This window comes from Albidovulum sediminis, assembly GCF_025380365.1.
GTDB lineage: Bacteria > Pseudomonadota > Alphaproteobacteria > Rhodobacterales > Rhodobacteraceae > Albidovulum > Albidovulum sediminis.
In genome coordinates, this window is sequence record NZ_JAOCQF010000006.1 from 1 (window position 1) to 55222 (window position 55222).

A 55222-nucleotide genomic window follows, 5' to 3' on the forward strand; every position below is an offset into this window, starting at 1 on the left:
TTAAGTGCCGCAGCGCCAATGGTACTGCGTCTCAAGACGTGGGAGAGTAGGTCACCGCCAAACCTAGAAAAGAACTGATTATCTCTTTCAACGATCCGTAGCGCCCCCGACGAGGAGGCGCTACGAGAGATTGGCGCGGGGTGGAGCAGCCCGGTAGCTCGTCAGGCTCATAACCTGAAGGCCGCAGGTTCAAATCCTGCCCCCGCAACCAAGAACTCCGTACTGCCAGCAGACTTGGCCGGATCCGCGCAGAATGCGAGGATACCGGCCAGTCCGCCATGGATCGTTACCGTACAGAGGCCCCGGGTCTCGGTCGGCCCCACGGCGATCCGTGTCACCAGCCCCCGTAGCGCCTCCATCGCCTCGGCCCGCGTCGCTTCGTCCGCCAGAAGCTCCGACAGCGCGCCTACGCGGCGACGGTAGAGGTCGGGCAGGTTGGGGTGGATGGTCACCTTCGGGAATCCGGAGGTGGCGGCCCGGAGTTCGGCTTCAAGCCTGGACTTGCGCGCTTCCAGTTCCATCAGCGTGCCACGCACCGCACCGGGTGCCCCGTCGCCCGAGAGGATGAACTCCATGCAGCGCGCAATGCCGCGCTCGACCTCGACTATCTGGCGGCGCTGTGCGTCTCCGGCGGTGCGGCGCTCGGTCGCCAGCCGCGCCAGTTCCCGCTCGAACTCCTCGGTGAAGGCAGCAAGTGCTGCTTCGTTGCCGACGAGGAGGCGAGCAAGACCGTCGAGCACGCGGCCCTCCAGCTCCGCCACCGCTATTCCATGCGTGGCTTTGCAGGTGCCGCGGTCACGCCGTGCTGCACAGTAGTAGCGGTCGCGATTGGTCGTCATCGCCCCGCCGCAGCAGGCGCAGGTGACGAGCCCGGTGAACACGCGCTTCTTCACCTGCCGCTTGTTGCCTGCCCAGCCCGCGTAGCGTGCCTTCTGGCCCTGAGCCTTGGCAAAGACGTCGTCGTCGATCAGCCGCAAGGCAGGAACCTCGGTCACCACCCACTCTTCCCGCGGATTCAGCCGCGAAACGCGCTTGCCCGTATCCGGATCCTTGGCGAAGCGCTGGCGGTTCCAGACGAGCCGCCCGACATACATCTCGTTGTTGAGGATGCCGTTTCGTCTCTGCCGGCTGCCGTGGATCGTCGAGGGGGTCCATGTGCCGCCGCGTGGCCCGGGAATCCCTTCGGCGTTGAGGCGAGCGGCGATCTGGCGCGGCGAGAGGCCGCATGTGTATTCCCTGAAGATACGCTGCACCACTGCGGCTTCCGCGGATTCGATCTCACGCTCCCCCTTCACCGGCGTGCCATCTGCCAAGAGCCGCCGCACCACGCGATAACCATAGCTGTTGCCGCCCCCTGACATCCCGGCTTCGACCCTGCCGCGCAGACCGCGCCGCGTCTTCTGTGCGAGATCCTTGAGGTAGAGAGCGTTCATCGTGCCCTTGAGCCCGATGTGCAGTTCGCTGATTTCCCCCTCGCTGAGCGTTACCAGACGCACGCCGCCGTGCGTCAGCCGCTTGAATATGCCCGCAATATCCTCCTGATCGCGGCTGAGCCGGTCCAGCGCCTCAGCCAGCACCAGGTCCACCTCGCCCGCCCGCGCCGCCGCCATGAGAGCCTGCAGCCCCGGCCGCGCCCGCATCGACCCACCGCTCACCGCGTAATCGGCATAGGTCTCCACCAGAACCCAGCCTTCCCGCGCAATCCGTTCCCGGCACACCCGCACCTGATCCTCGATCGAGGCGGCTGACTGAAGGTCAGAAGAGTAGCGGGCGTAGATGCCAACGCGCATGTCAGCGCTCCTTGCAGTAACCTGCCGGCGCACCGCCGGTGGGCGTGGTCTTCATCAACGTCTTCGGAGAAATCACCGGCGCAGCAGGCCTGACCGTCGCGCGCACCGAGCCTTGCATTCCGTTCCTCCGCTTCAGCTCGTCGATACCCTCCTGAAGTACGCGCGCTGCCTCCATCGATTTTGCCTGAATGTAGTGCCGCGTCGCCGTACGTTCCGACGTCTGGCCCAACAGGGAGCGAATCGCGCGCGCCTCATCAGCCGATCGCAACGCCAAAGTCGTCGCCGCGCAATCCCGAAACAGATGCGGGCAGATCGCGCGGCCTATCAGCCGGGACGTCAGGAGCGTGATCCGCGCGCCAAGGTGGGCTTCATGATAAGGCGTGCCATGGATGGTGAGCCAGAGGCGCCCCGCATCGGCGGCTCCGGCAACCCTGAGCCGCGGCAGCACAACCTCGACATAATGAGTCAGAAGGCTCGCAGCGGGCTCGTGCACCGCAGATTCCCAGGATTGCCCGCACTTCAGGTCGGACCCGTCGAGCACCACGCGCCAGCCGCTCCGGGTCCTGAGCAGGCTGCGACCCAGTTCCAGGTTCGCGTAGGCGCGCCGCCGCATTGGCATCAGGGCGAGGAGCACGATCATCATCGCGTCCTTGCAGGCCCGCGCGCACTTGACGGATGTGGCGGCTTCGGAAGCGTGTCTCTGGTAATGCGCTTTGCCGGCCTCGAAGAGCACGCGTGTTTCCACGACGCGCCCGTGCTTGCGCGCCGATGTAGTCCCGCGAGCCAGCGAATGCAGATATCGCTGCACCTGGCGATGGCGCTCCAGATCGGCGCGCGGCAGAAGCGAGCGAACCACCCGCATCACCCGGTCGAGATGCATGCCGCAGCTGATCTTCGACAGGTGGCTCATGCTTTCGAGCCAGTCGACAAGCGCCTCCGGCGTCAGCCGTGCTGCCGGGGTGATCGAGAGCAGCGCGGGGTGCTCCCGCGCCAACCAGGCCAGCCAGCAGCCGTAGGAGTAGGTCGTGCCGTCGACCGTCGCTGGCCGCAGATGGCTGAGAGGCCCTGCTTCGTCGAGCGGATGCCCCTTGCGAAAGAGGCCCGGCCAGAAATCCCGGTCCTCCGCGGGCCAGTCGGAGAATTTGAGCGAAACCGGTGTCATGGCTTCTTCTCCAGCGTCCCGGGCCCGGAGTTTGCCCTGATCTTCGCGCCGTGCTTTGCCGAAGCCTTCGGCCAGAGCTTTGTCTGCTTCCGCGCCTTGGGTGCGGGCGGCGCCTTGCGGTCATTCACGGTCTCCGCCAGCAGGCGCGTCGCGCCATCCGCCTCGAAGCCCACATAGGTCTGCCACACGGTGGAGGTATCCGTGTGGCCCAGGATGCGGCGTACCAGTTCGTAATGACCCGGGTTATTCTGCAGAAGCAGCTTTGCCGCGAGGTGGCGGAACAGGTGGGGATTGACGTCTATGCCCATGACCTTGCGGATCGTCTGGGTGATCCGCTTGCCAAGGTCACCCGGCGCCATGGGTGCCGAGCCGTCGCGCTGGGGAAACAGCCAGCGCGTGCTGGCGGGGCACAGCACACCTGCCCGATGTGCGAGATGCGCATCGATGCGCTCGACCAGATGGGCCGGCACGGGGAAGGTAATCTCCTGATGGTTCTTCACCCGCGAGCCCGGAATCTGGACGACGACATTGCCCGGTCCCAGACGCAGCAACTCACCCTCGCAGTCGAGTTGCGTGAGATTCCGGATGCGCAGCGGGATATAGCACGCGAGTCCGACCGCCAGCGCGATCTCTGACTGAAGCGCGCGGTCGCGGGGCTTCCGGCAGGTCTGCGCCGCATCCCAGAGCTCGTCGGCCAGGGACAGGAAGTGCGACACGATCTCTGGGTCATCGAAGACCATCAGGCGTTTGCGGTTCTTGGCCGTGAGGCCGGGCGGGCGGGGCGGGATCAGCCTGTCGCAGAGATCCTTCACGGCACCGAACTCCGTCTCGCTCAGCCCCAGGTCCTTGCGCGCGGTGGCGCGCAGCGCCGCGGCGATGTTCGAGATGCCTGAGGTCACGGAGTTCCCGGTGCGTGCAAGGAACCAACGCAGACCGCGCTCAAGGGTGGCGGGCGCCATCAGCTCCTTGAGCCCGGTCAGGCTCGCGGGCGGAGTGCCAGCGCGCACCACCGCGCTGGCAAAGCGCAAGATCTGGTCACGGCGTCCCTGCACCGTGGCCGGGCGCAGGGCGCGCTTCTTGGGGCCGCGGGCGAGCGGATCGGGATGAGCCAGCCGGTGCGTCAGCGCCTCCAGTTCCGTGCCAAAGCTCGGCGGAAAGGTTGACAGGGGCAGGCTGATCAGGTCGTCCGATACCGGCGCCTCAAGGCTTTGCCCCGGCCAGCCCGCCACCTTGTCGATGGCGCGGTTCCACGCTGCCCGGGTCTTGCGCAGCGTGAGGGCGGGATCCTTGCGGATCGTGTTCACCCGCAGCGCCTCGATATAGGCGTCGAGATCGGCGGTGACCACCGACTCTGGCGCGATGTCATTGGCGTCGAGGAACTGGACGAACCGGTCGAGCATGATGCGCAACGACGCGTCCTTGCTGGCCACGACCGCCGACCAGAGCGTATCCCATGCGGGCGACAGCGACAGGCGCTTCTGGCGGCTCCTCGCGACAATGCCGCATTCTGCGAGCGCAGCCTTGGCATTGCTGGTGATGTTCGACCATGTCTTGTCTGCGATGCCCATCGCCGCAGGCATGACGGCGGCGATACGCGGCTGCAGCCATAGCGGGTCTGCGGGCGCCGTTTCCGGGGCGGCGTTCAGGGCATCAGTCAAGCGATGCAGAGCCGAGACGAGATCCCGGGCACGGACTTCCGCCAGGCTCGCATCGGTGGAGATGCGGGTGATTCAATCGGCGATGGACGGAGTACCCGGGCGTACGAAGGGAGTGCGCGTGTTGTGGTGTGGGAAACGGGCTTCGGGAGGCAGCATTGACATCGGGAGAGGTCCTTCCTTGTGCTTGTGTGGTTCTGGAAAAAGGCCGTTCCGGAGCTCCGGTTCGGGAAATAGCACGCCCCACATTTGATTTCTTTTTGGGGCCACCCTCTTCCCGACAGACCTCTAACCAATTGACAGGAAACAGTTAGATCGAGTTAAGCGCGTGCAGTTCCAACCTGGGCGCGATCCGGAGTGTGGGACCAGGCGGTCCTTGCTCGGCGGGACGTCAAGATGGCCCCGAGCACCCAAGTCCGGGCCGGCCGTCGGGGGCGCTCCGGTGAGCACCGTGCTGCCGCCCTTCCCGTGACGGACTCGTCCCAGCGTGCTTCCTTCCATTCCCGCGAAAGGATCGCACCATCAAACCGTGGGATCGAACGCCTAGAAGTAGCTGCGCACAAGCGCGCTTGTCAGTAGCGTCCATCCATCGGCCACGACGAAGAAGGCGAGCTTGAATGGCAATGCCACAATTGCCGGCGGCACCATCATCATGCCCATCGACATGAGCACGGCAGAGACCACCATGTCGATGATCAGGAATGGCAGGAAGATGAGGAACCCGATCTGGAACGCCCGCGCCAGTTCGGACAGCATGAACGATGGCACGATGAGCGAAAGCGGCGCGTCCTGAACTGCGGGCGGGACCGACGCCGGCTCGCGCAGCGTGGCCAGATGGGCTAGCGTCCCGGGATCCAGCCGGTGTTCCATGAACAGGCGGAATGGCCGGATGCCCGCGTCGAAGGCGGTTGCCGCGTCGATGCTGCCTTCGATCAGCGGGTGCAGGGCCACGGTCCAGGCTTCGTCGAACACCGGTTCCATCACGAACCAGGACAGGAAGAGCGACAGCGAGACAATGAGCATGTTGGGCGGAGACTGCTGAAGCCCGATCGCCTGGCGCAGGATCGACAGGACGGTCACGATGAATGGAAAGCAGGTGACCGTCACCGCGATTCCGGGTGCAAGGCCAAGGATCGTGACCGCAGCGATCAGCAGGAGCGACTGCCCGGAAAGGCTCTCCCCGCCGATTGTCAGCGAGACGTCCTGGCCATGCGCGGACACGGGAAGCAGGATCAGCAGGATTGGAAGAGCCGCGAGCCGGCGGAGCATCTCAGACCTCCGATGTCCGGTCGGTAATCTCTGTCAGGCGAACGGCAAGCCTGCCGCTGCCGTCACCCTCGATCTCCACCAGGTCGCCACGGGCCACGAGCCTGTCACCGACAAAGAGTTCCACGGGGTCTTCGATCCGGCTATCCAGCGGCAGAACCGCATCGCGCCGCAGCTTGAGCAGGTCGCGCAACTTGGTCCGTACGCGCCCGACCGAGACCCTGATTTCGATCGGAACGCCCGTGAATGCTCCGCCGATCGTTTCGCCGTCATCCATGGGGGGTCTCCTCTGTCATCTCGGGGTGGAAGAACGAACGGACGGCCCCGGCGATCCGCGCGATGACGTTGTCCAGATCTATCCGCGTCTCGCGCGGCCCTGCGATCAGGTGAACCTGGCCGCGCGACAGCGAGGGTTCGGCTTCGAACGCGATGGGAAAGCCCACCTGAGCCAGGACAATCTCCTCGATCGCGGGCCGGTTGTCGGGGTGGGCGCGCAGCCGGATCGGAGCATCGGCAAGGGTCCGGGCCTCCGGCTGGAGCGACTCGATCACGATATGTCCCAGCGCCTCCTGCGCCATCCGGGGCAGGACCTTGGACACCATCTCGGTCAGAAGTGGCTGGAGCGACCGCAGGACATGCGTGCGCGCGTCTTCGTATGTCAGGGCCATTTCGCGCAAATTCTGGCCCAGATCGGACCGCAGGCGCGCTATTTCCTCTTCCTGCGCGTTGATCGCGTCTTCCCAGCCGGCGGCATATCCGTTCTCGTATGCCTGAAGTCGCGTTTCCTCCAGTTCGGTTGCCGACATCTCGCGCCGGGTATCCGCATCCTGCAGGTCATCGAACGAATCCAGTTGCAGCGGACGTGTCAACGCGCATCCTCCGTCTCGCCTTCTTCCATCCAGCTGCGGAGGATTTCCGCCGTTTCGTCACGCTTTTCGGCCATCAGCGTGCGCAAGCGCGTGACAGGATCGGTGGAGGCGCTGTCGCTTCCGTCCCGGCCGGGCACAGGGGCACGGAGGCGCTCGGAGGGCAATGCCGCCCGCCCGCCCGCGGGTTCGCCATCGTCGATCTCACCCGTGAGGGCATTGGGATCCAACTGTGCCGGGGCACGCGCCGGCAACCGCGCCGCCGGCAGGGCCTCCAGCCGGCGGGTACTTGCCAGGACCGGCCGCACGACGAACAGGCCAAGGATCAGGGCAACCAGCGCCGCCGCTGCAGACTGCAGCAATCGGGTGGTATCGACGGGGGTCGTGTTGATCCATGCCGATCCCGGCACGTCGCCTCCTTCGGGCAGGGGCTCGAACGAGAGCGAACGGATCGAAATGACGTCGCCTCTCGCCTCGTCGTATCCCACTGCGGCCGACACGAGTTCCCTCAGCGCGGCCAGTTCCTCCTCGGTCCTTGGTGTCGGCTCCTGGCCATCGGCAGCCTGGATGGTGTTCAGAAGAACGGCAACCGTCAGCCTGCGGATCGCCCCAGGCGCCTTCAGCACCTCGCGCGTGGTTTCCGAGACCTCGAAGTTCACGCGCTCCCGCGACTCGCTGGCCTGGCTCGATGATCCGGCCCCGCCGCCGGATTGGCCGGCGGGCAGGTTCGACGCAACGGTCACCGCCCCGCCACCGCTGTCGGTTCCCGAATTCGAACGCTCCTCGCTGTCGGTCGATATCGCGATCCTGCTTTCGGGGTCGATCTGCCGCTCGCTGATGGTTTCACTCTCCGTGACCACATCGACCGACACTTCCACGACGACGTTGCCCGCGCCGACGCGCGCCTCCAGAAGCCGCTGAACCGCGTGGCGAAGCTCCTCCGCCCGCGTTCCACCCTTCGATTCGAGCCCATTGCCATCGGAGACGAGTTTTCCCTGGCCATCGAGGATGGAAACATCCGCAGGCTGCATGCCAGCCACGGCAGACGCCACGAGAAAGCGCAGCGCATGCGCGCGCTCAGCCGACAGGGCACCCGAAGCCGTCGCGACCATGACCGAGGCGGTCGGAGATGCCGCGCGGCGAAAGCCCGCGGGTTCGACATTCGCGATGTGGACCCGGGCGAAACGCACATCGGGAAGCGCCGCGATCGTGCGCGCGATCTCCCCTTCCTTGGCACGAAGATACGCCGCGTCGAACATCTGCGATGTGGTGCCGAACCCGGACAATCCGTCCAGCAGTTCATAGCCCGCCCCACTGTTTGCAGGCAGACCTTCCGCCGCAAGGACCATGCGCAGCTCATCGCGTCTTGGCGCATCCACGTAGATCGAGTCGCCGCGGATCTCGTGGGCGACCCCATGTCTTTCCAGCGCCGCCAGAACCTCGCCGGCGCGGGCCTGGTCGAGACCGGCATAGAGAAGCGCCATGGACGGACTTGAGGCCGTTCCAACCAGAAACATCACCGACAGGAACATCGCTGCCGCGGCGGCGAGGGCGATGACGCGCTGTCGTGGACGCAGGGCTTGCCAGAGCGTGAGAAGCTGCTGCACCTGATATCTCCGTCATTCGGGGCGTTCTGCCGCGCTGTCCGATGAATCCCCGATCGCGCTTAAGAATTGGTTAGCCGTCATCGGGCTATCAGACAGTATCGCGAAGGGAGAAGCGGCCATGGCCGAAGCGGATGCGGCAGCTGACCAGCAAAAACCGGCCAGACGGGCGAGGGGCATACTTGTCGGCCTGGTGCTTGCGCTGCTTTCGGGCGGGGGGGCGTTCTACGCGGTCTACTCCGGCATTCTCTTCGGCGCAGATCATGGCGAGCATGCCGCGGAGGAAGAGGCCGCGGAGGCAAGCCCGATCCCTGACATCGCCTTCGTGCCGATCGAGCGGATCGTGCTTCCCGTCGGGGCGTCCGGAAGCGGGCGGTTTCTGCATTTCGCGTCGGAGATCGAGGTTCTGACCGAACATGAGGCCGAGGTGCTGCGCCTGCGCCCGCGCGTGATCGACGTGCTCCACACCTATCTGCGGGCGCTCGATTCCGCGGACCTCTCGGACAGCACGGCGCTTGTGCGTCTCAGGGCGCAGATGCTGCGGCGGGTGCAGATCGTCCTCGGGGAAGGGCGCGCGCGGGATCTCCTGATCACGGAATTCGTCATCAACTGAGGCGGCCATGGGCTTTATCGCGGATCTTCTGCTGTTTTCGGGGGCCCTGGGGGCGAGCTTCTATTGCTTCGTGCTCTCGCACCGCCTCAGGCGGTTCAGCGGGCTCGAAACCGGGATGGGGGCGGCGATCGCCGTGCTTTCGGCACAGGTGGACGATCTGACGCGGATGCTCGAACAGGCGCGCGACGCGGCGCAGGGTTCGGCCGACCACCTGGAGGAACGAACCCGAAGGGCCGAGACTGCGGCGCGGCAACTGGAACTGATGCTTGCCGCCATGCATGACCTGCCGCGCAACCCGCCGGCTCCGGCTCCGGGCGCCGCCGACGCGGGCCGGATGCGCTTCGTTCGCCGCCGTGCGGGCGCCTCCGCCGGGGGGCAGCCATGACCGCGGCCAGCCGTCCGACACGTCGGCGCGGAACCATTCGCACGCCTTGGCTGATTGCGATGCTGCTGCTTGCTTCGGCGGCCCTTCGCATCGGCGCGGCGGTGCCCGCCGCCATGGCCGAGGCGGGCGAGGAACCCCCTGCCGATACGGCGCTTTCCTGCACGACGCAGGACGGCGTCATGGAACTGTTCGAGGCGGTTCGGCTCAGGGAAGCCGCCGCGGAGTCGCTTGAACGGGAACTGGCCGAAAAGGAGCGCTCGATCGAGCTGGCGATGGTTGCCATGACCCGGCAGCGCGAAGCGCTGATCGCCGCCGAGGAAAGCCTGGCAGCAACGCTTGCCATCGCCGACAGCGCGGCTGACGAAGACGTCGCGCGCCTCGTGACCGTGTACGAGAACATGAAGCCCAAGGAGGCCGCGCCCCTGTTCGAGGAGATGGACGCGGAATTCGCAGCCGGTTTCATCGCCAGGATGAAACCGGGCGCCGCTGCGGCGGTCCTCGCCGGAATGGACCCGCAGAAGGCCTATCTCATCAGCGTCGTCATGGCAGGCCGCAACGCCGGCGCTCCAACCGAGTGAAAGGAAATTTAACCGGCAGCGGCTTAGCTGTTCGGGGAACCGATACAGGTCAGGAACCGGTCATGATCGGAATAGTCGGCATCGCGATCATCTTCATTATGGTCTTCGGGGGCTACACGCTGCACGGCGGCAGCATGGGCATCATCCTGGAGGCGCTGCCATGGGAGATGATCATGATCGGCGGTGCGGCGGTTGGCGCCTTTGTCGTCGCCAATGACATGGCTGCCATCAAGCAGACGCTGAAGGATGTGGGCAAGGTGTTCAAGGGGGCGAAGTGGAGGCCGTCCGATTACCGGGATCTCCTGTGCCTGCTGTTCGAACTGATCCGGCTGGCGCGGTCCAATCCCGTCGCGATCGAGGAGCACATAGAGAACCCGCATGAGTCCTCCATCTTCGGGAAGTTCCCGAAGATCCAGCACGATCACGAGATCACCGAACTGATATGCGACACGATGCGGGCCGCCTCGATGAACTACGATGACCCCCATCAGGTCGAGGAGGTGCTTGAAAAGCAGCTTGAGGCCAACCTGCACCATGCGCTGCATTCGAGCCACGCGCTGCAGTCGATGGCCGACGGCATGCCTGCCCTGGGCATCGTCGCGGCGGTTCTGGGCGTCATCAAGACGATGGGAAGCATCGACCAGCCGCCCGAGATCCTCGGCGCAATGATCGGTTCCGCGCTCGTCGGAACCTTCATGGGCGTGTTCATGGCCTACGGTCTCATCGGCCCGTTCGCCACCAAGGTGAAGTCCGTGGTGGAGGAGGACGCCCACTTCAGCAAGCTGATCCGCGAGGTCCTGGTGGCAAACCTGCACCGGCATCCGCCGAACATCTGCATCGAGGTCGGGCGCCAGAACACGCCGCACCAGTTCCGCCCAAGCTTCTCCGACCTTGAGCAATCGCTCAGGGACATCAAGACCGAGGCGGCATGAAAGGTGCGTGGGCGTGCCTCGTCGTGGCCCTCGCCTGCGTGCCTGCACAGGCAGAGACGGTGTCGGTGCGGTCGGGTGAACACGATGGATTCACACGGATCGTGGTCGACCTGCCCGAGGGAACCGGCTGGGCGCTCGGGCGCAGCGATGCGGGATATGAACTGCGTCTGGATCGGCGGGACGTGGAATTCGACCTTCGGCGCGCCTTCGCGCCAATTCCGCGCGACAGGATCGCCGACATGGTTCCCGCCCCGGGGGGTGGCCGGCTCACCTTCGTCGTGACCTGCGAATGCCACGCGGCAGCCTTTGCAACCGCTTCAGGTGGGGTCGCGGTCGATGTGCGCACGGGGCCGCCCGGTCCCGGAGCCGCCTACGAGAGGCCTCTCGCGCCCTTCCCCGATCCGGTGCAGGAAGGCGCGCGCCCCTCGCTCCTCCCGACGCTCGAAGCCGGTGATGCCGCGCCGCCAACGCCTGCCTCCCTTCCGGCCACAGACGGGAAGGGTCAACCGGATGGGTCGCCTGCAGCCCCCGCGCGGGTCGCTTCGGATGGCTACTCCGGCCCCGCGGTCAACCCTGTGCAGATCCTGCCTCTGGGGCGCTCCTCACCGCTTTCGGACGCAAGCCTGGGCGGGGCACGCCATGCCTTCGCGCCGGCCCGGTCCGACCGGCTGGAGGATCTCAAGACGGAGGCGCAGTTTCTTCTGCTCGAGCAGCTGTCGCGCGCCGCCTCGCAGGGGCTGGTCAATGTCGACCTGAGCCTGCCGGCCGCGACCGGAACCGGGCAGGGTGCGGACAAGTCGATCGCGGATCCCTCTCCGCTTCCCGACAAGCCCGCTACGGCGGAGCCGCTTCGCGTCAGAACCAGTGTCGAGGCAGTTCCGGATGGTGCGGGCGACAGCCCGGCGCAGACCGCGGAAGGGGAAACATGCCCCCCCGAAAGCAGTTTTGCGCTCGCATCCTGGGCGAACGACGAAGCGCCGGTGTCGCAGATAGCGGGCGCCAGAAGGGCGCTGCTCGGCGAGTTCGACGAACCCGATCCGGAGGCAATCCGCACCCTCGCGCGGCTCTATATCGCTCTGTCCATGGGACCCGAGGCGATGGCGACTCTGCGCGCCTTCGATCAGGAGGACGAGATTCTTTTCGCAATGGCCCGCATCCTCGAGGGACAGGCCGTCGATCATCCGGAAATCTTCGCACGCTTTGCCGATTGCAGGGGGCCGGTGGCGCTCTGGTCGGCTCTCGCCGCGCCTGATGCGGGGGCTGTTCCAGTCTTCGACACGGAAGCCATCCTGAGGACTTTCCAGTCCTATCCGGATGCCGTGCGGCGCGCCCTTGCGCCGGATCTTGCGACCTTCTTCCTGCAACGCGGCGAAAATGAAGCTGTGCGCATCCTGAGCAATGCCATGACGCGGACCATCCCTGAAAACCTGGCCGTCGCAGACCTGATCGAAGCCCGTCTGGCCCAGGTCGACGGCCGGCCGGAACCCGATCCGGCTGTCGATGCGCTGGCACTGTCGAATGATCCACTTGCGCCGGAAGCGACGCTTTCGGCCATCGAAAGACGCCTTGCGGCGGGGCAGGTCGTGCCCGAACGGCTCGCCAGTCATGCCGAGGCCCTGGCCGCTGCCAATGCCGGCACCCCTGCCAGTGCCGAACTTGCGGCAGCGGCCGCGCTCTCGTGGGCTTCTCTGAGCGCCTTCGCCCAGGCGCAGGAAACGCTCGACCGCGCGCTTCGGGATCTTGGTCCGGAGCATCGCGTCCGGGTCCTGACGCGCTATGCAGGCATGTTGACCGAAAAGGCGGACGATGCGTCGTTCCTTGCGCAGGTCTTCTCACGGCGCGACTGGATGGTGGCTGCCACGATCGGCGCGCGCGGCAGCCTGCAGGTCGCACGGCGTCTGTCCGATCTGGGTTTCGACACGGAAGCGGTATCGCTTGCAGGCGATTCGGTGGCGTCGGAAGAAACCGCTCAACTTTTCGTTGCGCGCGGATACCTCGCCCTCGGGCTGCCCGCTACCGGCGCGTCCAGCCTGTCCGCCCTGAGGGCAGAAGCCCTGGTCGTCCAGGCGCGCGCCGCGGAGCGCGCAGGCAGGACCGAAGAGGCGGTCGATGGCCTGGCAGCTGCAGGCATGCAGGAAGAAGCCTCAATGACAGCCTGGCGGGCGGGGATGTGGACCCGGGCAGAGGCCCTTGGTTCCGGTGTCAGGCGGCGGGCGCTCGAACTCGCGAGGCCGCCGGAAACCCGGGCTGACGAGGCGACGCCACTGGCGGCGGCGCAGGCCCTGATCGAACGCTCGCGCGACCTGCGCGGCGTCTTCGAAGAGGTTCTGGCGAAGCAGGGCAGTTGATGCCGGTTACCAATTCTCAAGCATAGAGCCCTAGCCTTCAAGACGGCGGCAAGAAATGCGGTGCGTTGCGATGCGGAAAGCGAAAGGCAGTTCAGGGCATGATCGAATCATTCCGGACGCCCGGGGATTGCTTGTGGTCCTGGGGGTTCTGTTCTGGGCAACGGTTGCCCACTCTGCCGCCGATCCCGGATCGCAGTGTGATCGCGCGGCCGAACTGGCGGCGCGTCAGACCGGCGTCCCGCTCGCGGTCCTGATGGCGATCACGCGGGCCGAGACCGGCCGGGGCAAAGGCGGCGTTCTCGTGCCCTGGCCGTGGACGGTGAACATGGAAGGCGCCGGCCGCTGGTTCGAGACCGAGCAGGAGGCGCGCACCTATGTCGAGGACAGCCGTGCCCGCGGGGCGCGAAGCTTCGACATCGGATGCTTCCAGATCAACCACCTCTGGCACGGGAAGGCCTTCGCATCGGTGGAGGACATGTTCGACCCCGAGAAGAACGCGCGCTACGCCGCCGAGTTCCTCAAGTCGCTTTATGCCGAAACGGGATCCTGGCCTGCCGCGGCGGGTGCCTATCACTCGCGCACGCCCGACCGGTCGGCGCGCTACGCCGAACGCTTCGTGCGCATCCACGATTCCCTTCCCGCCGCCGGCGGGCCCGCAGCCCCCTGGAGCGATCCGGGCGAAGGTGGCGGTGAAGGCATCGCGGGCGATCCGGCATCGCTCAATCGCTTTCCGCTCCTCCTCGCCGGCCAGTCGCGCGGGCGCGGGTCCCTTGTCCCCCTCGACGGGGCCGGGGAAGCAATGCCGCTCTTCCTGGCGCAATCCGGGGCCGTGTACTGATGACGCGGCCATTCCTGGACCGGAGCGCGCGCAATACCGTCCTGCTCGCGGCGGCGTTCATGGCCGTCGTGGTCATGATGATCCTGCCGGTGCCGTCCTGGGTTGTGGATGTGGGGCTGGCAACCTCGTTCGCGCTTGCCATCCTCATCTTCACGGTCACGCTCTTTATCCAGACGCCGCTCGACTTCTCCTCGTTTCCCATGGTGCTGCTCGGCTCGCTCATGTTGCGCCTCGCGCTCAACGTGTCGTCCACGAAACTCATCATCGGCCAGGGGCATACCGGGACCGCCGCGGCGGGGGAGGTGATCGAGGGCTTTGCCATGTTCGTGATGTCGGGTTCGGTGCTCATCGGCCTGGTTGTCTTCGGCGTCCTTATGATCGTGAACTTCATCGTCATCACGAAGGGCGCCGGGCGCATGGCCGAGGTGGGTGCCCGCTTTGCCTTGGATGGCATGCCCGGAAAGCAGATGGCCATCGACGCCGACATGAACGCGGGCGCCATCACCCACGACGAGGCACGGCAGCGGCGCAAGCGGGAACAGGCGGAGACGACCTTCTTCGGGTCGCTGGACGGGGCCTCCAAGTTCGTCAAGGGGGATGCCGTTGCCGGCCTGCTGATCACGCTGCTCAATCTGGTCATCGGCATGGCGATCGGCATCGGGTTTCACGGCATGCCCGTCTCCCAGGCGCTTGAAACCTATGCCATCCTTACCGTCGGAGATGGGCTTGTCAGCCAGATACCGGCGGTCATCATCTCGATCGCCGCCGCGTTGCTTCTGGCGCGCGGCGGGTCGGAGGGGGCTGCGGACCGGGCGCTTCTGGACCAGATGAGCAAGCACCCGGCAGCGATCGCGACCGTGGCAGGCCTGATGGCGCTCTTCGCCCTCGTGCCTGGCCTGCCGTTCGTTCCCTTTCTCGCCGGCGCCGTCGTCCTTGGCTTTTCGGCCTACGCCCTCCGGGGCGCTGCGGCCCGGCGAGAGGCCCGAGATGCGGCGCAACTGCCCGATGCCAAGCCAGACCAACCCTCCCGGGCTCTGGGCGACATGCTGGATGTGGACGAGATACATATCGAGTTCGCCCCCGATGTCGTCGGCATGGTGCTGGAGCCCGCGACCGGGCTGGAGGCGCGCATCGGCAACATGCGAAATCACATCGTGCGCGGCTTCGGGCTGATCCTGCCCGAGATTCGCCTGACGGACGATCCGACACTGCCATCTGGCGGCTATCGCATACGCATTCAGGGAGTCGAAGTCGCGCAGGACCGACTCTTTCCAATGAAGGTTCTGGCCCTGACCGGCGATGGTGGCCAGCAGGCCCCCGATGGCGTGGATGTCCGGGAGCCGGTCTATGGCGCGCCTGCCCGCTGGATCTCGCCGGATCGACGGGAGGAGGCAGCACTTGCCGGTCTGACCATCGTGGGTCCGACCGAGGTCCTGGCCACCCATCTGTTGGAAGTGGTCAAGCGCAACTTTGCACGCATCCTGACGCTGAAGACGCTCCGGCGCCTTCTGGACGAGACGGTGCGGCTGTCGAGTCCGCAGCGCGCCGAGGCGAACCGTCGTCTGCTTGAGGAGCTGATCCCCGATCGGGTGCCGATCGACCTTCTGCTTGCGGTATTGCGCCTGCTGCTGGAGGAGCGTGTCTCGATCCGGAACCTTCCGATGATCCTCGAGGCGATCGCAGAGGCGCGGGGATCGGGGAGCCCTGAAGCGGTTTGCGAGTATGTCCGCCGCAGGCTCGGCTTTCAACTCGTCGCCGAGTTGCGTCGTCCGGATGGCACCGCGCCCCTGATCCAGCTGTCTCCGGACTGGGAGCGCAACTTCGCCGCGCACGAGATCGGTGAGGCGACCGGGCCGGCCGATGTTGCCCTTCCGCCGGACATGTTCGCGCGCCTCGCCGGCAATGTCGCGGATACGCTGTCGCGCGCGTCCGAGACCGGGGTTTTCCCCGCCCTGGTGACAACCGGGCGTCGGCGCAGGTTCCTGCGCACGATCCTGGCCGCCAAGGGGCTGGCGACGCCGGTCCTGTCCTACGAGGAGATCGGCAGCGAAGTGCGCCCGGCGATCGTTGGCGTGGTGCCGGCATGACCCCTTTTCTGACAGAAGCCGAGCGGCTGGCCGGGTTCGGAGTCTTTGCTGGTCTTCTTGTCCTGATCCGCGTGAGTTCGGCGATGATCGTCATGCCGGGGTTCGGGCAGGGTTTTGTGCCTATGCGGGTGCGCCTTGCAGCGTCTGTCGCCTTCACCCTGGTCGTGCTGCCGGCGATTGCACCGGACCTGCCGAAGGCGGATGGCGTCGGGGCGGCGGGGGTTCTTGTCGTCATTGAAATCGCTTGCGGCGCGGCCCTCGGCCTGTTTCTGCGCCTGATGGCCATGGCTCTCGAAATCGCCGGAATGATGATCGCCCAGGCCACGTCGCTGGCGCAGATGTTCGGCGGCATGGAGACAGAGCCGATGCCCGCGATCTCGCAACTGCTGCTTATGGCGGGCCTCGCGCTGGCCGCCTTCTCGGGGCTGCACTTGCGCGTGGCCGAAGCGCTGATCCTGTCCTACTCCGCCTTTCCCGCCGGAGAGTTGCCCGGCTCTGCCGCGTTGACGGACTGGGGCCTTTGGGGCGTTATCAGGGCCTTCACGCTGGCCTTTGGACTCGCGGCGCCGGTTCTTGTTCTGGCGACGCTCTACAACTTTGCCCTCGGGGTGATTAACCGGGCGATGCCGCAACTGATGGTAATGATGGTCGGCACGCCCGCGCTGGCGATCGGGGTGTTTGTGCTGCTCGCCGTCGGCACGCCCGTGTTGCTGGTGGTCTGGCACAGGGAGTTCGCCGCTGTCCTTTCGGACCCGTTCGTGGTGGGGCGATGAACGACCAGGACGAGGACGACAAGCAGCATGATCCGACCCCGCAGCGCCTGCGCGAGGCGCGCGAACACGGCGATGTCCCAAGCTCTGCCGATCTGGTCAGCGCCGCGGCGCTGGGAGGTTTCCTGTTGTCCGGCGCGATCTTTGGCCCGGCCGTGATGGAGCATTTCGGCAGCCGGGCCGCGGCGATCCTCGCGCTGAGACCGATCCAGCCCGCAGGCGCCGCATCCTCCGCCGCTGCTGCGTTCGTTCCGGCATTCGCCCTCGGATCAGCCGCGGCACTCGGTGCTTATGTCATCCAGAATGCACTCACCCTTGCCCCCGACCGCATCACGCCGAAGTGGTCGCGCCTGGACCCTCTCGCCAATGCGAGGCAGCGCTTCGGCATCTCGGGCTTGGTCGACTTCGCCAAGGCCGCGACCAAGATGCTGCTGTTTTCGGCGGCGCTCGGCTTTCTCCTCTGGCGGCGCCTGCCGGAGATCCTGGGGTTGGCCGGAACGGCCCCCGGGGTGGCCGGGGCGGCCCTGTTTCGTCAGATCCGGGACTTCCTGCTTCTCAGCATGGCCATACTTCTCATCACCGGAACCCTCGAACTCTTCTGGCGCCGTCACGAGCATATCCGTCGGAACCGGATGACGCGCCAGGAACTGACCGACGAACTCCGGCAGTCGGAGGGCGACCCGCACCTCAAGCAGGCGCGACGTTCGATGGCGCAAGAGATTGCCAGCAACCGGATGATGGCGGACGTGCCGAAAGCCGACGTCGTGATCGTGAACCCGACGCACTATGCCGTGGCGCTGCGCTGGCAGCGAAACAGCCGACGCGCGCCGGTCTGCGTGGCCAAGGGGGTGGATCACGTCGCCGCCCGCATCCGCGAGGCGGCGGTACTTGCGGGGGTGCCGGTGCGGTCCGATCCGCCGACGGCACGGGCGCTTTACGCGCAGGTCCGGATCGGAGAGGAAGTTTCCCGCGAACACTATGCGGCTGTCGCGGCGGCGATCCGCTTTGCCGATACGATGCGCCGGCGGGCGAGGGCGGGCCGATGACCGACCCGCGCGCCTGCGAGAACCTGATCGAGGTCGCCGAGGCCCTGCGCCTGCGGGCCTTCGATGCGCTCGCCCGATGCGAGGAGGAACGCAGACGCCTGGCGGACCGGCGCGACCGGCTTTCGGGTTATCATGCGCTGGCCACCGCGTCCCTTGCCTCGGGCGCGGGATCGGTGGCCGAAGTGATCGCTTCGGAGGACGGCGTACGCCGTGCGATCGCGGGACTGGACGCGCGGCTGCGGGAGATTGCGCCCCGGATCGAGGCGCACCGCGCCGAGGCGACACGCGCCCTGGCGCGCGTCGAGGCCCTGAGGCAGTTGCTGGAACGGGCGCGGTCGAAAACCCGGCGCGCCGACGATCCGGGTGAGTTCATGCCGCCTGGCGTATGATGTCGAGGATCAGGACATCCCGCGACGTCGACCCGATGATGTCCTGCGCCGCAGCCCTGAGACCGCGCCGCAGGCTCTCGATCGTGCCGCTCTCGGTGAAGGAGCCGTCGAAGCCGCCGGTGTTGGCATGGTCGAACAGCACCCGCAGGAAGGCGTCGCGCAACTTCGGTTCGCGGGTATAGACAACCTCGGCCTGGCCTGCCTCGACCTCTACGCTCAGCGACAGGATCACCAGCGACCGGATGTCGCCCCCGTTCATGACCGGCACGACGAACTGGTTGTTGAGCTTGACGTACTCCACCTGCGCCGCGGCTTCCGGGGTTTCGGCGATCCTGGCCTGCTCGCCTGTGGCGGGGGCGCAAGTCTCCGCCGCTGCCCCCTCCGTCGCCTCTGGCGCAGGCTCGGGCTCGGGTCGGAGGAGGTATCCTCCGGCCGCGCCGCCACCCAGGCCGATCAGCACCAGTAGGATGGGCAGAAGTTTTTTCACGGCACCCCTCAGAACGGCAGGACGATGTCGGCGATCTGCTGGCCGATGCGAGGCTGCTGGACGTCGGTAATCTGTCCACGGCCGCCGTAGGAGATGCGCGCGCCCGCGATCTTGTCGTAGGTGATGGAGTTCTGGCGCGAGATGTCTTCGGGCCGGACGAAGCCGCTGACCACAAGATCGCGCAGTTCGAAGTTCACCCGCACCTCCTGCGAGCCCTGGATGCGCAGGACACCGTTCGGCATCGTCTCGACCACCGTCGCGGCGATGCGCAGGGTCAGCTTTTCCTTGCGAGCCACAGAACCGTCGCCCTGGTAGTTGGATTGCGAATTCGTCGCCACTGCGCTGGCAAGGCTTGCCCCTTCGGGCAGGGCCTTGTCGACCGCTTCCGGCAGGCCGAACAGCGACGGAATCCCCATCGAATCCGAGCCGGTCCGGGAACGGGCGGTGCTGTTGCTGATCTCGGCCTTGTCGTCGATCTCGATCACGACGGTCAGGATGTCGCCGCGCTGCATGGCCCGGCGGTCCCCAAGCAGCGATCCGCGGTCGCGCGACCAGAGCGAGCCTTCCGCGCTCTCGCCCATGGGCAGCGCCGCCCCGGCCATGGCGCGAAACTCCTCGCCGGTTTCGGCGGGATTGAAGGCCGGGGCCCGGCCCACGTTTTCAAGCCTCGTGCACGCCATTGTTGCAAGCAGTATCGGTATAAGGGCCTTGCCGCGCATCCTGCGCTCCTCAATTCGGGTTGGAAATCTCGACGGCGCCATCTGGCCGGACAAGCCCGACGACGACCGATCGCGAGCCGGTGTTGAGCACACGGACCCGCGCGCCGGAAGCGGCACGGTCGAGCGCGCGCCCCTCCGTCTCGATGGTGATGCCTCGTGCCGAAAAGACCAGCCTGACAAGCTGGTTTCGTTCGATGGACGCGGGTTCGGCCAGGCTGGCGAGCAGCACCGGCTGGCCCTTGAAGATCGTCACCCGCGCCTCCATGCCGAGGGCCGCCTCAAGCGTGGCGGCGCCGGGGACGGTGGCGGTACCCTCTGCTATGTCGTCGACCGAGATGACCTGACGTGCCGGTATCGCGCGCGCGGCAACCGCGGTTTCCGCGCTGACGGGCGCGCCGGCGGCGGCGAGGATGAGGGCGGCAAGGGCAGCAGGGGCGCGCATCATCGCACCTGGGTGGTGGCGCCGAGCATCTGGTCGGCCGCAGAAATGACCTTGGCATTCAGCTCGTACCCGCGCTGGGCCTTGATCAGTTCGGTGATCTCGCGGACCGGGTCGACCGAACTGTCTTCCAGGTAATGTTGACGCAGGCTTCCCAGGCCACTTTCGCCGGGCACTGCGATCAAGGCAGGGCCTGACGCTGAGGTTTCCAGAAACAGGTTGGACCCCGCCGCCTCCAGCCCCTTTTCATTGCTGAAACCGGCCAGGGTGATCTGCCCCAGAAGCTCCGGCTCGACCCGGTCGTTGAAGAAGGCGTAGACCTCCCCCGCGGGGCTGATGGAAATGTCGCGGGCGTCGGCGGGAACGGTGATGTCGGGCACGACCGGGTAGCCATCCGAGGTCACGACCAGGCCATCGGCCGACAGCTTCAACGACCCGTCCCGCGTGTAGGCGGAAAGCCCGGAGGGGAGCGTGACCTCGAAATAACCCAGTCCGTCGATGGCGATGTCGAGGTCGCCGCCGGTGTTGGAGAGGGAGCCTTGCGAAACGTCGACCGATATAGCGGCGGGTCGGACGCCGAGGCCGACCTGGACGCCGGTCGGGACCAGAGTCCCGTCGCTTGCGTTGATCGTCCCGGGCCGGACTATCTGCTGATAGTGCAGGTCCGCGAATTCGGCGCGGCGGGCGTTGAAGGCCGTCGTCGACATGTTCGCGAGGTTGTTGGAGATCACCTCGACCCGAAGTTGCTGGGCACTCATCCCGGTTGCGGCGATATCAAGGGCGCGCATGCGGTTGCTCCTACCTTCCAAGGGTTTCGATTACGGCGCGGATCCGGCTGTCCTCACGATCGAGAAACCCCTGTCCTGCCTCGTAGGCGCGCTGCACCTCGATCATTCGGGTGATCTCGCGCACCGGTTCGACGTTCGATGCCTCGACAAAGCCCTGGAACACCTGTGCCCCCTCGGCGGGTTCGGCTTGCCCGTCGAAGGCAAAGCGGGTTCCGCCTTCGTGGCGGAGCGAGGCCGGGTCTGCCGGAAGATAGACGCCGATCTGGGCAAACGGCGTACCGCCGACGGAGACGGTCCCGTCGCGGGCGATCACGGGTTTGCCCGAACCCGGAGGCACCGCGATCACGGCACCGCCGGCATCGAGAAGACGTGCGCCGTCCGCCGCAACGATCTCGCCCTCGGGCGACAGGGTGAAACTGCCCGCGCGCGTCAGCCGGTCACCGTCCGTGGTGGAGAGGAGGAGGAACCCTTCGCCCTCCAGCGCGATGTCCAAGGCGCCACCCGTCGGCTGCAAGGCGCCGTTCCGGAGGTCCATCATCCGCGCCACGCCATCGGCCATGGCAAGGCTCGGCTCGTCCTTGCCGAGGCGGACGACATGTTCGGCAAAGACGACACCCTCCCTACGGAAGCCGGCCGTGTCGGAGTTCGCGATGTTGTTGGCGATCGCGCGCATTTCCTGCAGGAGCCCGGCCTGGCGGTTCAGTGTCGTGTAGAGGGTGTTGTCCATGTCAGGTTCTTTCGATCAGGGGCAGGATGCCCGCCACGAAGAACTCGACGAGGCTGTGCGACATGTAGGTCATGGCGACCCAGAGCGCCGCCAGCATCGCCGCAAGCTTTGGCACGAAGGTCAGTGTTGCCTCCTGCACGGCGGTCAGCGCCTGCAAAAGCCCGATGACGATGCCGACGACCAGCGCGACGGACAGAAGTGGCGCCGCCGTTGCCGTGGCGACCCAGAGACCCTGGCGCAGAATATCGAAGAATTGCTGCTCGGTCATGTCACACCGGCATCCGGAGGATTTCCTGGTAGGCTTCGACCACCCTGTTGCGCAGTGTCACGGCGGCCTCCACGGCAAGCTCGGTCTGCGCCAGGGCCTCGACAAGGGCATGCGGATCGGCCCCGCCCGTCAGCGCCTGAATCGCGGTTTCCTCGTTTCTCGACAGCAGTTGGGCAAATTCGCCCACCGCTTGCGCCGCGGCCGATCGTGGCTGCGCGGCCCCGCCCGCCTGCGGTTCGGTGAGCGGGCGGGACTGGGAATAACCGCGCAGGGCCGACAGGGAATCGTTGATCATGCGTCACCTAGCGTTTCAGAAGGTCGAGCAGGTCCCGCGCCATGTGGCGCGACTGGTCGAACATGCGCAGATTCGCCTCGTAGCTGCGCTGCGCCTCGCGCGCGTCGGCCATCTCGACGATGATGTTGACGTTGGACCCGTCGTAGTAGCCGTTTTCGTCCGCCAGCGGATGACCGGGCTCAAAGACCCGCGGCAGAGCGGTCTGATCGAGGCGCTCGGGGCCGGTCGAAACCACGCCGCTGCCGTCGCGCGCGCCCTCGAAGGTCGTCAGCTTCCGCCGGAAACCCGGCGTGTCCACATTGGCGATGTTCTCGGACACATGCCGCAGGCGCAGTGCCTGCGCCTTCAGCCCGCTGGCCGAAATCTCGAAACCCCGCAGAAGGTCGGACATCGCAAGCCCCCCCCTCAGCCGCGGCCCAGGCTGGCGCGCAGGACGCCCAGCGAGGCCCGGTAGACCGACAGCGCCATGTCGTGGTCCTGCCGGATTGACGCTGCCCGCACCATCTCGTCCTCGAGCGAGACATCATTGCCGTTCGGGGACATGCCGCCGCCCGTCCGGGCCACCCGGAAACCGCCCGCCTCGGCCGCAAACGTCTGGAAGTGCCCGTGACGCGTGGCGTGCATCCGCGCCTGCGCGCCCCTGTCATAGGTCTCGGCGAAACTCTCCAGGTCGCGCCGGCGATAGCCGGGCGTGTCGGCATTCGCCACGTTCTCCGCGATCAGCGACTGTCGCTGCGTGGCGTGGCGGGCAAGGGCCGACGCGATGCCGAGGATCTCGGTCTGCTGGAACATCGGGGCTTCTCCTCCGAGCTTTCAATCAAGCCTTAACTGCGATTCCTTTAGAAACGGTAAGAGGGAACCAACGGAGAACAGAATGTCTCTTGCCGGGCTTGACGGGCTGTGCGCCGGGATCGCGGATTGCACTCCGACGCATGTCATCGGCCGCGTTGCGGCGATCGAACGCGGGGTGATCAGGGTGACGGCGGGCCAGGGGCGTCTTGCCATCGGCGACCGAGTGCGCCTGCTGGGGGGTAGCCGTTCTTCGGGCGAGGTTGTCGCCCTGAACGGATCTGGTGCGGCGATCCTTGCCGAAGGGGCGATCGAAGGCGTCCGCATCGATGATCCGGTCGAATGCAGTGGTCCGGTGCGGCTGTCGCCTGCGGATGATTGGCTGGGGCGGATCATCGACCCGCTCGGCCGGCCGATGGACGGGCGCGCCCTGTTTCCCGGCGACCGCGCGCGGGATCTTCGCGCACAGCCGCCCGACCCCGCGCGCCGGCGCCGCCTTGGCCAGCGCATTGACACCGGTTCGGCCGCCTTCGATACGGTTCTGCCCATCGTCCGGGGCCAGCGTGTGGGGCTGTTCGCCGGGTCGGGCGTCGGCAAGTCGACGCTTCTCGGCACGCTGGCGCGCGGCGTTCGGGCCGATGTCGTCGTGCTTGCCCTGATCGGCGAGCGCGGTCGCGAACTGCGCGAGTTTGCGGAGGAGGTCATCGGCCCGGCGATGTCGCGCACGGTCATCGTGGCGGCGACATCCGACCAGTCGCCACTGGTCCGGCGCCGCTGCGCCTGGTCCGCAATGGCCGTGGCCGAGCATTTCCGGGACCGGGGAAGGCATGTCCTGCTGATGGCCGATTCCGTGACCCGCTTCGCCGAAGCCCACCGGGAGATTGCCCTTGCAGCCGGCGAATCGCCGAGCTTTCGAGGGCACCCCCCCTCGCTTGCCCAGTCCGTGATGTCCCTTGCGGAGCGCGCAGGCCCGGGGGCGGAGGCGGAGGGGATGGGAGACATCACGGCGGTGTTCACCGTCCTGGTCGCAGGGTCGGACATGAACGAACCCGTGGCCGATGTCCTGCGTGGGGTGCTCGACGGCCACGTCGTTCTCGACCGCGCCATCGCGGAGCGGGGCAGGTTCCCGGCCATCGACCTGTTGCGATCGGTGTCACGCTCCCTGCCCGCGGCTGCATCTGCCGAGGAGAATGCCCTGATCGGGAAGGTCCGGCGGCTGCTGGGCGCCTATGCCCGGACCGAGTTGATGATCCAGTCGGGCCTTTATGTCGCGGGGACCGACGCCGAAGTGGACGAGGCGATCAGGCTCTGGCCGGCACTTGACGCCTTTCTGGCCGAAGAGGCGCGGGGCGGAGCGAGGGAGAGTTTTGCGCGGCTTTCGGCGATCCTTTCCTCAAGGGAGATACTGGGCGCGATCGGCCTCGTTCGGCCTCAGGGATGATCGGCGCAGGTGGGTGAAGCTTAGTCCGGACCGGTGCGGCTGCCGCCCGGCGATAGGGGTCGGGCCCGCCGGTGCCGCTTCAGATCAGCCGTGAAAGGCTGCCGCGCGATGCCGCCTGGCTAAGAAGCGTCAGCGCCGCCCCCTGCGACCGGCTTGCCGCCGCGGGCGCCTCGCTCCGCACGAAGTAGTTGCGCAGCAGCTTGTCCATCGCGCCCGCTGCGGCAAATCCCGAAATCTCCTCCTGACCCAGAAGTGAGCCGGCCCGGCGGCGCAGCGTGACCAGCTGCTGGTCAAGATCGATCGACCCGAAGGCGCGCGGAAGGCCGAGAGCGGTCTGCATGAACTCCCGCAGCGGCGCCGAGCCCAGGACCGCAAGCCAGCGCCCGTCGTCGGTGTTGGGTGCTGCCGCGATCCGCGCGATTTCCTGCCGCGCGTTCAGCGCGATGCGCATGCCCGGATCCACGTCGCCCACGGCGGTTTCGAACCGCTCCTCCCGCCAGAAGGACACGATGCGGTCCACCGTCGCCCCGACCGTGGTGCGCGGCCCGCCGGGGTCCGCGAACCCGAAGGTGCGGGCAAAGTCGCGGTAGCGTTGATCCGCCAGCCGGTTGGCCAGCGCCGAGCCGTCGCCCGTGGCGCTTTCCAGCACCTTGCGCACGAAGGCGCGGCTGTTGACGTCGGCGCCGAGGCCGAAGGCATCCAGCGCGAAGGACAGCAGCCTTCGATCGGCGACCAGAGCCTCGGCCGTTCGGGCCTTGCCGATGTTCTCGCGGAAATATGCCTCTTCCCGCGCCAGGCTCGTGCTTCGGGCAAAGGCGGTTTTCTGTGTTTCCAGCGTGCGGTCGAGGAAACGCCATCCCTGCAGCCCGCCCAGCGGGATCACCGGGTTGAAGGTCATGTCAGGCTTGCCGAGAGCAGCCGCGATTCGCGTGAAAGCAGGGCGCGAAGGGCCTTCAGCGCCGGATAGAACTGCCCCGAGATCGTCGCGTCGGTCGCGGCTGCGAGCTGGGTGCGGCTGTCGTCGTCGCGCAAAACCTGGCTCAGTTGCTCGATGCCCCTGAGGATCTGCTTGCTGCCTTCGACCGGGTCCGCATCCCCCGACAGCACCAGCTGGGTGATATAGCAGATCCTGCGGACCGGGGTGTTGGCCGCGTCAGGATGGATCGCATCGCGCAGCCTCAGGATATGGGCATTGGGCGACAGGATGGTCAGCCGCGAACGCCGGTCACCATTCTCGATGACGGCGCCGTTGATCAGCAGCCGTTCCTGGGGGGCAAGCTTCAGGACAAGGCCGCTCATGTGTCGCTCCCGCCGGCGGCCAACCCGCGCATCACCGCTGTGTTGATGTCAATCAGAACGGCAACGTCACCCTCCCCCGCCAGGACGCGGCGGGAGTGGTGCGCGGTAAATTCGGCGAGATAGAAGAGACGCGCCCGCAACTCCGCCGGCAAGCCGTTGGTAGGCTCTACCACGTCGGCGGACAGGGCGGTCCACAAGCGGCGGTTGTCGTGCAGCGCCTTGGCCAGCGCGGCGAAACCCCTGGCGCGCAGAAGTGCGCCGGTCGTTCGCGCCAGGAGATCATATTCCGTCGCGCGCGGCGTGCGAACGGGTGCGGCGAAAGCCGTGTAGGAAGCATGGGCAGGGATATGTGCGTTCACGTCGCCACCGGGGATGTTGAGGGCTGCGGTTCATCCGGGCGGCCCGGCGGGTCGATGCCCGCCGGGCGCAAGGATCAGCGGAAGAGCGCGAGGATGTTCTGCGGCGCCTGGTTCGCGATGGACAGCGACTGGATGCCAAGCTGCTGCTGGACCTGCAGCGCCTGCAGCCGGGCGGACGCCTCCTCCATGTCGGCATCGACCATCGAGCCGATACCCGCCTTCAGCGCGTCCGAAAGCTTGCCCACGAAGGTGTTCTGGATCTCGATCCGCTTTTCGACCGAACCGAATTCGGCCGAGGCGTCGATCGCGGTCTGGATCAGCCCCTCGATGTTGCCAAGCGCCGAAGCCGCGCCGTTCGAGGTCGAGACATCGATTGTCGACAGAAGCCCGAGCCCGCCGGAACCTGCGTTCTTGAACTGCGCCGTGATCGTCATGTCCTGGGCGAGTGCGGAGTTCGTGTCGCCGTCGGTATCGGCCACCTTGAAGGTCAGCGAAGCGTCGTTGGTGCCATCGTTCGCGGCGAAATCGACCCGCAAGTCGGTGATGCCGAGCGAATCGGCGGCGGATTTCAGGCCGGCGCCGATGATGTTGGTCACCCCCGCGGCCGATTGCGCCGCATCTTCCGCGGTGACGGTATAGCTGATCTCCTTCTCGCCGAGCGTGACCGAGATACGATCGCCCGCCGCATAGGTCACCGCATCGTCGAGGACGAGCGCGACACCCGTGGTATCGGCCTTGGCCAGCGTCGTCACCGCGCTGTCGGCATCGGTCGAGGCGCCGGTCGTGCCGGTGAACGCGGCCTTGGCCGTATAGCCGCCGGTCGCCAGGTTCTGTGCCGTAACGGTGATCGAGGAGGTGTTCACCGTGCCGTTCGACTGGCGGTCGAGCGAGGCGAGGACATCGACGGTCGCATGCGATCCGTCGACGAGGTTCAGCCCGTTGAACTGCGCGGCGCCGACCACCGTATTGATCTGGTCGACAAGCGCGTCGATGTCTGTCTGGATCTTGGCGCGGTCGACGTTGTCTTCCTGCGCGGCGACGATCTTGCCCTTCACCTCGGTCAGGAGGTCGGTGATCGTCTCGGAGGCCTGCCGGGCGACGGCGACGGTCGATTCGCCCAGCGAAAGGCTGTCGGAGATGCCCTTGAAGCCTTTCACATCCGCCTCCATGACCTTGGAGATCGCGAAGACTGCGGCGTTGTCCTTGGCCGAGGCCACCGACTTGCCCGTCGAAATCTCGTCCTGGGTCTTGGAAAGGTTGGCGTTGATGCCTTTCAGCGTCTGAAGGGCGACCATGGAACTGGTGTTGGTCAGAATGCTCGACATTTTCAGTCCTTTACGTAAACGGCACTTTGCGCCGGAATGGAGCCGCGCTGCGGCAATCGTGGCGTTCTGATCCCTGCGGCCGATCGAGGCCGCGCCACCCCCTCTGGGATGCAGGCCCACATTGCGGACGAACCTCTAAGACATCGCTAATCACGTCGTTGAAATGACTTGAGTTTTAGTCAATTGCGTTCAGCCGCGGCGTTCGACGGAACTGGCGCCGAAGCTGACGCTCGACAGGCGCCCGCGCACGTCATAGGTGCTCAGCTCCGTGCCGCGGCCGGCCAGCGCATCCAGGCGCGAGCGCGCGGCCGTGATCCCCGAGAGCGACGCCAAAGACAGCCTGCGCAGGTCGCGCATGGACCTTGATAGACGGTTCAGAACCGGGCGATCCAAGGACGACAGCAACGGCAGGATCTGCTGCGAAAGCATCTCCAGTTTTGGCCCGAGCGCGCCGATCGCCGCGTGATCGGCCCTCAGCAGCGCGTCGCGTTCAAGTGCCACGACTTCCTCGAGCCGTCGCAGCAGTGCCCCTTCATCCGTCACAGTCAGTCCTTCCCGCGAGGTGGCCAAAGATGTTTTCCGCCAATCCGATGCCGCCCGCATCGGTCATCGCATCGGCCTGCTCATGGCGCAGGAACGAGGCGAACTGAGCCTCTCCCACCCCGCCCGAGAAGGCGCCCGTCATTTCGCCAAGGCCCGCCTGCTTGAGCATTTCCTCAAGAAACGCGGATTCAAGCTGGCGCGCTGCGGCGCGAAGGGCGGCGCAGTCGGTGTGTCCGCCTGCCCGTCGCGTTGCGGGCCCCTCGGTCGCAAACGCGCTGGCGGCTGGTCCTTCGATGCTCATCGCGCCGTCCGATCCGATCAACTGGACGCAATTTCCGGGACGCCGGTAAATATGTCGTAACTTCCGGCGCCAAGACTGCGGCCAGTGACACGTGGACTGGCTATGGAACAGAATCGCATCGAGCCGACCATCATTCCCCGGTCCCGGACGGGAATGCCTCCTCAGGGGGAGGGCGAGGCTGCCGGCGCGGGGGCGGAAGGCTTCGTGGAGGCCTTCGCGGAGACTTTCGCGGGGCGGTCAAGCGGAATGGGCGGGCCTGATCAGGAGCCGGTGAAGGCATCGCCCGAAGATCGGACCGCGGCAGGCCCAGGAGAGATCTGGTGGATGGCGGCAACGATGCCTGTCCTAGCGCCGCCTGCCCGTGCCACTGCTGCGGGCCTGGTTCCGCAGGTTCCCGGCGCCGATCTTGCGTCGGGTGGTGTGTCGGCTTCCAGCCCCCCGCTGGCCGCGCGCCAGCCCCCCGCCAGCATCGCGCGAATGTCCGAACCGGATGCGCAGGATGCGGACGCGGCGCAGATCCTGCCTGCCGGCTCCCGAACGCGACCGCCTGCCGCCGAGCCAGGCAGGGGCGCCGGGGGACTTCAGGCCACAACCGAGCGTGCTGCCGCCCCGTCGGTTTCGCTGACCGGAATCGCATCAGCCTCCGGGTCATTGCCTTCCGCCAGCCACCCCCCCGACGCGGAGGTTCCGGGCGCATCGGTACAGACAGCGGCGACCGCGGTCGCCAGCCCTTTGATGCTATCTCGCGCGACGGTTGCCGTGGGGTTGGCGCCTCAGGTGGAGGACCTTGGTCTGCGGGTGAGCGCCCACAGTGGGGACAATCCCCGGTTGGACGATACGGCACCTCCGGTGCTGGCCCTGCCCGGCCAATCGCGGCAGGCGGAACCCATGGGGCAACTGGCAACCTCCAACGCGAACGGGCAGGATATCCATTCCGCCGCCATTGCGCCCGCTCTCCCATCGTCCGACGCGCCCCCGGTGTCGCGTTCCAACGACGAACCGACACCACCGAGCGGAGTGCATGGTGCGCCGGGGCCTGGGCCGCATGAACGCGAGGTGACGCCGGCTGTCAGTTCCGGATCTGGTGTCAGGGCCGGTGCGCATGAATCTCGGGTGCCGCACCCGGCCACGACGCAAGTGGGACCGCTAGCGCCGGGGGGCGCGGCCGAGCCGAATTCGGCGGCGGTGGATACGGGCGCGCGTGATGCGGGCAGCTTCGCGGTTGGCCGGGACGGTCCCGCTCCCGCTCGCCAGGGTGGGGATGACAACCGCGCGCACCGCGACCCGGGAGCAGGGCTGCGCCCTGCGATTGCGACGGATGCCCTTTCGACCCAGCCGGCGCTCTTCCCTCAGACCGCCACCGTGCCAAGAGATACGGCGTTTTCGGATAAATCGGCCGCGCTGCGCGACCGCGCAACGGCCCCGCATATTGCGGAGCAACTCGCCGCAGCCGTCGCGCTTCGACCGGACGGGGCAGAGGTCAGCCTTCGCCCGGACGAGCTTGGCCACGTTCGCATCAGCATCGACCGGTCTGCGGGCGAAACCACGGTCACCCTGATGGCAGACCGGCCCGAAACCCTCGATCTGCTGCGCCGTCATGTCGATCTCCTCGCGTCGGAGCTTCGGGGTGCGGGGGTGCACAACTGCAATTTCCAGTTCGGTCACGGTCATGGCGCCGCCGCCCACAGCCCGCCCGCATCCTTCGGCCAGGCGGAGGGCGGTGAGGCCATCGGGCCGGCAGAACCGCCTTCCCTGTCATCCGGCCCCGCGCCTTCGGTCAGGGGCGGCGGGCTCGATCTGAGATTGTGAGGAACAGGTCATGGACATTTCATCCGCCACCCAGTCAACCCAGTCGGGGGTAACGGCATCTTCCGGCACCGGCGGCACGCTGATCGAGAGCGACTTCAACACTTTCCTCGTGATGCTGACGACGCAGCTGCAGAACCAGGATCCGCTCAACCCGATCGAATCTTCCGATTACGCCGCCCAGCTTGCGACGTTTTCGGGTGTCGAGCAGCAGGTAAGGACAAACCAGTTGCTCGAAGGCCTGGCCGATCAGCTTGGCCTTTCGGGGATTTCCGCCTATTCGTCGTGGATCGGGCGGGAGGCGCTTTCGGAGGCACCCGTGGCCTTTTCCGGCGCGCCGGTCGAGCTTGACCTGAAGCCGGTGGCGGGCGCGGAGGCGGCGCAACTCGTCGTCTACGATGCCCAGGGGCGCGAGGCAGGTCGGCTGGAGCTGCTGCCCGATCAGACCCGTGCCGTCTGGTCTGGTGAAGGCTTCGGCGGCGCAACATTGCCCAGCGGGCGCTACAGCTTCAAGGTCGAGGGCTTTGCTGAAGGCGCGTCCATCGGTTTCTCGGGGGCGGGTTCCTACGCGACCGTCACCGAGGTCAGGGCGAGGGACGGAAGCCCCCTGCTCGTCCTGTCCGGAGGGATCGAGATCGCTCCGTCGGCCGTCAGCGCGCTGAGGGTGCCGGGCTGACCTCAGAACAGGCTGGCGATGCCGAAGGCCGCAAGTGCGACGACGATGCCCGCAAGGAACGGCGCCGTCATCTGCCCGAATGCCGACGGCCCGCCCGGAGACTGCGGCCTCGCCCGCTCGCTCAGAAGGTTTTCCACCAGACCGGGAAGCCTGGGCCCGAACCGCCCCAGCACCCGCGCCGTGCGCAGCATGTCGCGGACGACAGCCTGCGGCCCCACGTTTTCCCGGATATAGGCTTCGACCACAGGCCGGGCCACTTGCCAGATATTGATGTGCGGGTCGAGCGATCGGGCGACGCCTTCGACCACCACCATCGTGCGCTGCAACAGGATAAGTTCCGTGCGCGTCTGCATCCCAAACCGCTCGGTCACCTCGAAAAGGTAGGACAGGAGCCGCGCCATCGAGATCTGGCTGGCGTCCATGCCGAAGATCGGCTCGCCCACCGCGCGCAGCGCGCGGGCGAATTCGTCAATGTCGCGGTCGGCGGGCACATACCCCGCCTCGAAATGCACTTCGGCGACGCGGCGGTAATCCTTGCGGATGAAGCCGATCAGGATTTCCGCGTAGACGCGCCGGGTATATTCGTCGATCTGGCCCATGATGCCGAAGTCATAGGCGATCAGGTCACCGTTCGCCGCGACCTTGAGATTTCCCTGGTGCATGTCGGCATGGAAGAAGCCGTCGCGCAGGGCATGGCTGAGGAAAAGTTGCAGCACCCGCTCCGCAAGTGCCGTGCAGTCGTGACCGGCGGCGCGGATGGCCTCGACATCGCCCAGCGGAATGCCTTCGGCCCAGCCGAGTGTCATCACGCGGCGCGACGACAGCGCCCAGTGCGGTTTGGGTACCTGGAATCCGCTGTCCCTCGCGGTCTTGTCGGCGAATTCGGAGGCCGAGGAACACTCCAGCCGGAGGTCAAGCTCGCCCATCACGACGCCCTCGAAATGAGAGATGACGTCGGACGGGCGCAGACGGCGCGATGCGGGCGACATCAATTCGATCAGGCCGGCCGCAAAGTGAAACGCGTCGATGTCGCGGCGGAAAGCGCGCTCGATCCCCGGACGCAGGACCTTGACCGCGACCTCCTCGCCCGTGGCGGCGGTCCGCGCCCGGTGCACCTGGGCGATCGAGGCGGCGGCGACGGGTTCGGAAAACTCGCTCAGGATATCCGACAGGGGCCGGCCCAGTTCCGCCTCCACGACCCGGATCGCCACGTCGCGCGGAAAGGGGGGCAGCTTGTCCTGAAGCACGCGCAACTGGTTCGAAAGCTCGACCCCGACCACATCGGGACGCGTGGACAGGACCTGGCCGAACTTTATGTAGGCGGGGCCAAGCGCGGTGATCGCGCGCGTGATCGGGGGCAGCGCGGGATCGCCGGCATAGCCCAGCCACTTGAACGGCCAGCCAAGCACGCGCGCCAGCGCGCGCAATCTCGGCGGCGCTTCCATCGCCTCGAGCGCCACCTTCATCGCGCCCGTGCGCTCAAACGTGGCGCCGGTGCGGATCAGCCGCCAGAGATTGTGGGGTCCGCGCACGTCAGATCTTCCAGCCGGAATGAAGGGCAGCGACACCCATCGTCAGGTTGCGGTACCTGACCTGATCGAACCCGGCCGCGCGGATCATGCCGGCAAACGTCTCCTGATCCGGAAAGCGGCGGATCGATTCGACGAGGTACTGATAGCTGTCACGGTCGCCCGCCACGATCTGGCCCATGACCGGGATCACGTTGAACGAATACCTGTCGTAGGCCCATTGCATCGCCGGGTTCGGCAGCTGGCTGAACTCCAGCACCATGAGCCGTCCGCCGGGTTTGAGAACGCGGTAAGCCTCGGAAAGCGCGTCCGGGATGCGCGTGACGTTCCGGATGCCGAAGCTGATGGTGTAGACGTCGAAGCTAGCCGGCGGAAACGGCAGCGCCATCGCGTCGCCCGCGACCCAGGTCAGGCGATCCGACAGGCGTTCGGCCTCGGCGCGCTTCTGCCCTTCGACCAGCATCGATTCCGTCATGTCCAGAACCGTTGCGGTGGCACCCGGCGCCCGGGCGAGGAACCGGAAGGCGATGTCCCCGGTCCCCCCCGCCACGTCAAGAAGCGCCTGTCCGGAGCGCGGTGCGAGCCAGTCCATCATCGCGTCCTTCCAGAGCCGGTGGACACCCGCGCTCATCAGGTCGTTCATGATGTCGTATCGGTTGGCCACGCGGGTGAAGACGCCGTGGACCATCCCGGCCTTCTGGTCTTCGTCCACGGTCTGGAACCCGAAATGGGTGGTCGGCTTTTCGGCAGGGGTCAAGGCGCTTGCTTTCCTTTGGCTGGCGCCAGTTATAGTTGAGCGCGCGGCAGATACAATTGACCGATCGCGGCGGGCGGGGCCATGCGACGCATTGCCGGGGGATGAGCGCAGGCCGGTCCGGGGGACCGCAAAGCCGCAACGGAGCGAAAAGGAGAAGGTGACCCGCGATGCCTGAACTACCCGAGGTTGAAACCGTGCGCCGCGGCCTGCTTCCGGTGATGGAGGGGAAGGGGATCGTGCAGGCGCAGGTGAACCGCCGTGACCTGCGCTTTCCCCTGCCTGAGAGGATGGCCGCGCGGTTGACCGGCGCGCGCGTGCTGGGCCTGCGCCGCCGGTCGAAATACATCCTGGCCGATCTTTCGACCGGCGAAACGCTGCTCGTCCATCTCGGCATGTCGGGGCGCATGCTGGTCTCTGGGGTCGCGCAAGGAGCATTTTACCACCACCATCCTGCCCCCGCGAAGCACGATCATGTCGTGCTCGACATGGAGGGCGGGGCGCGGGTCACGTTCAACGACGCCCGGCGCTTCGGCGCAATGGACCTTTTCGACACCGCTTCGGGAGACGCGCACCGGCTGCTTCGCGACATCGGGCCGGAGCCGTTGGGGAACATGTTCAGCGAGGATTACCTGGTCAGCCGGCTTGCCGGTCGCAAGACGCCGATCAAGGCTGCCCTGCTCGACCAGACGCTCGTCGCCGGGCTTGGCAACATCTATGTCAGCGAGATTCTGCACCGTGCCGGCGTCGATCCGCGGCGGGCGGCGGGGCGGCTGTCTGCCCGGCGCGCGGGCAGCCTGGTTCCGGTGATCCGGGCCGTTCTGGCCGAGGCGATCGAGGCGGGCGGATCGTCGCTGCGCGATTACCGTCAGGCAGATGGGGAGCTTGGCTACTTCCAGCACGCATTCCGCGTCTACGACCGCGAAGGTGCAGCCTGCCTGAAGCCCGGCTGCGGCGGGACCGTGGCGCGCGTCGTCCAGTCCGGGCGGTCCAGTTTCTACTGTCCGCGCTGCCAAAGATGACTTGATTGCCCTGCCCCGGCTGATAGGGTCCGCCGGAAGATCAGGGAGGACTGCCATGGCCTACGATACGCTCATCGTCGAGGTTGAGGACTACGTCGCCCTGATCCGGCTCAACCGGCCCGAGGCGCTGAACGCGCTGAACTCGCGCCTGCTGCGGGAGCTTTCGGCGGCGGTCGCCGCTGCGGAGGCCAACGACAAGGTCCGCTGCATCGTGCTTACAGGATCGGAAAAGGCCTTCGCTGCCGGGGCCGACATCCGGGAAATGGCGGAGAAGTCCTTTGTCGACGTCTTCACCGAGGATCTGTTCACCCAGAGCACCGAGGCGTTCCTGCGCTGCCGCAAGCCGATCATCGCCGCGGTATCGGGCTACGCGCTGGGCGGGGGATGCGAGCTTGCCATGATGTGCGATTTCATCATCGCGTCGGACACGGCGAAGTTCGGCCAGCCGGAGATCAACCTTGGCACAATGGCCGGCATCGGTGGCAGCCAGCGGCTGACCCGGTTCGTCGGCAAGGCCAAGGCGATGGACATGAACCTGACCGGGCGTTTCATGGACGCGGCCGAGGCCGAACGTTCCGGCCTGGTCAGTCGTGTCGTGCCCGTGGCCAAGCTCTTGCCCGAGGCAATGGCCGCCGCGCGCAAGATCGCGGAGAAGTCGGCCCTTTCCGTCATGGCGGTCAAGGAAGCGGTCAACCGCAGTTACGAGACCACGTTGCGCGAAGGGCTCCTGTTCGAGCGTCGCCTGTTCCATGCGCTGTTCGCGACCGAGGACCAGAAGGAAGGCATGAGCGCCTTTCTGGAAAAGCGCGAGCCGCAGTTCCGCGACCGTTGAGGCCTTGAGGGCCGGGCGGCGCAAGATTGGGCTTCCCTTTGCGCGTGATTTGCCTTAAGCGGCGCCGTTACATGCGCGTGGAGCCCGCTCAGGCTAGAATCATCCGGTTCGCTGGGACGACCGGGCTTTGTTGCGCGAAGGTATCGAAACAAACCCGGAAGTTGGGAAAACTCAATGGCTAACACGCCCCAGTCAAAGAAACGCGCCCGCCAGTCCGAGCGTCGCAAGGATATCAACAAGGCCCGCCGCTCGCGCATCCGCACGTTCCTTCGCAAGGTCGAGGAAGCGATCGCTTCGGGCAACCAGGAGGTCGCCTCCACCGCCCTTCGCGCAGCGCAGCCCGAACTGGCGCGCGGTGTGACCAAGGGGGTTCTCCACAAGAACACGGTGGCGCGCAAGATGTCGCGCCTGGCGGCCCGCGTTAAGTCGATCGCGCAGTAAACTGCTTCAATATCAGACACTTGCGTAAGGCGCGCCCTCCGGTCGCGCCTTTTGCATTTTGCACCGCCGGACTGCATCTGTGCCTTCTTTGCACTCCCTCCGGGATTCGCTGCGACAAAGAGTGAGTCAAGCTAGAAGTTCAGTTGCGGCGGCTTCGCCCGACTTGGTAGCGTCATGGGGCGATTCACGTCGTCTTGGGGGGACATGGCGCACACCATCCGCTTTTCCGGAGATCCTGATTCGGAAAGCGCGAAGAAACGCCGGCAAGAATGGTGTCGGGTGTGCACGTTTCGGATGTCGGCAGCTGCTTGCCGCGTCTCGTACCGATGGGTTTGATTGGCTGGAGCGTTCCGGCCCAAGCCTGTTGTCATGTCCACCGGATGCCCCTTGAGGGCACGTCGCCGCGTTCCCCGTATCTGCGCGGGGTCCGGGCGGTGCCCAAGCCGGCTGAAGCGCCGATAAGAGACAGCGAAACCCGTGAAAGGGGCGCTGTAACCTGTGGGCAAGGCGAGAATGACAAACGATACCTGGGGGCAAGTGCGAGATGGGCTTATCAAGGCAGTTGGCCAGAACAACTTCGTCACCTGGATCGAACCGCTGCGCCTGATCGACCTGGACGGCGGCATCGCCCGGTTCGAAGCCCCCACCAAGTTCATGCGCGACTGGGTGATGCGCCACTTCGGCGAACACATCCGCGCCCATCTTGCGCAGTCCGGGCAGACAGTGGATCGCGTCGAATTCCTGGTCAGCGGCCCGCGTCCCGTCCCGATCGCCAGGGTTGCCGAGGCACCGGCGCGAAACCGCCTGCCGTCTGCCCCCCCGCGCACGGGCGAGGAGGCCGATCTGCCGGGCGCGCCGCTCGATCCCCGCTTCACCTTTGACAGTTTCGTCGTCGGCAAGCCGAACGAACTTGCCCATGCTGCGGCCCGCCGGGTCGCGGAAGGGGGGACGACCACCTTCAACCCGCTGTTCCTTTATGGCGGGGTCGGCTTGGGCAAGACCCACCTGATGCACGCCATCGCACATGAGCTTCGCACGGGCCGCCCGGATCTGCGCGTGCTCTATCTGTCTGCCGAACAGTTCATGTACCGCTTCATCCAAGCGCTGCGCGAGAAGCAGATCATGGACTTCAAGGAGATGTTCCGCGCGGTCGATGTCCTGATGGTCGACGATGTCCAGTTCATCGCCGGAAAGGACTCGACGCAGGAGGAGTTCTTCCACACCTTCAACGCGCTGGTAGACCAGAACAAGCAGATCGTGATCTCCGCCGACCGCGCGCCCGGCGAGATCAAGGACCTGGAGGAGCGGATCAAGAGCCGCCTGCAATGCGGCCTGGTGGTCGACCTGCATCCGACCGACTACGAGTTGCGGCTGGGCATCCTTCAGCAGAAGGCCGAAGCCTACCGCGCCCGTCACGGTGGCCTGGAAATGGCCGATGGCATCCTCGAGTTCCTCGCTCACCGGATCACGACCAACGTCCGCGTGCTGGAAGGCGCGCTGACACGGCTTTTCGCCTTCGCCTCGCTGGTCGGGCGGGAAATCACGCTCGACCTCGCGCAGGATTGCCTCGCGGACATCCTGCGGGCCTCCGAGCGCAAGATCACGATCGAGGAGATTCAGCGCAAGGTCGCGGAACACTACAACATCCGGCTGTCCGACATGATCGGGCCCAAGCGGATGCGCACCATCGCCAGGCCCCGCCAGATCGCGATGTATCTTGCCAAGAACATGACCACTCGCTCCCTGCCCGAGATCGGACGCCGCTTCGGCGGGCGCGATCACACCACGATCATGCACGGCATCCGCAAGATCGAGGAGTTGAAGGGAAGCGACAGCCAGCTGTCCGAGGATCTGAGCCTGCTGCGGCGGCTGCTGGAATCCTGACCCGCCGCGCACGGCCCTGGCCTTTGTTCAGGCGGGGCCTGCCTCAGGTGCGCAGGAGGGATACTTCTTGAGCGTTGGGAAAAATTTGTTAATCCTGCCCTCCCGGCAAATCAGGGGACGGAAATGAAGATCAGCATCGAACGCGCGACCCTTCTAAAGGCGGTCGGGCAGGCCCAGTCGGTGGTCGAGCGGCGGAACACGATCCCGATTCTCGCCAACGTGCTGATCGAGGCCGAAGGCAGCACCGTCAGTTTCCGCGCCACTGACCTCGACATCGAGGTCGTGGACCGGGCGCCTGCGCAGGTGGAACGGGCGGGTGCCACGACCGTATCGGCGGTCATGCTGCATGAAATCGTGCGCAAGCTGCCCGACGGCGCCCTGGTGCAGATCACCTCCGACGCCGCCGCAGGCCGCCTGACGGTCGAGGCGGGGCGATCCACATTCTCGCTCGCAACGTTGCCCAGGGAAGATTTTCCGGTGATGGCATCGTCGGAATACACCGCCAACTTTTCGGCGCCCGCCCCGGTTCTCCGGCGGCTGTTCGACAAGTCGAAGTTCGCCATCTCGACCGAGGAAACCCGGTACTACCTGAACGGCGTCTACATGCATGTGGCCACGGGCGAGGGCGGCCCGGTGCTACGCTGCGTGGCGACCGACGGGCACCGTCTGGCGCGCATCGACGCGCCCCTGCCCGAAGGGGCGCAGGGCATGCCGGGCGTCATCATTCCGCGCAAGACCGTGGGCGAGTTGCGCAAGCTTCTGGACGACGACGAGTCGAACATCGCCGTCTCGGTCTCCGAAACCAAGGTGCGTTTCGCCACGCCGGCGATCACGCTGACCTCGAAGGTGATCGACGGGACGTTCCCGGACTATACGCGCGTCATCCCCGTCGCGAACACCCGCCGGCTTGAGGTCGACGCGGCCGAGTTTGCCAAGGCCGTCGACCGTGTGGCCACCGTGTCGTCGGAACGGTCGCGCGCGGTGAAGCTGCAACTGGACGAGGATCGCCTGGTGCTTTCCGTCAACGCACCCGATGCCGGTGCGGCCGAAGAGGAACTGGCGGTCGCCTATGGTGACGATCGCCTGGAGATCGGGTTCAACGCGAAATACCTGCTGGAGATCGCCAGTCAGGTCGACCGGGAAAATGCGGTGTTCCTCTTCAACTCCTCCGGCGACCCGACCCTGATGCGGGAAGGCAACGACATGTCCGCGGTCTATGTCGTGATGCCGATGCGCGTCTGATTGGCTGCCCGGCCGGAGCCTCGATCGAAAGGCACAAGACGTGCCGCGACTTGCCGTCGATAACCTGCTGATCTCGCATTTCCGTTCGCACCGCCGGACGGAAATGGCTTTCGAAGGCCGCCCGGTCGCTATCTTCGGGCCGAACGGGGCCGGCAAGACCAATATCCTCGAGGCGCTTTCCCTTCTGTCGCCCGGGCGCGGGCTGCGACGGGCGGGCGCGGAGGAGCTTGCGAGGCGGCCCGAGTCGCTAGGCTGGAAGATCCGCGCCTCGGTGGACTGCATCGGTCAGGTCCACGAGATCGAGACCTTTGCCGAACCCGGCAGCAGCCGGTCGGTTCTCGTCGACGGCAAGCCGGTCGCGCAGGCAGTTCTCGGTCGGATCGTCCGCATGCTCTGGCTCGTGCCGGCGATGGACCGGCTCTGGATCGAAGGTGCAGAGGGCCGGCGCCGCTTTCTGGACCGGATGACCTTGTCCTTCGATCCCGGCCACGCCGAGGCTGTCCTGACCTATGAGAAGGCCATGCGGGAAAGGAACCGGCTGCTCAAGGACGACGTGCGCGATCCGCGCTGGTATGGCGCGCTCGAGGCGCAGATGGCGGGGGCGGGCGCGGCCATTCAGGCTAGCCGCCGCGCAGCCGTGGATCGCGTGACAGCGGCCCAGACGGGGACGGAAGGTGCGTTTCCGAAGGCCGATCTGACGATCGTCGCGCCCGAGGGAGAGGAGGCCATCGACGGCGCCGACGCCCTTGCGGAGGCACTGGCCCGGGGCCGGTCACGCGACATTGCTGCCGGACGAACACTGACCGGGCCGCACCGGACCGATCTGGCCGCGATCTATGCGGCCAAGGGCACACCCGCAGCGCAGGCGTCCACGGGCGAACAGAAGGCGCTGTTGCTGTCGCTCGTGCTTGCCAACGCCCGTGCCCTGGCGGAGGATTACGGCGCCCCTCCGATCCTGCTTCTGGACGAAGTGGCTGCACATCTCGATGCGGGCCGCAGGGCCTTGCTTTACGACGAGATCTGTGCACTCGGCGCGCAGGCGTTCTTGACCGGGACGGGGGCGGACCTGTTCGAAGGCCTGGGCGCCCGCGCGCAGGTCTTCGAGGTCGCCGACACTGACGGCCAGTCCCGCGCCGTCGAAAGGACCATCGCATGACCCCCCAGCGCGTCACCCTGATTACCCTTGGCGTCGATGACATCGCCCGTTCGCGCGCCTTCTACGAGGCGCTTGGCTGGCAACCCGCAGAGGCGCATGAGGAGGTCGTCTTCTACCAGATGCATGGGGCGGTCTTGGCCCTGTTCGGTCGTTCGGCCCTGGCTCAGGATCAGGGGCGACCGGCTGCGCTTCTCGGCACCGGGGCCATCGCGCTCGCGCAGAATTTTCCGACCGAGGCAGAGGTCGATGTCGCCTGGTCGGCGGCATTGGCGGCAGGGGCAACCCCTCTGAAGGCGCCGGAAAAGGTCTTCTGGGGTGGCTATTCGGGTTACTACGCCGACCCCGATGGGCACGTCTGGGAACTTGCCATGAACCCGTTCTGGCCGCTCGCGCAGGACGGCAGCCTGACGCTGCCGCTGCGCCCCTCGGAAAGCCCCTGAAATCCCGTTGAATGTTCCGCGCCGGCGTGCAAGCGTCGCGCCGCATGCCACGGACGGATTTCGCAGGTTTTCATGACGGTCACGCTCACCGAGCTCTGGTTCTACGCGGGCGCTCTCGTCATCCTCTGGATCACGCCGGGGCCCGTGTTCGTTGCCCTCACGGCCCGGGCGCTTTCGGGCGGGTTCCGGTCGGCCTGGCCGCTGGCGCTGGGCGTGACCATCGGTGACATCATCTGGCCGCTGATCGCGATCTTCGGCCTGACCTGGGTCGTGAGCCGGGTCGAAAACCTGCTGGAGATCCTGCACTGGGTCGCTGCGGCAATCTTCCTGCTGATGGGGGTGGGGCTGATCCGCACCGCCAGCCGGTCGATCCTGGTGGCGGAGGGGCGCCTGACCCGACCCGGCCTCTGGCCCGCCTTTTCCGCCGGCGTCGCGGCGGTTATCGGCAATCCCAAGGCCGTGCTGTTCTACATGGGCGTGCTTCCGGGCTTCTTCGACCTGTCGCGTGTCACCGGCGGGGACATCGCGGTGATCCTGTTCATGTCCGCCCTCATCCCGTTCACGGGCAACCTCGTGACCGCCTTCGCCGTCGGGCAGGCGCGGCGGCTTCTGAAATCTCCGCGCGCGCTCTGGTGGATCAATGTGGGGGCGGGGTCGCTCCTCGTCCTCGTCGGGATCGTGATCGCCTTCCTGTAACGCAAAATCTTGTGGCTGTGGCGTGACATTGCCCACCCCGGGCACTATAAGATGCGCAGGATGCACAGGACGGGCGGGCATGACCGACGACGCGCGAGACACGGCTGAATACGGCGCCGATTCCATCAAGGTTCTCAAGGGGTTGGAGGCTGTTCGCAAGCGGCCGGGCATGTATATCGGCGATACCGACGACGGTTCGGGCCTGCACCACATGGTGTATGAGGTCGTCGACAACGGCATCGACGAGGCGCTGGCGGGGCATGCGAACTTCGTGCGTGTGCGGATCCATGCCGACAATTCCGTTTCCGTGCGCGACAACGGACGCGGCATCCCGACCGACCTGCACCCGACGGAAGGCGTCTCGGCGGCCGAGGTGATCATGACCCAGCTTCATGCCGGCGGGAAGTTCGACCAGAACAGCTACAAGGTCTCGGGCGGTCTGCATGGCGTGGGCGTTTCTGTGGTGAATGCGCTGTCCGACTGGCTGGAGCTTCGCGTCTGGCGCAACGGCAAGGAACATTTCGCCCGCTTCGAGAATGGCGAGACGGCGGAATCCCTGCGCGTCGTTGGTGACGCGGCGCCGGGCGAAAAGGGAACCGAGGTGCGCTTTCTCGCCTCGGCCAAGACGAACCGGCCGGACGGGACGTTCTCCAACCTCGAATATTCCTACAAGACGCTGGAAACGCGGCTTCGGGAACTGGCCTTCCTGAACTCGGGTGTGAAGATTATCCTGGAGGACAACAGGGGGGCCGAACTCCAGCGCACCGAGCTTTGCTACGAAGGCGGCGTAAGAGAGTTCGTCAAGTATCTCGACCGGCACAAGACCGCCGTCATGCCCGAGCCGATCTTCATGACCGGAGAGCGCAGCGGCATCGGGGTCGAGGTCGCGATGTGGTGGAACGACAGCTACCACGAAACCGTGCTGCCGTTCACCAACAACATCCCCCAGCGCGACGGCGGCACGCATATGGCAGGTTTTCGCGGCGCGCTGACCCGGACGCTCACGAAATACGCGCAGGACAGCGGCATCGCCAAGCGCGAGAAGATCGACTTTACCGGCGACGACGCTCGCGAAGGGCTGACCTGTGTGCTTTCGGTTAAGGTGCCGGACCCCAAGTTCTCCAGCCAGACCAAGGACAAGCTGGTCAGCTCCGAAGTCCGCCCCGCGGTCGAAAGCCTGGTGAACGAAAAGCTGGGCGAATGGTTCGAGGAGCATCCGGCCGAGGCGCGGGCGATCGTCGGCAAGATCATCGAGGCGGCGCTTGCGCGGGAGGCGGCCCGGAAGGCACGCGAACTGACGCGCCGCAAGACCGCGATGGACGTGGCTTCGCTTCCCGGCAAGCTCGCGGACTGCCAGGAAAAGGACCCGGCCCTGTCGGAACTGTTCCTCGTCGAGGGCGACAGCGCCGGCGGTTCGGCCAAGCAGGGGCGCGAACGCAAGAACCAGGCGGTGCTGCCGCTGCGCGGCAAGATCCTGAACGTCGAACGGGCACGCTTCGACCGGATGCTGTCGTCAGAGCAGATCGGCACGCTGATCACCGCGCTCGGGACCGGCATCGGGCGGGACGAGTTCAACCTTGGCAAGCTGCGCTACCACAAGATCATCATCATGACGGACGCCGACGTGGACGGCGCCCACATCCGCACGCTTCTTCTGACCTTCTTCTTCCGCCAGATGCCCCAATTGATCGAGGCCGGGCATCTCTTCATCGCGGAGCCCCCGCTTTACAAGGTCGCGCGCGGCAAGTCCGAGGTTTATCTGAAGGACCAGGGCGCGCTTGAGGACTATCTGATCCAGCAAGGCATCGAGGGTGCGGTGCTGAGACTCGGGTCGGGCGAAGAAATTTCGGGTGCAGACCTCGCGCGGGTCGTGGACGAGGCGCGCGTGGTCCGCAAAAGCCTTCTGGCCTTCCCGACGCATTACCCGACCCACGTGCTTGAGCAATCGGCGATCGCTGGCGCGCTTCTGCCCGGGCGTGTCGATGCCGACGCGCAGGGCGTGGCGAACGAGGTCGCGCGCCGGCTGGACGCGGTCGCCGTCGAGTATGAGCGCGGCTGGGAAGGCCGCCCGACACAGGATCACGGCCTGCGGTTCACGCGGTCGTTGCGCGGGGTGGAGGAGATTCGCACGCTGGACGGCCAGATCCTGCGCTCCGGCGAGGCGCGGCGTCTGGCGACGCACACCAAGGCCCTGCAGGACGTTTACGGCACGCTTGCCAGACTTGTCCGCAAGGACCGCGAACAGCCTATCCACGGACCAACCGAACTTCTGGCGGCGATTCTGGCCGAGGGCGAAAAGGGCCTGACCCTGCAACGCTACAAGGGTCTGGGAGAGATGAACCCGGATCAACTGTGGGAAACCACGCTCGACCCTGCCGCGCGGGTGCTGAACCAGGTCAGGATTGAGGACGTGGCCGATGCCGACGACATCTTCACCAAGCTCATGGGCGATGTCGTCGAACCGCGGCGGGAGTTCATCCAGCAGAACGCGCTGAGCGTGGAGAATCTCGATTTCTGATCGGGCCGCTGCCGCAGTGCGGCGTCCCCGGTATCCGGCCTTGTCAAAGGATCGGGATCGAGTTGCGACCTCTGGTCGCGCAGAGGTGATCCGGCGGCGCCGGACGTGTCGCTCCTGTCTGCATATCGGTCGGAATAGCGGCAATAGGACCGTGCTGCAGTTGCATGATGCGCCGACACTGCCTAAGCTTGGCGCAACTCCGGCAAAGACCGGAGTGGGATGAACACGGGGAGAACGAATTGACCGACCACGGTGCCGGGGACGCGTTTGTCCTATTCGAGAGGGTCCAGAAAAGCTACGACGGCGAAACCCTCGTGGTGAAGGACCTGAACCTGTCCATCGCCAAGGGTGAATTCCTGACGATGCTCGGGCCTTCCGGTTCCGGCAAGACCACCTGCCTGATGATGCTCGCCGGGTTCGAGACGGCCACCCACGGCGAGATCAGGCTGGCCGGGCGCCCGATCAACAACATTCCGCCGCACAAGCGCGGAATCGGCATGGTGTTCCAGAACTACGCGCTGTTTCCGCACATGACGATCGCCGAGAACCTCGCCTTCCCGCTCGAGGTTCGCAAGATGGGCAAGTCGGAGCGTGAGGAGAAGGTTCGCCGCGCGCTCGACATGGTGCAGATGGGCAAATTCGGCGGCCGTCGCCCGGCGCAGCTTTCTGGCGGCCAGCAGCAGCGGGTCGCACTTGCCCGCGCGCTGGTGTTCGAGCCTGAGCTTGTCCTGATGGACGAACCCCTCGGCGCGCTCGACAAGCAGCTGCGCGAGCATATGCAGTTCGAGATCAAGCGCATCGCCGATGGCCTCGGAATCACCGTGGTCTATGTGACCCACGACCAGACCGAGGCGCTGACGATGTCGGACCGCGTCGCCGTCTTCAACGACGGCGTGATCCAGCAGCTTGCCCCGCCCGACAAGCTTTACGAGGAGCCGGAGAACAGCTTCGTCGCCCAGTTCATCGGCGAGAACAACACCCTGGAAGGCGTGGTCAAGGAGATCCGGAACGGCGTTGCGCTGGTCGAGCTTGACGACGGCGAGCTGATCGACTGCAAACCGGTCAACGTGTCGCGGCCGGGTGAGCGGACGCGCGTTTCGATCCGCCCCGAGCGGGTCGAGATGAACAAGGCGCGGCTTCAGCCGGGCGCCCATACGCTCAAGGCGGAAGTGCTTGAGTTCATCTACATGGGCGACATCTTCCGGACCCGCCTTCGCGTGGCCGGGAACGACGAATTCGTGGTCAAGACGCGCAACGCGCCGGATCAGCGCCGGATGCAGCCCGGCGAACAGATCGAAATCGGCTGGTTGCCCACCGACTGCAGGGCGCTTGACGCCTGACGAACTGGGCGGGGCCTTTCCCGGGGCCCCGGATCGCCCTTTGATTTCGGGAACCGATAGGGAGACATAAATGAAAACCACCCACCTGCTTCTCGCAACGTCTGCGCTGGCCATGTCGGCCGGTGCGGCCAGTGCGGTCGACCTGACCTTCGTGTCCTGGGGCGGCGCCTACCAGGAATCGCAGCTCAAGGCCTATGCCGAGCCCTACATGGCGGCGCACCCCGACGTGAACATCATCTGGGACGAAAGCTCGGCCGAAGCCGTGGCCAAGCTGCGGGCGATGAACGAAGCCGGCAACCTGACCTGGGACCTCGTCGACGTGACGGTGTCGGACTCGATGCGTCTGTGTGACGAAGGGCTCGCCCGTCCCATCGATGGCGCGACGGAACTTGCCGCCGCCCCCGATGGGACCGACGCCGACACCGACTTCGGCGCCACCCGCGTGAACGAGTGCTTCGTGCCGCAGATCGTCTATTCGACCACCTGGGGCTACCGCACCGACCTCGTTGGCGATACGCCTCCGACCTCGGTCTGCGATGTCTTCGACCTCGCGAAGTATCCCGGCAAGCGGGCGATGCAGAAGCGTCCGATCGACAACGTCGAATGGGCGCTCTACTGCGACGGCGTTGCCAAGGAAGACATCTACAGCGTGCTGTCGACCGACGAGGGCGTCGCGCGCGCCTTCGCCAAGCTCGACACGATCAAGGACCAGGTCGTCTGGTGGACCGCCGGTGCTGAAACGCCGCAGCTTCTGGCCGATGGCGAAGTGGTGATGGGCTCGACCTTCAACGGCCGTCTGTTCTCGGCCATCGCCGAGCAGAACCAGCCGATCGGGATGCTGTGGGACATGCAGTCCTACGACATCGACGGCTGGATTGTGCCGACGGGCCTGTCGCCCGAGAAGGAAGCGATCGTGATGGACTTCCTGATGTTCGCGACCGACACGCAGCGTCTGGCCGATCAGGCCAAGTACATCTCCTACGGCCCGGCCCGCGCATCTTCGGCGCCGCTTGTCGGCAAGCATGAGGCGCTTGGCATCGAAATGGCGCCGCACATGCCGACCGACCCGGCCAACGCCACCAACGTGCTTCACTACGACTACACCTGGTGGGCGGATCATCGCGACGACATCGATGCGAAGTTCCAGGCCTGGCTTGCCCAGTGATCTGATCTGACGGGGCGGGGCCTTGCGGCCCCGCCCCCCATTCGTTTGTCGATTTAGCAACGAGACAAGACCAAACGGGGGGATGATGAGCGAGACAACCCACGCCGGCCCCATGCTGGCCGCGGACGGAACGCCGCTGAAGCGCTCTCTGGCCCGCGCCTTGCGCCGCCAGAAGCTCAGGGCGCTCGCCTTGATCGCGCCCTTGCTGATCTTCGTTCTGTTGACCTTTGTCACGCCGATCGTTTCGATGCTTTGGCGTTCGGTCGAGAACGCGATCGTCCCGGAGACGCTGCCGCTGACGGTCGAGGCGCTGAAGGACTGGGACCCCACCCGAGGCGAACTGCCGGAAGAGGCAGTCTTTGCCGCCATGGTCACCGATCTCCAGGCCGCCGTTAAGGCCAAGACCCATACCAAGCTCGGGACCCGGCTGAACTACGAGAACCCCGGGATCTCCTCCCTGTTTCGCTCGACGGGCCGTAACGTGGGCAAGTGGGACCTGGCCGCGGATGGCCCGTTCAAGGAAAAGCTGATCGAGGCGGACAAGGGCTGGGGCGATATCGAGGTCTGGAAGACCCTGCAACGCTATAGCGGGCACTACACCGCCGGCTACTTCCTGAACGCCGCGGACCTCGAAAATACGGCCGAGGGCATCCAGCTGCGCCCGGAAGAGCAGCGCATCTACATGACGCTGTTCATACGCACGATGTGGATGTCGCTGATGATCACCGGATCATGCCTTCTGCTCGGCTATCCGGTCGCCTGGCTTCTGGCCAACCTGCGGGCGTCGACGTCGAATGTCCTCATGATTCTGGTGCTGCTGCCGTTCTGGACCTCGCTTTTGGTGCGAACCTCGGCCTGGAAAGTGCTTCTCCAGCAGCAGGGCGTGATCAACGACCTGCTGGTGTGGGTCGGGCTGGTCGATGATGCAAACAGGCTGGTGATGATCAACAACCAGTTCGGCACCATCATCGCCATGACGCATATCCTCCTGCCGTTCATGATCCTGCCGCTCTATTCGGTCATGAAGACGATCCCGCCCAGCTACCTGCGTGCGGCGAAGTCGCTGGGGGCCACCAACTGGACGGCGTTCTGGCGGGTCTATTTCCCGCAGTCGGTCCCCGGGATCGGCGCGGGTTCGATCCTCGTGTTCATCCTTGCGATCGGTTACTACATCACGCCCGAACTGGTGGGCGGCACGCAGGGCGTGTTCATCTCCAACCGGATCGCATTCCACATATCGTCGTCGCTCAACTGGGGGCTTGCCGCTGCGCTGGGGACCATCCTGCTCAGCCTCGTGCTGCTGCTCTACTATGTCTACGACAAGATCGTGGGCATCGATAACGTGAAGCTGGGGTAAGGGACATGACCATCAGGACTTCCATCGTCCCGACACCGAGCCTTGCGGGATTTACCCTACCGATCAACGCCGTTGCTGGCGCGCTTCTCGGCTATCTGGTCGGGACCGCCAAGGGCAACCCGGTCCTTGGGGCCGCCGCCGGTGCCGTCTTTGCGGCGCTTCTTGCGCTCGTCATCCTTCGCTTTGCCCCTAAGCGTAGCCTGGGCCGCCTGGCCGGTGCCGTCATCACTGGCGTGGTCGGACTCGCGCTGGCAGGAATTGCCGGACTGGTCTTCGGCGCGCTGGTCGGTCTTGTCCTGAGCTGGCTTGCCTACTGGCTGCACACCGGGGACTACCGTTCCAACGTTCCGGTCTACGCGACATCGGGCGACGTGCTCTGGAGCAATACCTTCCGATTGATCTGCGGTCTGATCTTCTTTTTCCTGATCGCGCCCATCGCGGTGGTCATTCCGCTAAGCTTCAATGCAGAGAATTTCTTCACCTTCACTCCGGCGATGCTCGCTCTCGATCCCGATGGCTACTCGCTGAAGCATTACCAGGACTTCATGACCAACCCTGACTGGCTCAGGCCGCTGAAGAACTCTTTCATCATCGCGCCTTTCGCCACCATCATCTCGGTGTCGCTGGGCACGCTGGCCGCGATCGGGCTTTCCCAGAGCCACGTTCCCGGGCGCCGGGCGATCATGGCCATCCTGATTTCCCCGATGATCGTGCCGCTGATCATCTCCGCCACCGGCATGTTCTTCTTCTACTCCGGGCTGGGCGTCTTCCTTGAGGATACGCTTCATTTCTCCAAGGATCTGTCGGGCTACATCAAGGTGATCCTGGCCCACGCCGTGCTGGGTATTCCGTTCGTCATCATCACCGTCACCGCGACGCTGGTCGGCTTCGACCGTTCGCTGACGCGGGCGGCGGCCAACATGGGTGCGGGACCGGTCCGCACGTTCTTCAAGGTGCAGATGCCGCTCATCCTGCCGGGCGTCATCTCGGGGGGGCTGTTTGCCTTCATCACCTCGTTCGACGAGGTGGTGGTGGTTCTGTTCGTCGGCTCGGCGGTGCAGAAGACGCTGCCATGGCAGATGTTCACCGGCCTGCGCGAGCAGATCTCTCCCACCATCCTGGCCGTCGCGACGATCCTCGTGGTGATCTCGATCCTGCTGCTCACCACGCTTGAACTGCTGCGCCGCCGGTCCGAGCGGCTGCGCGGGATGAGCCCGAGCTAAGCCTGGGCGATGGGCCACCGGCATCCCGCTGGCGGGATGCCGGCTATCCGGCTCCGTGGCTGCGGTCGTAGGCGTTGACGGCTGCCGGCGACCAACCCGCAAGGCTGCCGGGAGCCGGTTCGAATATCTCCACAAGCAGCGGGTGGCACGCCGCGGCATCGCTGGAATGTTCCGATGAGCAATCGCCTCCGGGGCACGCGGACAGGGCACCCAGAAGATCGATTTCCGCAAGAAACTCAAGGTAGTCGCCCGGGCGAACCGGGCTGGCCTTCATGAAATACTGGCCCGTATCGGGGGTGAAGCCCGTGCACATGAAGACATTGAGAACGTCGTGAACAAGTGGCTCAACCTCCTGCAGGGGCCTCCCCGTTTCGACGGCGAGCGCCCGCGTCAGGTTCGAGTGGCAGCAGTGGTGATAGGTGCCGCCGGACAGAAGCCGGTGGGTGTAGGGATCGCAGCGGGTGCCGATCACGTCGTGGACGCGCCCGCCATAGGGATCCGTCCCGTACCATGAAAGCGTATCCTCGATCACCGTCGCCATCGGCCGCAGGTAGGGAAGGCAGGACCAGAGCCGGTCTCCCTCGGAGACGTGGGTTCCATGCAATGCGCGGGTCTTGCCGGAAAAGAACCGTTCGGAAAGGTCCGAGGCGTTCCAGAGGTTGAGATCGCCGACCTGCGGTCCCTTGATCGAGGTGATCCGGAAGAAGTGGCCGGCGGGAACCCGGAAGCTGCGCGCCTCGCGCGGGGGCACCGTCACCTCTTCCACCTTGCGCGCGCCGACGCGCGCGGAGCGGTAGAGCGCGAGGTCGGGCTGCGGCAACCCCTCGTCGGGATAGCAGATCACCGGGCGGATCTGCCTGCGCATTTCCGCATCTGCAGGCATGGTGTCGGTCCTGGCCATTGCGCTCCCCTCGTGCTTTCCGCTACGACCCTAGCCTGCGGCGAAAGCCCAGGTCAACGCACGCGCCGACTTTCTACTGCACGATGAAATCGGCATGCAGGGCGCCGGCGGCGTGGATACTTTTCAGGATGTCGATCATGTCGCGAGTCGACACGCCGAGTGCATTCAGCCCTGCAACCACCTCGGACAGCGACGACCCTGCGGCCACCTCTGCCAGCCCCGTGCCCGCTTCCTCCTCGATCGCGGCGCGGGTGCGCGGAACCAGGATCGTCTCGCCTTCGGAAAACGGGTTCGGCTGGACGGCGACGGGCGCCTCCTCAATCCTCAGAGTCAGCCCCCCCTGGCTGACAGCCACGCGACTGATGCGGACGTCCTCGCCCATCACGATGGTGCCGGACCGCTGGTCCACTACCACGCGCGCGCGACGCTCGGGTTCGACAAGCAGGTTCTCGATCCGCCCAAGCGCATGCGCGGTCGACCGCAGGCCGGTGGAGCCGATGTCCAGCGTGACCGTTCCGGGATCGACCATCACGGCCACGGGCCGGCCAAACTCACCGTTGACGGCGGCCTCGATGCGCTCAGCGGTGGTGAAGTCGGGGGTGCGCAGGGCGATCCTTATCGTGCTCAGCGACGCCAGCTCGAACTCCACCTCGCGTTCGACGCGGGCGCCAAGGGGAATGAAGCCCGCTGTCGGCACCCCTTGCACGACCTTGGCCCCGTCCCCCTCCGCCTCGGCGCCGCCCGCAACGATGGCACCCTGGGCCACCGCATAGATCTGGCCATCCGCCGCGTTGAGGGGCGTCATCACCAGCGTGCCGCCCAGAAGGCTTTTCGCGTCCCCGATCGCAGAAACCGTGACGTCGATCCGACTGCCGGCGCGCGCGAACGGGGGAAGGGCCGCGGTCACTAAGACCGCCGCCACATTCTTGGGGCGGAATTGCTCCCCGGTCACGTTCACGCCCATCCGCTCGAGAAGGTTCGACATGATCTCTTCGGTGAAGGGGGCGTTGCGGATGCCGTCGCCGGTGCCGTTCAGCCCGACGACAAGCCCGTAGCCGACCAGATCGTTGCCGCGCACACCGTCGAACTCCGCAAGATCCTTGATGCGCACGGGCGCGGCGCTGATGCCCTGGGCGACGAGCAGAAGCAGGAAGGCAAGCGCGAACCTCATCTCAGGTACTCCAGCAGCGACATGTTGGAGAGACGCGCGGTCATCGTGTAGATCAGTTCCAGCTGTCCCCTCGCCGCTTCGAGGGCAGAGGCCGTCTCGTAGGGGTCCGCCGCGACGATCCTGCTGCGCGCGATCTCGAGGGCCGTGGCCTCTGCCTGGTTCCGCGTTGCGGCAGTTTCAATCGCCGCCTCCACAGATCCGACCTGTCCGCGCAGTTCCGAAAGCTTGGTTCCCGTCGACAGAAGCGTTTCGCCGGCGTGCCGCAAGACCTGCGCCCGCCCCGTCGTGTCGCCTGCAAGCATCCCCTCCGCGACCAGCGCCCCGAGGGCGAGCCCCTCGATCGCGCGCCGGATTTCCGGGCTGGCAGCCGTGACCCGGAAGGACGCGCCTTCGCCTTCTCCGATCGGGAACGGGCCGCCAGCGGCATCCGTTCCACCATAGGCCAGGTCGCGGAAGCCGCCCCCTCCGGCGGGGGCATCGAACCAGTCCCGGATCGCAGTCAGGGTATCGCTGGCACCGGTCAGCCCGGCAGTCGCCGTCCTCAGCGCGGAGAGGATCGCATCGGACCCGGCCAGCGGCTTCTGGTCGGTTGCCGCCCCGGAAAAAAGGTAGCGGTCCCCGATGTTCGCATTCAGCGCGGAGACCGCCGCGTCAAGCTGCTGCCGCGCGGTCGCCGCCGCGCTGTCGACGACGGCACCGGTGCCGAGGGTTCCGGCCGAGACAAAGGTGTTTCCGGCGTCTTCGGAAAGGCCCTGCACCGTGGCCAGGGCGGTCTGCACGCCGGTCCCGATCAGCGCGGCCTCATCCGTCGCGGTCTTGTAGCTGGCGAGGATGCCAAGCGACCGTTCGATGCCCGAAAGCATCTTGTAGTCGCCCCCGCTGGCGGCGGCCAGGTCCGCGCGCCGTCCGGTCGAGAGTTCTTCCGTCAGCCGTGCGAGCCGTTGCTCCGAAGCAGCGCTCGATCGCCGCAGGAACTGAGCCTGTGCCAGATCACCCAAGGACACGCTGTTCATGGTCAAATTCCCAGAAGTTGCTGGATCAGTTCGTCCATCGTCTGGATCACGCGGGCGTTTGCGGAAAACGCCTGCTCCACCAGCAGAAGGTTCTGCAGTTCCGCGTCGGTGTCGACGCCGCCGGCAAGCTCCAGATCGCTCAGCGCGGACTGGCGGGCCGCAGAGTGGGCACCTGCGGCTTCGGCCGAAAGCCGCGCGCCGGCGATCTGGGAGGCGATGTCCGCGGCAAGGCCAGCGGCGGACCGCGCCGCGCCGATGAAATTGCCCGACGCCGGAACGCGCGTCCGGGCGAGGGCATCGGCGAGCGCCTGCAATCCCGTCGCATCGCCTACGGGGCCCGGCGTTGCCGCCCCCAAGCCGTCGCGCAGGCGCCAGAGGGCGCCGCCTTGCGCCGGGTCTGCCAGCGCGCTGAAGGCGATCCGTCCGGCTAGGCCGGTCTCGTTCGCGGTGTCGACGGGGCCGCCCGCATCGGTGAAGATGCCGGGCGCGCCGGGTGCGAGCGTGGGATCGGCACCCGGGCCGCCGAAGCGTTCGATCAGGTCGCGCGCCAGCGAATCGAACTGCGCCTGCGCCGACGGGGCGATCTGGTCGCGCACGGCCAGCAGGGCGCCGAGGCTTCCGCCACCAAGCGGCCCTTCGTCAGACGACGGAACGGGCATGCCGTTCACTGTCAGACCCGAAAGCGCGCCCGATCCGAGCGTCATTTCCGGCACGATCGTCGCCACGGCGGAAAATCCGATCTCGGCGGGGTTGCCCTCCAGCAGGATGGTGCCGCCGGTGGTGAACAGCGCGATCTGGTCATGGTCGCGGGCGACCTCGCGCACGGGGACGATCCGGGCAATCTGATCGACCAGAACCTGCCGCTGATCCATCAGGGCCAAAGCGTCGCGGCCGGCGCTGCGATAGGCCAGGATGTCGGCATTGAGCGTGTCAACCTGTCGCAACGTCGTGTTCAGGACCTCGACCCGGTCCGCGATGTTGCGGTCCGCCTCCATGCGGATGTCCTGCATCTCGTCCGTCAGGTCGTTCAGCGTCCCGGCCAGGGCCTTTGCGCGATCCGCAACCGATTGCAGCCGCGACTCGCTGTCGGGGCGTGCGGCGGCAAGGACCAGCGCCTGTTCCAGGTCCGAGATACGGGCGGAGAGCGAGCCCGCTTCCGTCGGATCGCCGATGGCTGCCTCGATCCGGGCCAGGGTATCGGTGCGCTGGCTGGCATTTCCGGTTTCAGCGTCTGCAAGGCGTCGGTCGCCGATGACGGCCTTGTCCACCAGACGCGTGACCCCGACGATGCGCACACCCGCGCCATCGCCGCCGAGCGAGGCCGCGGACAGTTGCACCTCCCGCCGCCCGTATCCGGGCGTCAGCGCGTTGGCGACGTTCGCCGCGACCACATCGGCCCGCCGCGAGGCGGCGGTGAGGCCGGTCAGGGCGTTCGACAGCGCGGATGAGATGCTCATGGCCTGGCCCGCTCAGCGTCGCTAGCGCTTGATGTTGGTGGTTTCTTGCAGCATGTCGTCCACCGTCTGGATGACCTTCGCGTTCGAGGAGTAGGCGCGCTGGGTCTGGATCAGCGCGGTCAGTTCGGCCGCGACATCGGTGGCCGATCCTTCCCGCGCGTAACCGACGACCGCGCCGGTCGGGCCGTCGCCGGCATCCCAGAGGAAGAACGAACCCGAGTCGGGCGAGACCTGGAAGGTCTGGTTGTTGAGCGCGATGAGCCCGTTCGGATTCGGCACGTCCACGACCGGGATCTGGTAGATGCGCCGGGTGAAGCCGGTGTCGAAGGTGGCGGTGACGAACCCGTTGTCGTCGACCTCGACGGTGGTCAGATTGCCCACCGGCGAGCCGTCCTTGGAAATCGCGGTCGGCGCGAAGTTGTCGGAAAGCTGGGTCAGCCCGTTGGCATCGCCCAGCTTGCCGATCGTCATCGCAATCGGCCCGCCGGCAACCGTCAGGTCGAGCGAACCGGTGGCCGGATCGTAGGCGCCGCCAGAAACGGTCGTCACCGAGGCCAGGGTGCCGCCATTGGCGCGGGTGTCGTCGAAGGTCAGTGTGTACTCGCCGATGAGTGCGCCGTTCTGCGCGGAATCGCGGATCTGCATCGTCCAGGCGTTCGAGCTTCCGGTGGCGGGAACGGTCGGCGTGAAGGTGATATCGAGTGTGTGAGAGGTGCCGAGATTGCCGAAATACTCGACCGAAAGCGGCAGGGCGTTGCCTGCAGCCTCGGCCTCGGTCGCGGTGGCGGGCAGGTTTACGCCAAGGTTCATCGTCGTCGTCGGATCGCCTGCCGTCTGGTTCGCGGTGATGACCACCGGCCGAAGGCCGGAGACGGTATCGCGCGGCAGGACCGGGATAGACCCGTCCGCATTCGCCGGCCAGCCAAGCAGCACGAGCCCGGATTCGGTCCTGAGCACGCCGTTTGCATCTGGCCGGAACGCGCCCGTCGTGGTCATCATCAGGGGCTGCGCGCCGCCGGTGAATGAGTTCAGCGAAACGGCGGGTGTCACCGGCAGCATGCCGCGGCCTGAAATCGCCAGGTCGAGCGCGTTGTTGGTGGGCACCAGCGCCCCCTGTTCATCGATGAGCCGCGATGTCGCGGCCCGGACGCCGCCGGCGGAATAGGTACCTGCCCCACGTGCCTGATTGATCACGAAGTTCTCGAAATCGGTCGAGGCGCGCTTGTAACCGAAGGTGCCGGAGTTGGCGATGTTGTCGGAAATTGTCGCCAGCCGTGTGGCGTTCGCGCTGAGGCCGGCCACCCCGGCATTGAGCGAGGACGAAATGGACATGATGCCGCCTTTCTGCTGCTGCGTCCCAATCGCAACCACAGTGGCGGCTTGCGCTTAATATCCGCCTAACGACAGATAACCTTTTCTTTTCAGATATCTGACCGGATGAGAATCAGTTCGATCCGGTTGTTCCGCACCGCCATCGGATTGCGATAGGCATGCTTGCGATCGGCGTGGCCCGTGACCCTGGCCAGCCGGCTTCCCGCAAGCCCCTCGTCCTCGAGCATCTGGCGGACGCGCATCGCGCGACTGGTCGAGAGATCCCAGGACGGATCCTCGATCAGGACCTCGGGAAGCGACGCGATGTGGCCGTTGACCGCGATCGGGTTTTCGACAAGACCGAACACCTCTGCCACGACCTCCACCAGGGCCCCGGCCAGTTCCGTCGGGTCATCGGTGCGGGCGACGAACAGTGGTTCGTCCTCCAGATCGGAGATCTCGACCACGAGCCCCTCGTCGGTCAGGCGTGTCTGGACATGCCTGAGCAGATTGTCCATGACCGCGCTTTCGCCGCCAAGTCCCATCAGAGCTTCCTCGATTTCCCGGGCGTGTTCGGAGAACTTGCCGCTTTCTTCGGTCTCGTCCTGCGTCTCGGTGCCGGTCTGGCCCAGCGCCTGATGCTCATCCGAAGGCTTGAGGCTCGAGGCGCCGGTTCCGTTCTGCGCGATCTGGTCTTCGGAAAAGACGCTTTCCCCCCCGAACGAACCATCCCCGCCGCCCGAGATCCGGCTGAGCGGAATTGTCGGGCTGAAATAGTCCGCGATCCCCTTGCGCTGCTTTTCCGTCGTCGCGTTCAATAGCCACATCAGCATGAAAAAGGCCATCATCGCGGTTACGAAGTCGGCATAGGCAACCTTCCACGCCCCACCGTGGTGCCCGCCGCCGTTGACGACCTTCTTGCGCTTGATGATGACCGGCGCGGCATCGTTCCGCCCTGCCATCCCACCAGTTCCTTTCCTTCACCCGCTGACGACCCTATGACCAAACCCCTAACACAGGGCTAACCGCGCCGGGTTTACTCCGCCCGAGTGGCTGCTATGTGTGGGGCGGGTCCTGCGGAGAGGGGGAGATGGCGGCGCAGTCGGGCGGATTTCCGATGATTCGGACACTCGGGCTGACCGGGCTTCTGGTCAGTTTCGGGGACCGCCTGTCGGAACC

Annotated in this window: 57 protein-coding genes and 1 tRNA gene (1 of these 58 cut by a window edge); 28 read left to right on the plus strand and 30 right to left on the minus strand. The window is 66.2% G+C overall.

Annotation, left to right across the window (positions count from 1 at the left end):
• Nucleotides 1-134 precede the first annotated feature (134 nt).
• Nucleotides 135-211 (plus strand) — tRNA-Met (locus tag N5I32_RS19335).
• Here the strand turns inward: N5I32_RS19335 and N5I32_RS19340 are convergent.
• The 7 genes from N5I32_RS19340 to fliF form a co-directional block, all read right to left on the minus strand.
• Complete coding sequence (locus N5I32_RS19340; protein ID WP_261497687.1) at nucleotides 168-1790, minus strand: recombinase family protein; 1623 nt, start codon at nucleotides 1788-1790, stop codon at nucleotides 168-170. The genes N5I32_RS19335 and N5I32_RS19340 overlap by 44 nt on opposite strands.
• A 1-nt stretch (nucleotide 1791) precedes the next feature.
• Entirely contained in the window at nucleotides 1792-2952 is a 1161-nt protein-coding gene (locus N5I32_RS19345; protein WP_261497590.1) for a site-specific integrase, read from the minus strand.
• Complete coding sequence (locus tag N5I32_RS19350) at nucleotides 2949-4610, minus strand: tyrosine-type recombinase/integrase (protein WP_261497591.1); 1662 nt, start codon at nucleotides 4608-4610, stop codon at nucleotides 2949-2951. The genes N5I32_RS19345 and N5I32_RS19350 overlap by 4 nt, the downstream gene beginning before the upstream one ends.
• A gap of 540 nt (nucleotides 4611-5150) precedes the next feature.
• The gene (gene fliP, locus N5I32_RS19355; RefSeq protein ID WP_261497592.1) at nucleotides 5151-5876 is read right to left on the minus strand and encodes a flagellar type III secretion system pore protein FliP; all 726 of its coding nucleotides are present in this window, start codon (nucleotides 5874-5876) and stop codon (nucleotides 5151-5153) included.
• Between the two features lies 1 nt (nucleotide 5877).
• Nucleotides 5878-6150, minus strand: a complete 273-nt coding sequence (locus N5I32_RS19360) for a FliM/FliN family flagellar motor switch protein (RefSeq protein WP_261497593.1) — start codon at nucleotides 6148-6150, stop codon at nucleotides 5878-5880.
• Nucleotides 6143-6742, minus strand: coding sequence for a FliH/SctL family protein (locus N5I32_RS19365; RefSeq protein ID WP_261497594.1), 600 nt, complete (start codon nucleotides 6740-6742; stop codon nucleotides 6143-6145). Before N5I32_RS19365 ends, N5I32_RS19360 begins: the two co-directional genes overlap by 8 nt.
• Nucleotides 6739-8346 carry a flagellar basal-body MS-ring/collar protein FliF gene (gene fliF / locus N5I32_RS19370; RefSeq protein ID WP_261497595.1) on the minus strand — a complete coding sequence of 536 codons (1608 nt, stop codon included), beginning with the start codon at nucleotides 8344-8346 and terminating at the stop codon, nucleotides 6739-6741. The genes N5I32_RS19365 and fliF overlap by 4 nt, the downstream gene beginning before the upstream one ends.
• A 118-nt stretch (nucleotides 8347-8464) precedes the next feature.
• Here fliF and N5I32_RS19375 point away from each other — a divergent pair, with 118 nt between their 5' ends.
• The 10 genes from N5I32_RS19375 (at nucleotide 8465) to N5I32_RS19420 (ending at nucleotide 18329) form a co-directional block, all read left to right on the plus strand.
• Nucleotides 8465-8956, plus strand: a complete 492-nt coding sequence (locus N5I32_RS19375) for a flagellar basal body-associated FliL family protein (protein WP_261497596.1) — start codon at nucleotides 8465-8467, stop codon at nucleotides 8954-8956.
• Nucleotides 8957-8963: 7 nt separating this feature from the next.
• The gene (locus tag N5I32_RS19380; protein WP_261497597.1) at nucleotides 8964-9341 is read left to right on the plus strand and encodes a DUF6468 domain-containing protein; all 378 of its coding nucleotides are present in this window, start codon (nucleotides 8964-8966) and stop codon (nucleotides 9339-9341) included.
• On the plus strand, nucleotides 9338-9919 hold the full coding sequence (locus tag N5I32_RS19385) for a MotE family protein (protein ID WP_261497598.1): 582 nt from the start codon (nucleotides 9338-9340) through the stop codon (nucleotides 9917-9919). The genes N5I32_RS19380 and N5I32_RS19385 overlap by 4 nt, the downstream gene beginning before the upstream one ends.
• Nucleotides 9920-9981: 62 nt before the next feature.
• The gene (gene motA, locus N5I32_RS19390) at nucleotides 9982-10851 is read left to right on the plus strand and encodes a flagellar motor stator protein MotA (protein ID WP_261497599.1); all 870 of its coding nucleotides are present in this window, start codon (nucleotides 9982-9984) and stop codon (nucleotides 10849-10851) included.
• Nucleotides 10848-13199 (plus strand): hypothetical protein, encoded by a 2352-nt coding sequence (locus N5I32_RS19395; RefSeq protein ID WP_261497600.1) that lies wholly within the window; start codon nucleotides 10848-10850, stop codon nucleotides 13197-13199. Before motA ends, N5I32_RS19395 begins: the two co-directional genes overlap by 4 nt.
• A 133-nt stretch (nucleotides 13200-13332) precedes the next feature.
• Nucleotides 13333-14037 (plus strand): transglycosylase SLT domain-containing protein, encoded by a 705-nt coding sequence (locus tag N5I32_RS19400; RefSeq protein ID WP_369414366.1) that lies wholly within the window; start codon nucleotides 13333-13335, stop codon nucleotides 14035-14037.
• Nucleotides 14037-16124 (plus strand): flagellar biosynthesis protein FlhA, encoded by a 2088-nt coding sequence (gene flhA, locus N5I32_RS19405; protein ID WP_261497602.1) that lies wholly within the window; start codon nucleotides 14037-14039, stop codon nucleotides 16122-16124. Before N5I32_RS19400 ends, flhA begins: the two co-directional genes overlap by 1 nt.
• Nucleotides 16121-16897 carry a flagellar biosynthetic protein FliR gene (locus N5I32_RS19410; RefSeq protein ID WP_261497603.1) on the plus strand — a complete coding sequence of 259 codons (777 nt, stop codon included), beginning with the start codon at nucleotides 16121-16123 and terminating at the stop codon, nucleotides 16895-16897. Before flhA ends, N5I32_RS19410 begins: the two co-directional genes overlap by 4 nt.
• The gene (gene flhB, locus N5I32_RS19415; RefSeq protein WP_261497604.1) at nucleotides 16894-17940 is read left to right on the plus strand and encodes a flagellar type III secretion system protein FlhB; all 1047 of its coding nucleotides are present in this window, start codon (nucleotides 16894-16896) and stop codon (nucleotides 17938-17940) included. Before N5I32_RS19410 ends, flhB begins: the two co-directional genes overlap by 4 nt.
• Entirely contained in the window at nucleotides 17937-18329 is a 393-nt protein-coding gene (locus N5I32_RS19420; protein ID WP_261497605.1) for a hypothetical protein, read from the plus strand. Before flhB ends, N5I32_RS19420 begins: the two co-directional genes overlap by 4 nt.
• Here N5I32_RS19420 and N5I32_RS19425 read toward each other — a convergent pair.
• From N5I32_RS19425 to N5I32_RS19465, 9 genes are read right to left on the minus strand one after another with little or no spacing between them, the layout of a single operon-like run.
• A complete protein-coding gene (locus tag N5I32_RS19425) occupies nucleotides 18310-18816 on the minus strand; it encodes a flagellar basal body-associated FliL family protein (RefSeq protein ID WP_261497606.1) in 507 nt (168 codons plus the stop codon). The genes N5I32_RS19420 and N5I32_RS19425 overlap by 20 nt on opposite strands.
• An 8-nt stretch (nucleotides 18817-18824) precedes the next feature.
• Nucleotides 18825-19535, minus strand: a complete 711-nt coding sequence (flgH, locus tag N5I32_RS19430) for a flagellar basal body L-ring protein FlgH (protein WP_261497607.1) — start codon at nucleotides 19533-19535, stop codon at nucleotides 18825-18827.
• A gap of 10 nt (nucleotides 19536-19545) precedes the next feature.
• Nucleotides 19546-19977 (minus strand): flagellar basal body P-ring formation chaperone FlgA, encoded by a 432-nt coding sequence (gene flgA, locus N5I32_RS19435; protein ID WP_261497608.1) that lies wholly within the window; start codon nucleotides 19975-19977, stop codon nucleotides 19546-19548.
• A complete protein-coding gene (gene flgG / locus N5I32_RS19440; protein WP_261497609.1) occupies nucleotides 19977-20762 on the minus strand; it encodes a flagellar basal-body rod protein FlgG in 786 nt (261 codons plus the stop codon). Before flgG ends, flgA begins: the two co-directional genes overlap by 1 nt.
• Before the next feature lie 10 nt (nucleotides 20763-20772).
• A complete protein-coding gene (locus tag N5I32_RS19445) occupies nucleotides 20773-21489 on the minus strand; it encodes a flagellar hook-basal body complex protein (protein ID WP_261497610.1) in 717 nt (238 codons plus the stop codon).
• 1 nt (nucleotide 21490) lies between these two features.
• Nucleotides 21491-21757, minus strand: a complete 267-nt coding sequence (locus N5I32_RS19450; RefSeq protein ID WP_261497611.1) for a flagellar biosynthetic protein FliQ — start codon at nucleotides 21755-21757, stop codon at nucleotides 21491-21493.
• A 1-nt stretch (nucleotide 21758) separates the two neighbouring features.
• The gene (gene fliE / locus N5I32_RS19455; protein WP_261497612.1) at nucleotides 21759-22052 is read right to left on the minus strand and encodes a flagellar hook-basal body complex protein FliE; all 294 of its coding nucleotides are present in this window, start codon (nucleotides 22050-22052) and stop codon (nucleotides 21759-21761) included.
• Nucleotides 22053-22059: 7 nt separating this feature from the next.
• Complete coding sequence (gene flgC / locus N5I32_RS19460) at nucleotides 22060-22443, minus strand: flagellar basal body rod protein FlgC (protein ID WP_261497613.1); 384 nt, start codon at nucleotides 22441-22443, stop codon at nucleotides 22060-22062.
• Between the two features lie 14 nt (nucleotides 22444-22457).
• Entirely contained in the window at nucleotides 22458-22844 is a 387-nt protein-coding gene (locus N5I32_RS19465) for a FlgB family protein (RefSeq protein ID WP_261497614.1), read from the minus strand.
• A gap of 82 nt (nucleotides 22845-22926) precedes the next feature.
• Between N5I32_RS19465 and N5I32_RS19470 the strand changes: the two genes are divergently transcribed.
• Nucleotides 22927-24282 carry a FliI/YscN family ATPase gene (locus tag N5I32_RS19470; protein WP_261497615.1) on the plus strand — a complete coding sequence of 452 codons (1356 nt, stop codon included), beginning with the start codon at nucleotides 22927-22929 and terminating at the stop codon, nucleotides 24280-24282.
• Between the two features lie 79 nt (nucleotides 24283-24361).
• On the opposite strand, the gene N5I32_RS19475 is transcribed toward N5I32_RS19470, so the two are convergent.
• From N5I32_RS19475 to N5I32_RS19500, 6 genes are all read right to left on the minus strand, one after another.
• The gene (locus N5I32_RS19475) at nucleotides 24362-25180 is read right to left on the minus strand and encodes a DUF1217 domain-containing protein (protein WP_261497616.1); all 819 of its coding nucleotides are present in this window, start codon (nucleotides 25178-25180) and stop codon (nucleotides 24362-24364) included.
• A complete protein-coding gene (gene flbT / locus N5I32_RS19480; protein ID WP_261497617.1) occupies nucleotides 25177-25581 on the minus strand; it encodes a flagellar biosynthesis repressor FlbT in 405 nt (134 codons plus the stop codon). The genes N5I32_RS19475 and flbT overlap by 4 nt, the downstream gene beginning before the upstream one ends.
• On the minus strand, nucleotides 25578-25940 hold the full coding sequence (flaF, locus tag N5I32_RS19485) for a flagellar biosynthesis regulator FlaF (RefSeq protein WP_261497618.1): 363 nt from the start codon (nucleotides 25938-25940) through the stop codon (nucleotides 25578-25580). Before flaF ends, flbT begins: the two co-directional genes overlap by 4 nt.
• 74 nt (nucleotides 25941-26014) lie before the next feature.
• A complete protein-coding gene (locus tag N5I32_RS19490) occupies nucleotides 26015-27265 on the minus strand; it encodes a flagellin N-terminal helical domain-containing protein (protein WP_261497619.1) in 1251 nt (416 codons plus the stop codon).
• A 189-nt stretch (nucleotides 27266-27454) separates the two neighbouring features.
• Nucleotides 27455-27835, minus strand: coding sequence for a hypothetical protein (locus N5I32_RS19495; protein ID WP_261497620.1), 381 nt, complete (start codon nucleotides 27833-27835; stop codon nucleotides 27455-27457).
• On the minus strand, nucleotides 27798-28109 hold the full coding sequence (locus N5I32_RS19500) for a rod-binding protein (RefSeq protein WP_261497621.1): 312 nt from the start codon (nucleotides 28107-28109) through the stop codon (nucleotides 27798-27800). The genes N5I32_RS19495 and N5I32_RS19500 overlap by 38 nt, the downstream gene beginning before the upstream one ends.
• A gap of 1362 nt (nucleotides 28110-29471) precedes the next feature.
• Here N5I32_RS19500 and N5I32_RS21375 point away from each other — a divergent pair.
• Together N5I32_RS21375 and N5I32_RS19510 are read left to right on the plus strand one after the other, a co-directional pair.
• Entirely contained in the window at nucleotides 29472-29918 is a 447-nt protein-coding gene (locus N5I32_RS21375) for a flagellar hook-length control protein FliK (RefSeq protein ID WP_261497622.1), read from the plus strand.
• 10 nt (nucleotides 29919-29928) lie between these two features.
• Nucleotides 29929-30591 carry a flagellar hook capping FlgD N-terminal domain-containing protein gene (locus N5I32_RS19510; RefSeq protein ID WP_261497623.1) on the plus strand — a complete coding sequence of 221 codons (663 nt, stop codon included), beginning with the start codon at nucleotides 29929-29931 and terminating at the stop codon, nucleotides 30589-30591.
• Nucleotides 30592-30593: 2 nt separating this feature from the next.
• On the opposite strand, the gene ubiB is transcribed toward N5I32_RS19510, so the two are convergent.
• Nucleotides 30594-32123: a 2-polyprenylphenol 6-hydroxylase gene (ubiB, locus tag N5I32_RS19515; RefSeq protein WP_261497624.1), complete on the minus strand. Its 1530-nt coding sequence runs from the start codon at nucleotides 32121-32123 to the stop codon at nucleotides 30594-30596.
• Between the two features lies 1 nt (nucleotide 32124).
• Nucleotides 32125-32877 (minus strand): bifunctional demethylmenaquinone methyltransferase/2-methoxy-6-polyprenyl-1,4-benzoquinol methylase UbiE, encoded by a 753-nt coding sequence (ubiE, locus tag N5I32_RS19520; protein ID WP_261497625.1) that lies wholly within the window; start codon nucleotides 32875-32877, stop codon nucleotides 32125-32127.
• 167 nt (nucleotides 32878-33044) lie between these two features.
• Here ubiE and mutM point away from each other — a divergent pair, with 167 nt between their 5' ends.
• The 13 genes from mutM (at nucleotide 33045) to N5I32_RS19585 (ending at nucleotide 48190) form a co-directional block, all read left to right on the plus strand.
• Nucleotides 33045-33896: a bifunctional DNA-formamidopyrimidine glycosylase/DNA-(apurinic or apyrimidinic site) lyase gene (mutM, locus tag N5I32_RS19525; RefSeq protein ID WP_261497626.1), complete on the plus strand. Its 852-nt coding sequence runs from the start codon at nucleotides 33045-33047 to the stop codon at nucleotides 33894-33896.
• Nucleotides 33897-33951: 55 nt separating this feature from the next.
• A complete protein-coding gene (locus N5I32_RS19530) occupies nucleotides 33952-34728 on the plus strand; it encodes an enoyl-CoA hydratase (RefSeq protein ID WP_261497627.1) in 777 nt (258 codons plus the stop codon).
• A 174-nt stretch (nucleotides 34729-34902) separates the two neighbouring features.
• Nucleotides 34903-35169, plus strand: coding sequence for a 30S ribosomal protein S20 (rpsT, locus tag N5I32_RS19535; protein WP_261497628.1), 267 nt, complete (start codon nucleotides 34903-34905; stop codon nucleotides 35167-35169).
• Between the two features lie 513 nt (nucleotides 35170-35682).
• The gene (gene dnaA, locus N5I32_RS19540; protein ID WP_261497629.1) at nucleotides 35683-37053 is read left to right on the plus strand and encodes a chromosomal replication initiator protein DnaA; all 1371 of its coding nucleotides are present in this window, start codon (nucleotides 35683-35685) and stop codon (nucleotides 37051-37053) included.
• Between the two features lie 123 nt (nucleotides 37054-37176).
• Entirely contained in the window at nucleotides 37177-38295 is a 1119-nt protein-coding gene (gene dnaN / locus N5I32_RS19545; RefSeq protein WP_261497630.1) for a DNA polymerase III subunit beta, read from the plus strand.
• 40 nt (nucleotides 38296-38335) lie between these two features.
• The gene (gene recF / locus N5I32_RS19550; RefSeq protein ID WP_261497631.1) at nucleotides 38336-39451 is read left to right on the plus strand and encodes a DNA replication/repair protein RecF; all 1116 of its coding nucleotides are present in this window, start codon (nucleotides 38336-38338) and stop codon (nucleotides 39449-39451) included.
• Complete coding sequence (locus tag N5I32_RS19555) at nucleotides 39448-39891, plus strand: VOC family protein (protein ID WP_261497632.1); 444 nt, start codon at nucleotides 39448-39450, stop codon at nucleotides 39889-39891. The genes recF and N5I32_RS19555 overlap by 4 nt, the downstream gene beginning before the upstream one ends.
• 72 nt (nucleotides 39892-39963) lie before the next feature.
• A complete protein-coding gene (locus N5I32_RS19560) occupies nucleotides 39964-40587 on the plus strand; it encodes a LysE family translocator (protein ID WP_261497633.1) in 624 nt (207 codons plus the stop codon).
• A gap of 79 nt (nucleotides 40588-40666) precedes the next feature.
• Nucleotides 40667-43105, plus strand: coding sequence for a DNA topoisomerase (ATP-hydrolyzing) subunit B (gene gyrB / locus N5I32_RS19565; protein ID WP_261497634.1), 2439 nt, complete (start codon nucleotides 40667-40669; stop codon nucleotides 43103-43105).
• A gap of 239 nt (nucleotides 43106-43344) precedes the next feature.
• Nucleotides 43345-44445, plus strand: coding sequence for an ABC transporter ATP-binding protein (locus N5I32_RS19570; RefSeq protein ID WP_261497635.1), 1101 nt, complete (start codon nucleotides 43345-43347; stop codon nucleotides 44443-44445).
• 70 nt (nucleotides 44446-44515) lie between these two features.
• The gene (locus N5I32_RS19575; protein WP_261497636.1) at nucleotides 44516-45610 is read left to right on the plus strand and encodes an extracellular solute-binding protein; all 1095 of its coding nucleotides are present in this window, start codon (nucleotides 44516-44518) and stop codon (nucleotides 45608-45610) included.
• 85 nt (nucleotides 45611-45695) lie between these two features.
• Nucleotides 45696-46967 (plus strand): ABC transporter permease, encoded by a 1272-nt coding sequence (locus tag N5I32_RS19580; protein ID WP_261497637.1) that lies wholly within the window; start codon nucleotides 45696-45698, stop codon nucleotides 46965-46967.
• Between the two features lie 5 nt (nucleotides 46968-46972).
• Nucleotides 46973-48190: an ABC transporter permease gene (locus N5I32_RS19585; RefSeq protein WP_261497638.1), complete on the plus strand. Its 1218-nt coding sequence runs from the start codon at nucleotides 46973-46975 to the stop codon at nucleotides 48188-48190.
• A gap of 43 nt (nucleotides 48191-48233) precedes the next feature.
• Here the strand turns inward: N5I32_RS19585 and N5I32_RS19590 are convergent, their stop codons facing one another.
• The 6 genes from N5I32_RS19590 to N5I32_RS19615 all read right to left on the minus strand — a co-directional run bounded on the left by N5I32_RS19590 (nucleotide 48234) and on the right by N5I32_RS19615 (nucleotide 55005).
• Nucleotides 48234-49091 carry an urea carboxylase-associated family protein gene (locus tag N5I32_RS19590; protein WP_261497639.1) on the minus strand — a complete coding sequence of 286 codons (858 nt, stop codon included), beginning with the start codon at nucleotides 49089-49091 and terminating at the stop codon, nucleotides 48234-48236.
• Nucleotides 49092-49164: 73 nt separating this feature from the next.
• Complete coding sequence (locus tag N5I32_RS19595) at nucleotides 49165-50262, minus strand: flagellar basal body P-ring protein FlgI (RefSeq protein ID WP_261497640.1); 1098 nt, start codon at nucleotides 50260-50262, stop codon at nucleotides 49165-49167.
• Nucleotides 50259-51275, minus strand: coding sequence for a flagellin (locus N5I32_RS19600; protein ID WP_261497641.1), 1017 nt, complete (start codon nucleotides 51273-51275; stop codon nucleotides 50259-50261). Before N5I32_RS19600 ends, N5I32_RS19595 begins: the two co-directional genes overlap by 4 nt.
• A 2-nt stretch (nucleotides 51276-51277) precedes the next feature.
• Nucleotides 51278-52732: a flagellar hook-associated protein FlgK gene (flgK, locus tag N5I32_RS19605; RefSeq protein ID WP_261497642.1), complete on the minus strand. Its 1455-nt coding sequence runs from the start codon at nucleotides 52730-52732 to the stop codon at nucleotides 51278-51280.
• Between the two features lie 21 nt (nucleotides 52733-52753).
• Nucleotides 52754-54064 carry a flagellar hook protein FlgE gene (locus N5I32_RS19610; protein ID WP_261497643.1) on the minus strand — a complete coding sequence of 437 codons (1311 nt, stop codon included), beginning with the start codon at nucleotides 54062-54064 and terminating at the stop codon, nucleotides 52754-52756.
• Between the two features lie 89 nt (nucleotides 54065-54153).
• A complete protein-coding gene (locus N5I32_RS19615) occupies nucleotides 54154-55005 on the minus strand; it encodes a flagellar motor protein MotB (protein WP_261497644.1) in 852 nt (283 codons plus the stop codon).
• Between the two features lie 155 nt (nucleotides 55006-55160).
• Between N5I32_RS19615 and N5I32_RS19620 the strand changes: the two genes are divergently transcribed.
• On the plus strand, nucleotides 55161-55222 hold the 5' portion of the coding sequence (locus tag N5I32_RS19620; protein ID WP_261497645.1) for a 5-oxoprolinase subunit B family protein. It continues 661 nt past the right edge of the window; 62 of the gene's 723 nt are visible here — the first part of the coding sequence; it begins with the start codon at nucleotides 55161-55163; the stop codon falls past the right edge of the window.

What these genes read in the sequence shown, in the direction of transcription:
- N5I32_RS19340 (WP_261497687.1), bottom strand. Translation starts at nt 1,790, where the DNA reads ATGCGCGTTGGCATCTACGCCCGCTACTCTTCTGACCTTCAGTCAGCC.
- N5I32_RS19345 (WP_261497590.1), bottom strand. Translation starts at nt 2,952, where the DNA reads ATGACACCGGTTTCGCTCAAATTCTCCGACTGGCCCGCGGAGGACCGG.
- fliP (WP_261497592.1), bottom strand. Translation starts at nt 5,876, where the DNA reads ATGCTCCGCCGGCTCGCGGCTCTTCCAATCCTGCTGATCCTGCTTCCC.
- N5I32_RS19360 (WP_261497593.1), bottom strand. Translation starts at nt 6,150, where the DNA reads ATGGATGACGGCGAAACGATCGGCGGAGCATTCACGGGCGTTCCGATC.
- N5I32_RS19375 (WP_261497596.1), top strand. Translation starts at nt 8,465, where the DNA reads ATGGCCGAAGCGGATGCGGCAGCTGACCAGCAAAAACCGGCCAGACGG.
- N5I32_RS19380 (WP_261497597.1), top strand. Translation starts at nt 8,964, where the DNA reads ATGGGCTTTATCGCGGATCTTCTGCTGTTTTCGGGGGCCCTGGGGGCG.
- N5I32_RS19385 (WP_261497598.1), top strand. Translation starts at nt 9,338, where the DNA reads ATGACCGCGGCCAGCCGTCCGACACGTCGGCGCGGAACCATTCGCACG.
- motA (WP_261497599.1), top strand. Translation starts at nt 9,982, where the DNA reads ATGATCGGAATAGTCGGCATCGCGATCATCTTCATTATGGTCTTCGGG.
- N5I32_RS19395 (WP_261497600.1), top strand. Translation starts at nt 10,848, where the DNA reads ATGAAAGGTGCGTGGGCGTGCCTCGTCGTGGCCCTCGCCTGCGTGCCT.
- flhA (WP_261497602.1), top strand. Translation starts at nt 14,037, where the DNA reads ATGACGCGGCCATTCCTGGACCGGAGCGCGCGCAATACCGTCCTGCTC.
- N5I32_RS19410 (WP_261497603.1), top strand. Translation starts at nt 16,121, where the DNA reads ATGACCCCTTTTCTGACAGAAGCCGAGCGGCTGGCCGGGTTCGGAGTC.
- flhB (WP_261497604.1), top strand. Translation starts at nt 16,894, where the DNA reads ATGAACGACCAGGACGAGGACGACAAGCAGCATGATCCGACCCCGCAG.
- N5I32_RS19420 (WP_261497605.1), top strand. Translation starts at nt 17,937, where the DNA reads ATGACCGACCCGCGCGCCTGCGAGAACCTGATCGAGGTCGCCGAGGCC.
- flgH (WP_261497607.1), bottom strand. Translation starts at nt 19,535, where the DNA reads ATGCGCGGCAAGGCCCTTATACCGATACTGCTTGCAACAATGGCGTGC.
- flgA (WP_261497608.1), bottom strand. Translation starts at nt 19,977, where the DNA reads ATGCGCGCCCCTGCTGCCCTTGCCGCCCTCATCCTCGCCGCCGCCGGC.
- flgG (WP_261497609.1), bottom strand. Translation starts at nt 20,762, where the DNA reads ATGCGCGCCCTTGATATCGCCGCAACCGGGATGAGTGCCCAGCAACTT.
- N5I32_RS19445 (WP_261497610.1), bottom strand. Translation starts at nt 21,489, where the DNA reads ATGGACAACACCCTCTACACGACACTGAACCGCCAGGCCGGGCTCCTG.
- N5I32_RS19450 (WP_261497611.1), bottom strand. Translation starts at nt 21,757, where the DNA reads ATGACCGAGCAGCAATTCTTCGATATTCTGCGCCAGGGTCTCTGGGTC.
- fliE (WP_261497612.1), bottom strand. Translation starts at nt 22,052, where the DNA reads ATGATCAACGATTCCCTGTCGGCCCTGCGCGGTTATTCCCAGTCCCGC.
- flgC (WP_261497613.1), bottom strand. Translation starts at nt 22,443, where the DNA reads ATGTCCGACCTTCTGCGGGGTTTCGAGATTTCGGCCAGCGGGCTGAAG.
- N5I32_RS19465 (WP_261497614.1), bottom strand. Translation starts at nt 22,844, where the DNA reads ATGTTCCAGCAGACCGAGATCCTCGGCATCGCGTCGGCCCTTGCCCGC.
- N5I32_RS19470 (WP_261497615.1), top strand. Translation starts at nt 22,927, where the DNA reads ATGTCTCTTGCCGGGCTTGACGGGCTGTGCGCCGGGATCGCGGATTGC.
- N5I32_RS19475 (WP_261497616.1), bottom strand. Translation starts at nt 25,180, where the DNA reads ATGACCTTCAACCCGGTGATCCCGCTGGGCGGGCTGCAGGGATGGCGT.
- flbT (WP_261497617.1), bottom strand. Translation starts at nt 25,581, where the DNA reads ATGAGCGGCCTTGTCCTGAAGCTTGCCCCCCAGGAACGGCTGCTGATC.
- N5I32_RS19490 (WP_261497619.1), bottom strand. Translation starts at nt 27,265, where the DNA reads ATGTCGAGCATTCTGACCAACACCAGTTCCATGGTCGCCCTTCAGACG.
- N5I32_RS19500 (WP_261497621.1), bottom strand. Translation starts at nt 28,109, where the DNA reads ATGAGCATCGAAGGACCAGCCGCCAGCGCGTTTGCGACCGAGGGGCCC.
- N5I32_RS19510 (WP_261497623.1), top strand. Translation starts at nt 29,929, where the DNA reads ATGGACATTTCATCCGCCACCCAGTCAACCCAGTCGGGGGTAACGGCA.
- mutM (WP_261497626.1), top strand. Translation starts at nt 33,045, where the DNA reads ATGCCTGAACTACCCGAGGTTGAAACCGTGCGCCGCGGCCTGCTTCCG.
- N5I32_RS19530 (WP_261497627.1), top strand. Translation starts at nt 33,952, where the DNA reads ATGGCCTACGATACGCTCATCGTCGAGGTTGAGGACTACGTCGCCCTG.
- rpsT (WP_261497628.1), top strand. Translation starts at nt 34,903, where the DNA reads ATGGCTAACACGCCCCAGTCAAAGAAACGCGCCCGCCAGTCCGAGCGT.
- dnaA (WP_261497629.1), top strand. Translation starts at nt 35,683, where the DNA reads ATGACAAACGATACCTGGGGGCAAGTGCGAGATGGGCTTATCAAGGCA.
- dnaN (WP_261497630.1), top strand. Translation starts at nt 37,177, where the DNA reads ATGAAGATCAGCATCGAACGCGCGACCCTTCTAAAGGCGGTCGGGCAG.
- N5I32_RS19555 (WP_261497632.1), top strand. Translation starts at nt 39,448, where the DNA reads ATGACCCCCCAGCGCGTCACCCTGATTACCCTTGGCGTCGATGACATC.
- N5I32_RS19560 (WP_261497633.1), top strand. Translation starts at nt 39,964, where the DNA reads ATGACGGTCACGCTCACCGAGCTCTGGTTCTACGCGGGCGCTCTCGTC.
- gyrB (WP_261497634.1), top strand. Translation starts at nt 40,667, where the DNA reads ATGACCGACGACGCGCGAGACACGGCTGAATACGGCGCCGATTCCATC.
- N5I32_RS19575 (WP_261497636.1), top strand. Translation starts at nt 44,516, where the DNA reads ATGAAAACCACCCACCTGCTTCTCGCAACGTCTGCGCTGGCCATGTCG.
- N5I32_RS19580 (WP_261497637.1), top strand. Translation starts at nt 45,696, where the DNA reads ATGAGCGAGACAACCCACGCCGGCCCCATGCTGGCCGCGGACGGAACG.
- N5I32_RS19585 (WP_261497638.1), top strand. Translation starts at nt 46,973, where the DNA reads ATGACCATCAGGACTTCCATCGTCCCGACACCGAGCCTTGCGGGATTT.
- N5I32_RS19590 (WP_261497639.1), bottom strand. Translation starts at nt 49,091, where the DNA reads ATGGCCAGGACCGACACCATGCCTGCAGATGCGGAAATGCGCAGGCAG.
- N5I32_RS19595 (WP_261497640.1), bottom strand. Translation starts at nt 50,262, where the DNA reads ATGAGGTTCGCGCTTGCCTTCCTGCTTCTGCTCGTCGCCCAGGGCATC.
- N5I32_RS19600 (WP_261497641.1), bottom strand. Translation starts at nt 51,275, where the DNA reads ATGAACAGCGTGTCCTTGGGTGATCTGGCACAGGCTCAGTTCCTGCGG.
- flgK (WP_261497642.1), bottom strand. Translation starts at nt 52,732, where the DNA reads ATGAGCATCTCATCCGCGCTGTCGAACGCCCTGACCGGCCTCACCGCC.
- N5I32_RS19610 (WP_261497643.1), bottom strand. Translation starts at nt 54,064, where the DNA reads ATGTCCATTTCGTCCTCGCTCAATGCCGGGGTGGCCGGCCTCAGCGCG.
- N5I32_RS19615 (WP_261497644.1), bottom strand. Translation starts at nt 55,005, where the DNA reads ATGGCAGGGCGGAACGATGCCGCGCCGGTCATCATCAAGCGCAAGAAG.